The organism is Cryobacterium sp. Y57 (assembly GCF_002929505.1).
Taxonomy (GTDB): Bacteria; Actinomycetota; Actinomycetes; order Actinomycetales; family Microbacteriaceae; genus Cryobacterium.
In genome coordinates this window covers 1-56445 of sequence record NZ_PJJL01000055.1, presented here as the reverse complement: position 1 = coordinate 56445, position 56445 = coordinate 1, and the positions used below count along the sequence as shown (strand labels likewise).

Annotated in this window: 56 protein-coding genes, 1 tRNA gene and 3 pseudogenes (1 of these 60 only partly in view); 12 read left to right on the top strand and 48 right to left on the bottom strand. The window is 63.0% G+C overall.

Annotated features, from left to right (window positions below; translation table 11 throughout):
* The 3 genes from CXY72_RS04420 to CXY72_RS04410 form a co-directional block, all read right to left on the bottom strand.
* Nucleotides 1–546, bottom strand: the beginning of a protein-coding gene (locus tag CXY72_RS04420; protein WP_104126488.1) for a hypothetical protein. The gene continues 570 nt to the left of window position 1, outside the view; the window shows 546 of its 1116 coding nt (coding positions 1–546); its start codon is at nucleotides 544–546; the stop codon falls past the left edge of the window.
* On the bottom strand, nucleotides 543–902 hold the full coding sequence (locus CXY72_RS04415) for a PadR family transcriptional regulator (protein WP_104126487.1): 360 nt from the start codon (nucleotides 900–902) through the stop codon (nucleotides 543–545). The genes CXY72_RS04420 and CXY72_RS04415 overlap by 4 nt, the downstream gene beginning before the upstream one ends.
* Before the next feature lie 166 nt (nucleotides 903–1068).
* Nucleotides 1069–1551: an OsmC family protein gene (locus tag CXY72_RS04410; RefSeq protein WP_104126486.1), complete on the bottom strand. Its 483-nt coding sequence runs from the start codon at nucleotides 1549–1551 to the stop codon at nucleotides 1069–1071.
* Nucleotides 1552–1628: 77 nt separating this feature from the next.
* On the opposite strand from CXY72_RS04410, the gene gabT reads away from it, so the two are divergent.
* Both gabT and CXY72_RS04400 read left to right on the top strand, forming a co-directional pair.
* The gene (gene gabT, locus CXY72_RS04405) at nucleotides 1629–3029 is read left to right on the top strand and encodes a 4-aminobutyrate--2-oxoglutarate transaminase (protein WP_104126485.1); all 1401 of its coding nucleotides are present in this window, start codon (nucleotides 1629–1631) and stop codon (nucleotides 3027–3029) included.
* A 4-nt stretch (nucleotides 3030–3033) separates the two neighbouring features.
* Entirely contained in the window at nucleotides 3034–4026 is a 993-nt protein-coding gene (locus tag CXY72_RS04400) for an asparaginase (RefSeq protein ID WP_104126484.1), read from the top strand.
* 179 nt (nucleotides 4027–4205) lie between these two features.
* Here CXY72_RS04400 and CXY72_RS04395 read toward each other — a convergent pair whose 3' ends face one another.
* The 7 genes and pseudogenes from CXY72_RS04395 to CXY72_RS04365 form a co-directional block, all read right to left on the bottom strand.
* Entirely contained in the window at nucleotides 4206–7160 is a 2955-nt protein-coding gene (locus CXY72_RS04395; protein WP_104126483.1) for an FtsK/SpoIIIE domain-containing protein, read from the bottom strand.
* A gap of 91 nt (nucleotides 7161–7251) precedes the next feature.
* On the bottom strand, nucleotides 7252–7776 hold the full coding sequence (locus tag CXY72_RS04390; RefSeq protein WP_158252462.1) for an FHA domain-containing protein: 525 nt from the start codon (nucleotides 7774–7776) through the stop codon (nucleotides 7252–7254).
* 93 nt (nucleotides 7777–7869) lie between these two features.
* A complete protein-coding gene (locus CXY72_RS04385; protein WP_104126481.1) occupies nucleotides 7870–8223 on the bottom strand; it encodes a zinc ribbon domain-containing protein YjdM in 354 nt (117 codons plus the stop codon).
* 33 nt (nucleotides 8224–8256) lie between these two features.
* Nucleotides 8257–8790, bottom strand: a complete 534-nt coding sequence (locus CXY72_RS04380; RefSeq protein ID WP_104126480.1) for a hypothetical protein — start codon at nucleotides 8788–8790, stop codon at nucleotides 8257–8259.
* A complete protein-coding gene (locus tag CXY72_RS04375) occupies nucleotides 8787–9185 on the bottom strand; it encodes a PadR family transcriptional regulator (protein WP_104126479.1) in 399 nt (132 codons plus the stop codon). Before CXY72_RS04375 ends, CXY72_RS04380 begins: the two co-directional genes overlap by 4 nt.
* A gap of 69 nt (nucleotides 9186–9254) precedes the next feature.
* Nucleotides 9255–10058, bottom strand: coding sequence for a PP2C family serine/threonine-protein phosphatase (locus tag CXY72_RS04370; protein WP_370446205.1), 804 nt, complete (start codon nucleotides 10056–10058; stop codon nucleotides 9255–9257).
* Nucleotides 10059–10137: 79 nt separating this feature from the next.
* Nucleotides 10138–10647, bottom strand: a pseudogene (locus CXY72_RS04365) (aldehyde dehydrogenase family protein); the annotation flags it as partial.
* A 191-nt stretch (nucleotides 10648–10838) separates the two neighbouring features.
* Between CXY72_RS04365 and CXY72_RS04360 the strand changes: the two are divergent.
* Entirely contained in the window at nucleotides 10839–11321 is a 483-nt protein-coding gene (locus CXY72_RS04360; protein ID WP_104126478.1) for an Lrp/AsnC family transcriptional regulator, read from the top strand.
* A gap of 485 nt (nucleotides 11322–11806) precedes the next feature.
* On the opposite strand, the gene CXY72_RS04350 is transcribed toward CXY72_RS04360, so the two are convergent.
* The 4 genes from CXY72_RS04350 to CXY72_RS04335 all read right to left on the bottom strand — a co-directional run bounded on the left by CXY72_RS04350 (nucleotide 11807) and on the right by CXY72_RS04335 (nucleotide 17884).
* Nucleotides 11807–13111 carry a DUF4192 domain-containing protein gene (locus CXY72_RS04350; protein ID WP_104126477.1) on the bottom strand — a complete coding sequence of 435 codons (1305 nt, stop codon included), beginning with the start codon at nucleotides 13109–13111 and terminating at the stop codon, nucleotides 11807–11809.
* Between the two features lie 95 nt (nucleotides 13112–13206).
* A complete protein-coding gene (locus tag CXY72_RS04345) occupies nucleotides 13207–15171 on the bottom strand; it encodes an ABC transporter ATP-binding protein (protein ID WP_104126476.1) in 1965 nt (654 codons plus the stop codon).
* The gene (locus tag CXY72_RS04340; protein ID WP_104126475.1) at nucleotides 15168–16901 is read right to left on the bottom strand and encodes an ABC transporter ATP-binding protein; all 1734 of its coding nucleotides are present in this window, start codon (nucleotides 16899–16901) and stop codon (nucleotides 15168–15170) included. The genes CXY72_RS04345 and CXY72_RS04340 overlap by 4 nt, the downstream gene beginning before the upstream one ends.
* A 20-nt stretch (nucleotides 16902–16921) precedes the next feature.
* A complete protein-coding gene (locus CXY72_RS04335; protein WP_104126474.1) occupies nucleotides 16922–17884 on the bottom strand; it encodes an aldo/keto reductase in 963 nt (320 codons plus the stop codon).
* A gap of 113 nt (nucleotides 17885–17997) precedes the next feature.
* On the opposite strand from CXY72_RS04335, the gene CXY72_RS04330 reads away from it, so the two are divergent.
* A complete protein-coding gene (locus tag CXY72_RS04330; RefSeq protein WP_104126473.1) occupies nucleotides 17998–18525 on the top strand; it encodes a methylated-DNA--[protein]-cysteine S-methyltransferase in 528 nt (175 codons plus the stop codon).
* 98 nt (nucleotides 18526–18623) lie between these two features.
* Here the strand turns inward: CXY72_RS04330 and CXY72_RS04325 are convergent, their stop codons facing one another.
* From CXY72_RS04325 to prmC, 14 genes are all read right to left on the bottom strand, one after another.
* On the bottom strand, nucleotides 18624–19622 hold the full coding sequence (locus tag CXY72_RS04325) for a malate dehydrogenase (protein ID WP_104126496.1): 999 nt from the start codon (nucleotides 19620–19622) through the stop codon (nucleotides 18624–18626).
* Between the two features lie 41 nt (nucleotides 19623–19663).
* Nucleotides 19664–20491, bottom strand: coding sequence for a YaaA family protein (locus CXY72_RS04320; RefSeq protein WP_104126472.1), 828 nt, complete (start codon nucleotides 20489–20491; stop codon nucleotides 19664–19666).
* Between the two features lie 16 nt (nucleotides 20492–20507).
* Nucleotides 20508–20780 carry a F0F1 ATP synthase subunit epsilon gene (locus tag CXY72_RS04315; RefSeq protein WP_104126471.1) on the bottom strand — a complete coding sequence of 91 codons (273 nt, stop codon included), beginning with the start codon at nucleotides 20778–20780 and terminating at the stop codon, nucleotides 20508–20510.
* A gap of 2 nt (nucleotides 20781–20782) precedes the next feature.
* Nucleotides 20783–22246: a F0F1 ATP synthase subunit beta gene (atpD, locus tag CXY72_RS04310; RefSeq protein ID WP_104126470.1), complete on the bottom strand. Its 1464-nt coding sequence runs from the start codon at nucleotides 22244–22246 to the stop codon at nucleotides 20783–20785.
* 33 nt (nucleotides 22247–22279) lie between these two features.
* On the bottom strand, nucleotides 22280–23182 hold the full coding sequence (locus tag CXY72_RS04305; protein ID WP_104126469.1) for a F0F1 ATP synthase subunit gamma: 903 nt from the start codon (nucleotides 23180–23182) through the stop codon (nucleotides 22280–22282).
* A gap of 82 nt (nucleotides 23183–23264) precedes the next feature.
* Nucleotides 23265–24902 carry a F0F1 ATP synthase subunit alpha gene (atpA, locus tag CXY72_RS04300; protein WP_104126495.1) on the bottom strand — a complete coding sequence of 546 codons (1638 nt, stop codon included), beginning with the start codon at nucleotides 24900–24902 and terminating at the stop codon, nucleotides 23265–23267.
* A gap of 102 nt (nucleotides 24903–25004) precedes the next feature.
* Nucleotides 25005–25820, bottom strand: coding sequence for a F0F1 ATP synthase subunit delta (locus CXY72_RS04295; RefSeq protein WP_104126468.1), 816 nt, complete (start codon nucleotides 25818–25820; stop codon nucleotides 25005–25007).
* 3 nt (nucleotides 25821–25823) lie between these two features.
* Nucleotides 25824–26402 carry a F0F1 ATP synthase subunit B gene (locus CXY72_RS04290; RefSeq protein WP_104126467.1) on the bottom strand — a complete coding sequence of 193 codons (579 nt, stop codon included), beginning with the start codon at nucleotides 26400–26402 and terminating at the stop codon, nucleotides 25824–25826.
* Nucleotides 26403–26431: 29 nt separating this feature from the next.
* Nucleotides 26432–26668 (bottom strand): ATP synthase F0 subunit C, encoded by a 237-nt coding sequence (gene atpE, locus CXY72_RS04285; protein ID WP_104126466.1) that lies wholly within the window; start codon nucleotides 26666–26668, stop codon nucleotides 26432–26434.
* Between the two features lie 53 nt (nucleotides 26669–26721).
* Nucleotides 26722–27510 carry a F0F1 ATP synthase subunit A gene (gene atpB, locus CXY72_RS04280; RefSeq protein WP_233197653.1) on the bottom strand — a complete coding sequence of 263 codons (789 nt, stop codon included), beginning with the start codon at nucleotides 27508–27510 and terminating at the stop codon, nucleotides 26722–26724.
* Between the two features lie 194 nt (nucleotides 27511–27704).
* The gene (locus tag CXY72_RS04275) at nucleotides 27705–28181 is read right to left on the bottom strand and encodes a hypothetical protein (RefSeq protein WP_104126464.1); all 477 of its coding nucleotides are present in this window, start codon (nucleotides 28179–28181) and stop codon (nucleotides 27705–27707) included.
* Nucleotides 28178–29452, bottom strand: a complete 1275-nt coding sequence (locus CXY72_RS04270; RefSeq protein WP_104126463.1) for an MraY family glycosyltransferase — start codon at nucleotides 29450–29452, stop codon at nucleotides 28178–28180. Before CXY72_RS04270 ends, CXY72_RS04275 begins: the two co-directional genes overlap by 4 nt.
* Nucleotides 29453–29455: 3 nt before the next feature.
* Nucleotides 29456–30292, bottom strand: coding sequence for an L-threonylcarbamoyladenylate synthase (locus CXY72_RS04265; protein ID WP_104126462.1), 837 nt, complete (start codon nucleotides 30290–30292; stop codon nucleotides 29456–29458).
* Between the two features lie 80 nt (nucleotides 30293–30372).
* Entirely contained in the window at nucleotides 30373–31257 is an 885-nt protein-coding gene (prmC, locus tag CXY72_RS04260) for a peptide chain release factor N(5)-glutamine methyltransferase (RefSeq protein ID WP_370446204.1), read from the bottom strand.
* A gap of 90 nt (nucleotides 31258–31347) precedes the next feature.
* On the opposite strand from prmC, the gene cysK reads away from it, so the two are divergent.
* On the top strand, nucleotides 31348–32298 hold the full coding sequence (gene cysK, locus CXY72_RS04255) for a cysteine synthase A (protein ID WP_199183953.1): 951 nt from the start codon (nucleotides 31348–31350) through the stop codon (nucleotides 32296–32298).
* A gap of 21 nt (nucleotides 32299–32319) precedes the next feature.
* Nucleotides 32320–32907, top strand: a complete 588-nt coding sequence (gene epsC / locus CXY72_RS04250) for a serine O-acetyltransferase EpsC (protein ID WP_104126461.1) — start codon at nucleotides 32320–32322, stop codon at nucleotides 32905–32907.
* A 95-nt stretch (nucleotides 32908–33002) separates the two neighbouring features.
* On the opposite strand, the gene prfA is transcribed toward epsC, so the two are convergent.
* From prfA to argS, 8 genes are all read right to left on the bottom strand, one after another.
* The gene (gene prfA / locus CXY72_RS04245) at nucleotides 33003–34082 is read right to left on the bottom strand and encodes a peptide chain release factor 1 (protein ID WP_104126460.1); all 1080 of its coding nucleotides are present in this window, start codon (nucleotides 34080–34082) and stop codon (nucleotides 33003–33005) included.
* On the bottom strand, nucleotides 34082–36580 hold the full coding sequence (gene rho / locus CXY72_RS04240; protein WP_104126459.1) for a transcription termination factor Rho: 2499 nt from the start codon (nucleotides 36578–36580) through the stop codon (nucleotides 34082–34084). Before rho ends, prfA begins: the two co-directional genes overlap by 1 nt.
* Before the next feature lie 284 nt (nucleotides 36581–36864).
* A complete protein-coding gene (thrB, locus tag CXY72_RS04235) occupies nucleotides 36865–37812 on the bottom strand; it encodes a homoserine kinase (protein WP_104126458.1) in 948 nt (315 codons plus the stop codon).
* The gene (thrC, locus tag CXY72_RS04230) at nucleotides 37809–38936 is read right to left on the bottom strand and encodes a threonine synthase (protein WP_104126457.1); all 1128 of its coding nucleotides are present in this window, start codon (nucleotides 38934–38936) and stop codon (nucleotides 37809–37811) included. Before thrC ends, thrB begins: the two co-directional genes overlap by 4 nt.
* Nucleotides 38936–40273: a homoserine dehydrogenase gene (locus tag CXY72_RS04225; protein ID WP_233197652.1), complete on the bottom strand. Its 1338-nt coding sequence runs from the start codon at nucleotides 40271–40273 to the stop codon at nucleotides 38936–38938. Before CXY72_RS04225 ends, thrC begins: the two co-directional genes overlap by 1 nt.
* Nucleotides 40270–41682 (bottom strand): diaminopimelate decarboxylase, encoded by a 1413-nt coding sequence (gene lysA, locus CXY72_RS04220; protein WP_104126456.1) that lies wholly within the window; start codon nucleotides 41680–41682, stop codon nucleotides 40270–40272. Before lysA ends, CXY72_RS04225 begins: the two co-directional genes overlap by 4 nt.
* Before the next feature lie 136 nt (nucleotides 41683–41818).
* The gene (locus tag CXY72_RS04215) at nucleotides 41819–42580 is read right to left on the bottom strand and encodes a DUF2993 domain-containing protein (protein WP_104126455.1); all 762 of its coding nucleotides are present in this window, start codon (nucleotides 42578–42580) and stop codon (nucleotides 41819–41821) included.
* Nucleotides 42581–42582: 2 nt separating this feature from the next.
* Entirely contained in the window at nucleotides 42583–44259 is a 1677-nt protein-coding gene (gene argS, locus CXY72_RS04210; protein ID WP_104126454.1) for an arginine--tRNA ligase, read from the bottom strand.
* A gap of 41 nt (nucleotides 44260–44300) precedes the next feature.
* Between argS and CXY72_RS04205 the strand changes: the two genes are divergently transcribed.
* Complete coding sequence (locus CXY72_RS04205; RefSeq protein WP_146071048.1) at nucleotides 44301–44993, top strand: iron ABC transporter ATP-binding protein; 693 nt, start codon at nucleotides 44301–44303, stop codon at nucleotides 44991–44993.
* 69 nt (nucleotides 44994–45062) lie between these two features.
* Nucleotides 45063–45134 (top strand) — tRNA-Arg (locus CXY72_RS04200).
* A gap of 384 nt (nucleotides 45135–45518) precedes the next feature.
* On the opposite strand, the gene CXY72_RS04195 is transcribed toward CXY72_RS04200, so the two are convergent.
* The 5 genes and pseudogenes from CXY72_RS04195 to CXY72_RS04175 form a co-directional block, all read right to left on the bottom strand.
* The gene (locus CXY72_RS04195) at nucleotides 45519–45743 is read right to left on the bottom strand and encodes a hypothetical protein (protein ID WP_146071047.1); all 225 of its coding nucleotides are present in this window, start codon (nucleotides 45741–45743) and stop codon (nucleotides 45519–45521) included.
* A gap of 4 nt (nucleotides 45744–45747) precedes the next feature.
* Nucleotides 45748–45945, bottom strand: a pseudogene (locus tag CXY72_RS20540) (hypothetical protein); the annotation flags it as partial.
* Between the two features lie 627 nt (nucleotides 45946–46572).
* A complete protein-coding gene (locus tag CXY72_RS04185; protein WP_104126450.1) occupies nucleotides 46573–46947 on the bottom strand; it encodes a rhodanese-like domain-containing protein in 375 nt (124 codons plus the stop codon).
* Nucleotides 46944–47501, bottom strand: a complete 558-nt coding sequence (locus tag CXY72_RS04180) for a hypothetical protein (protein ID WP_104126449.1) — start codon at nucleotides 47499–47501, stop codon at nucleotides 46944–46946. The genes CXY72_RS04185 and CXY72_RS04180 overlap by 4 nt, the downstream gene beginning before the upstream one ends.
* Nucleotides 47467–48027, bottom strand: a complete 561-nt coding sequence (locus tag CXY72_RS04175; protein WP_199183952.1) for a hypothetical protein — start codon at nucleotides 48025–48027, stop codon at nucleotides 47467–47469. Before CXY72_RS04175 ends, CXY72_RS04180 begins: the two co-directional genes overlap by 35 nt.
* 129 nt (nucleotides 48028–48156) lie before the next feature.
* Here CXY72_RS04175 and CXY72_RS04170 point away from each other — a divergent pair, with 129 nt between their 5' ends.
* Entirely contained in the window at nucleotides 48157–48447 is a 291-nt protein-coding gene (locus CXY72_RS04170) for a metal-sensitive transcriptional regulator (protein WP_104126448.1), read from the top strand.
* Between the two features lie 6 nt (nucleotides 48448–48453).
* Here CXY72_RS04170 and CXY72_RS04165 read toward each other — a convergent pair whose 3' ends face one another.
* The 3 genes from CXY72_RS04165 to CXY72_RS04155 form a co-directional block, all read right to left on the bottom strand.
* The gene (locus CXY72_RS04165) at nucleotides 48454–49227 is read right to left on the bottom strand and encodes a sulfite exporter TauE/SafE family protein (RefSeq protein ID WP_104126447.1); all 774 of its coding nucleotides are present in this window, start codon (nucleotides 49225–49227) and stop codon (nucleotides 48454–48456) included.
* Nucleotides 49224–49784: a rhodanese-like domain-containing protein gene (locus CXY72_RS04160; RefSeq protein WP_255409252.1), complete on the bottom strand. Its 561-nt coding sequence runs from the start codon at nucleotides 49782–49784 to the stop codon at nucleotides 49224–49226. The genes CXY72_RS04165 and CXY72_RS04160 overlap by 4 nt, the downstream gene beginning before the upstream one ends.
* A 177-nt stretch (nucleotides 49785–49961) precedes the next feature.
* Complete coding sequence (locus CXY72_RS04155; RefSeq protein WP_104126445.1) at nucleotides 49962–51338, bottom strand: rhodanese-like domain-containing protein; 1377 nt, start codon at nucleotides 51336–51338, stop codon at nucleotides 49962–49964.
* A 124-nt stretch (nucleotides 51339–51462) separates the two neighbouring features.
* On the opposite strand from CXY72_RS04155, the gene CXY72_RS04150 reads away from it, so the two are divergent.
* Nucleotides 51463–51819, top strand: a complete 357-nt coding sequence (locus CXY72_RS04150; protein WP_104126444.1) for a co-chaperone YbbN — start codon at nucleotides 51463–51465, stop codon at nucleotides 51817–51819.
* 635 nt (nucleotides 51820–52454) lie between these two features.
* Here CXY72_RS04150 and CXY72_RS04145 read toward each other — a convergent pair.
* Entirely contained in the window at nucleotides 52455–52877 is a 423-nt protein-coding gene (locus CXY72_RS04145; protein WP_104126443.1) for a DUF302 domain-containing protein, read from the bottom strand.
* 46 nt (nucleotides 52878–52923) lie between these two features.
* Complete coding sequence (locus tag CXY72_RS04140) at nucleotides 52924–53394, bottom strand: multicopper oxidase domain-containing protein (protein WP_233197651.1); 471 nt, start codon at nucleotides 53392–53394, stop codon at nucleotides 52924–52926.
* Nucleotides 53395–53453: 59 nt separating this feature from the next.
* On the opposite strand from CXY72_RS04140, the pseudogene CXY72_RS19980 reads away from it, so the two are divergent.
* A pseudogene (locus tag CXY72_RS19980) lies at nucleotides 53454–53573 on the top strand (recombinase family protein); the annotation flags it as partial.
* 197 nt (nucleotides 53574–53770) lie between these two features.
* Here CXY72_RS19980 and CXY72_RS04130 read toward each other — a convergent pair.
* Nucleotides 53771–53932 carry a methionine/alanine import family NSS transporter small subunit gene (locus tag CXY72_RS04130; protein ID WP_104126440.1) on the bottom strand — a complete coding sequence of 54 codons (162 nt, stop codon included), beginning with the start codon at nucleotides 53930–53932 and terminating at the stop codon, nucleotides 53771–53773.
* Nucleotides 53929–55539 carry a sodium-dependent transporter gene (locus CXY72_RS04125; protein WP_104126439.1) on the bottom strand — a complete coding sequence of 537 codons (1611 nt, stop codon included), beginning with the start codon at nucleotides 55537–55539 and terminating at the stop codon, nucleotides 53929–53931. The genes CXY72_RS04130 and CXY72_RS04125 overlap by 4 nt, the downstream gene beginning before the upstream one ends.
* A gap of 555 nt (nucleotides 55540–56094) precedes the next feature.
* On the opposite strand from CXY72_RS04125, the gene CXY72_RS04120 reads away from it, so the two are divergent.
* A partial coding sequence (locus CXY72_RS04120) for a MerR family transcriptional regulator (RefSeq protein ID WP_146071046.1) occupies nucleotides 56095–56445 on the top strand: 351 nt, incomplete at its 3' end.

The following is a 56445-nucleotide window of genomic DNA, read 5'->3' as shown; positions in this document are numbered from 1 at the left end:
AAGCCAGCGCCCGGGTAGCCAGTGCCCGCGTCCCCACTGCACACTCAAGATCAGGAAGGCGGAGAGCACGAGCCAACGCACGGGGTCTGTCGGCACCGTGCTGATGGCGCCACCCGCAAAGACCGACGCGACCGCATACACGACCCAGCCGCGCAGCACCCACCACAGTGGGCGAAGCACGAGCAGAAAGTCGAGTACCGCAGCACCGACCGCAGTCGAGCGGATGCGCCGGGCCGTGTTCGTTCGCGCGGCACCGGCCCGGGTGCGCAGCCGGCGCCGCACCGACACCCGAACAGTCGGCGTCGCTCCCCGTACTGGAAGCCCGGCTGCAGCGCGCAGCTCGTCGGCGTAGGCGACCGGATCGCCGAGCGCGAAGCCTGGCGCAGGGGCATCAGCATCTGCAAAGTCAGCGGCCTGCTCCACCAGGTCAGCCTCAAGGCCGTCAGTGAGGTCGTCGATATCGTCGGTCGGCAGATCGCTCAGAGCGGCGCGCACGGCCAGGGCAAAGTCGCGAATGGGCTGGGTGGTGGTGGCGGTGTCGCTCATGAGTTGTCGCCGTTCGTGAGTAGGGGAACTGCGGGCTGGGGCTGTTCGAGCAGCCGGGTGAGGGTATCGGCGAAGTGAATCCAATTCGCACGTTGTTCAGCGAGCATGGCTCGGCCGTTCGCGTTGATTCCGTAGTACTTACGGTGCGGTCCGCCGTCGGACGGTACGACATAGCTGCTTAACGCCCCCGCGCTGTACAGCCGACGGAGGGTGCCGTAGACCGACGCATCGCCGACCTCATCGAGCCCGGCGGCGCGCAATCGACGCACGATGTCGTAGCCGTAGCCGTCGTCATCGATGATCACGGCCAAAACGGCCATATCGAGCACCCCCTTGAGCAACTGGGTGGTATCCATCGGCATCCCTTCGATCGGCGCTCGCCTTCAGCGGATCCCACACTACTACGCAAACCGCACTACTGCGCCATCCATAATCTAAGCCGACCTCGCCGCCCCGCGAGTTGCGGCTCGTTTCAGCGCGCAGCAAATCGCTCGAGCTCACAGCTCGGCAGCGCACCTGTGCTCAGGCGGTGGTCACCGGCTCGTGACCGATCGGAAAATTCACCGAGGCCGCGATAAAGCATTCCCGGGCAGCCTCGGCGTGCAACGACTGAGCGAACTCGACCTGCTCGGGTTCGGTGATCGTCACCCGTGGCCGCAGCGTGACCGTGGTGAAATGGCCCCCGCCCCCGTAAAGCTGTTCCATCGTGCCAACCGGGGCGTCCGTGTAGGCCGTCACGGTCACCCCGTTTCGGGCCGCCACGTGCAGGTACGACAAAAGATGGCACTGGCTGAGCGCAGCGAGCAGCAGCTCCTCCGGGTTCCAGCGATCATTGTCGCCGTGAAAGGTCGGATCGGACGAACCGCTGATCGCGGCCTTGTCAGCGGATGCCCGGCCGGCCGGCGAAATCAGATGGTCGCGTCCGTATGCCTTGTAGTGACTCGTTCCGGTGCCGCGATTGCCGGTCCACTCGACCCGCACCGCATATTCGTGCACTCCGTTCATGCTTCTCCCTTGGCTCTCTAAGATTCTTGCAGCCGATTCAGGTTCACCGCGCTCACGGTCGGTAAAGTGGATTCATCATGACTGACATCCTTATCGACCCTGCTACCGTTTCCGCACCGACCTACTCGGTTACGCAAGAACGAAAGATTGTGACCGCCATTCCCGGTCCGATCTCAGCGGCGTTGCATGAGCGGCGCCGAGCGGTCGTCTCCGACGGCGTCAGCTCCATGCTCCCCGTCTACATCAAGAAAGCCAACGGAGCGATCGTCGTCGACGTTGACGGAAACCAGTTCATCGACCTCGGTGCCGGAATCGGCGTGACCACGATCGGCCACACCGAGACCAGCGTTGTCGCGGCGGCCGTCGAACAGTCTCAGGACTTCATCCACACCCTGTTCACCATCACTCCGTACGAAGAATACGTGCGCGTCGCCGAGCTGCTGGCCGAGCACACCCCGGGCGATTTTCCCAAGAAGAGTGTGCTCATCAACTCCGGCGCCGAAGCCGTCGAGAACGGCGTGAAGATCGCCCGCAAGTACACCGGCCGTCGCGCCGTCGCGGTGCTCGACCATGCCTACCACGGTCGCACCGTGCTGACCATGGCCATGAACTACAAGGCCATGCCATACGCCACCGGTTTCGGCCCGCTTGCCAGCGACGTCTACCACGCACCGAGTTCCTACCCCTATCACGATGGTCTGACCGGTGCCGAGGCGGCCGTCCGCACCATCACGTACCTCGACAAGGTGATCGGGGCATCCGATCTGGCCTGCCTCGTCGTCGAACCCATCCAGGGCGAGGGAGGTTTCATGGTGCCAGCAGATGGCTACCTGCCGGCCCTGCAGAAATGGTGCACCGCCAACGGTGTCGTCATGATCGCCGATGAGATTCAAAGCGGCATGGCCCGCTCGGGCAAGTACTTCGCGAGTGAGCACTTCGGTTGGATCCCCGACCTCGTCCTCACCGCCAAGGGCATTGCCGGCGGCTTCCCGCTTGCCGCTGTCACCGGCCGCGCCGAGATCATGGACGCCTCGCAGCCCGGCGGCCTCGGCGGCACCTTCGGTGGCAACCCGGTCGCCTGCGCCGCCGCTATTGCCGTATTCGACGCGATCGAGGCGAACAACCTGCTCGGCGAAGCAATGCGCATCGAAAAGTCCCTCACCGCAGGGCTGACCGTGCTGAAGAACAAGTACGACATCATCGGCGAGATTCGGGGCCACGGCGCCATGTTGGCAATCGAGCTCGTGCAGCCAGGCACCGGCGACACCACGAAAACGCCGAACGCCGCCGCGGTGAGCGCCATCTCCACCTACGCCGGCCAGCACGGGGTTCTGCTGCTGACGGCCGGCACCTACGGCAACGTCCTGCGCTTCCTGCCGAGCCTGGCACTGTCCGATGCGCTCATCGTCGACGCCCTATCGGTGATCGACGACGCCATCGCTGCACACGCTGCAGCACTCATCGAGTCGTCACACTAACGCCGTGACTGAAACTTTCACGGTCGACGATTCCGTCGAGCTCGCCGTTATCGAGCGCAGCGGCTTCGTCGAATCCCGTCACGCCGGTTCGGCAATCGTGCTCGGCACCAACGGTGAGGTGTTGCATGCGCTCGGCGACGTGACCAGTCCGATCTTTCCCCGTTCGGCGATGAAACCCTTCCAGGCCGTTGCGGTCATGGCCAGTGGCGCCGCCCTGCGGGGAGCGGATGCTGCCATCGCCACGGCCAGTCATAGCGGCACCGCCGCCCACATCGATCTCGTTCGCGGGCTCCTCTCGCGCGCGCAAGTGCCCGAGACAGCGCTCGCCTGCCCGGCAGCCTGGCCGATCGATTCCGCAGCCCGCGACACCCTCGTGCGCCTCGGCGCCAGCAAGGCTTCGATTTATATGGAGTGTTCCGGTAAGCACGCGGCAATGCTTGTGGCATGCCAGCAGAACGGTTGGGCGCTGGAAGGGTATCTGGACCCTGCGCATCCGTTGCAAAAGCGTATTCTCGACGTGCTTGAACGCTTCACCGGAGAACGGCCGGTCGCCTCGGGCGTCGATGGCTGCGGCGCCCCGGTACACGCGATCTCCCTCACCGGGCTGGCCCGTGGCATCGCCCGCATCAGTACGAGCAAGTCGAACTCACCGTTTGCGATTTACCGCGAGGCCGGTTTTCTGGCCGAAGCGGTGCGCGCCAATGGCTGGGTTGTGGCCGGACCCGGCCACTCCGACAGCATCGTGATCGATCGACTCGGCCTGTTCATGAAGGGCGGCGCCGAGGGCATCATGGTCGCTGCTGCTGAGAACGGCACCACCGTGGCGTTGAAAATCCTCGACGGCAACCTGCGCGCCGCTGCGGCGGTGGCACTGAGTTTGCTGGCCGATGCCGGCGCAATCGCCCGAACGGATGTCGCTGAGCTATTGCCCGAGCTCGGTCTCACCGTGACCGGCGGCGGCTTACCGGTCGGCGAGATTCGCGCCAGCTACGTGTAAAGAAGCTATTTCAGCTTCGCCAGCCGCCGCGCTTTCGCTGCGCCGGAGATATGCAGGACCACGACCACGACCAGCACGACGATGAACACGGCGGAGGCGAGTGCGTTGGCGTCAGGGACGTCGATGAAGAGCGCCCAGTCGAACGAGCGGATGGTCTTGTCGGCAGCCAGGGTTTTGACCTAGCCCGGCAACATCGCCCTGGTGACCTCTCCGTCGGAGTGCAAGACCCAGACCCGTCCACGTCCGGGTGCTAGCGGAGGCGGCAGCTCCCGGCGGTGGCTGAGTAGCCGAAAGTCCGACAGGCTGCAGCGGTCGAACACCAGGCTGGACGCTTGCTCGCCCGAAGTCGAACCACGAAGCCGTGCCAGCAAAGTCCAGTGCGCCTGCCAGGTTTCGGCGTCACCGACGACAATCAGTTGCCCGGCATCACCCGCTTGGCCGACAGCGCCGGGGACCAGCAGAGCGGAGGCCTCTGGTGCGCTGGTTCCGGCAAGTTCCAGCACCGGAACGCCCATGACATTGCGCAGGCGGGTCGCCGTGCTCGTCGGCGATGAAGACACGATCAGGAGCGGACCTTCAGCCGGTAGCGAGTTGGGCACCACCACAGCAGGAACGATCAGGCCCGGAGTCGGCGCCAACAGCTGCACGCGCAGGCTGCGCCATATTCCCCCGCCCGGCGGCAGCGACGCAATGTAACCGGCCGATTGTCCCCCGGCCGCGAGGTGGTCCTGCACGCTCGGCAGTTTCAGTAGCAGGGTGCTCTGGCACAGAGCTGCCAGCCCGGGAACCACGCTCGTGTGCCGTTGCACGGCGACCACGACATGCACGCCGGCGGCCGGTCCGTCCCGCAGCAGGCCGACGAGCAGATCAACGGCTGCCAGCCGGTGGTCGGGCTGCCAGCGCGCGCAGACGGAATCAAAATCGTCGAACAGTACCAACCGGGGTGAAGCCAAAGTCTGCTGCCCGGTTTCCACGCGGGCACTCAAACTCGCCAGCGCATCCCAAACAGACTCCATGTCGGCTGTGAATAGCCGGGTCGCGACCGGATTTTCGGCCACCCGGGCGAGCGTGTGCAGCAGGGTGGATTTGCCCGAACCGGCCCCGCCGACCACCAACAAGTGCCCATCACTGTCGGGGTCGTAGGTGAACACACTGTAGCGCTGGCGCTCGGGTTCATCCAGCAACCCGACCGGACACCCTGTTACCGGCGCCTTCCCCACCGTCGCCGCGTCCAGATCGAACTCGGTCACAATCGGCGGCAGCGCATCAAGCCATGGACGTCTGGGAACGTATCCGCACGACGCTGACAGTGGCGCCGCTACGATGCTCGCAATGTCGAGTTCGCCCGTTGTCGCGACTTGGCAGAGTACCGGTTCTCCGGCTTCCGTGGCGACCAAACACCGCCCGGGCTGATTCGATGCCAGCCCGGCTGCGGCATCCGTGCCGATCACGGCCTGGCTGTCGGCGCGATTGTTCACCCGCAGCGACAAACGCAGGCTGCAATTAGCCAGCAGCGCGTCGCGCACGACCCCGGCCGGCCGTTGGGTACATAGAATCAGGTGCACGCCGAGCGACCGACCCCTGGCGGCAATGTCCACAAAGAGGGCGTGCAGCTCGGGAAACAGCCCGAGCATGGTCGCGAATTCATCGACGACGATGATCAGACGGGGAAGCGGATGCTCCAGGCGCACGTCGGTCACGTCGCGCGCCCCGGCCGCGCTCAGCGTGCGCTCCCGGTACCGTAATTCGGCACCGAGACTTGCGAGGGCCCGAGTGGCTGCGTTCGAGTCGAGGTCGGTAATGAGTCCGACGCAGTGCGGCAGTCGGGCGAGCGGTTGAAAGGCCGCGCCGCCCTTGAAATCAACCAGGAGAAAGTTCACCTGCTGCGGCGAGTAAGTCGCGGCCAGCGCGGCCACCCAGGTGGTCAGGAGCTCGCTTTTGCCGCTGCCGGTCGTTCCCCCGACCACAGCATGCGGTCCGGACTGCACCAGGTCCAGGTACGCCGGCCCGTCTCGGCCCACTCCGATCGGGCAGGCGAGGGTCGGTGGCGCCGCCGACCGGTCCAACGCTGCAGCATCGGTGACGTGCTCGAGCAGTTGCATGATCGGGACCATGGCTGGGATCACTCCCGTCGTACTCACGAGGCCTGCTGACTTGGCCTGCCCGGAGAGTGACACCGCGAAATCGACCGCTTCGGCCCTGGCGAGAAGTTCTGGACAGAAATCCAGAGGCGGCGCACGATTCGGCGAGCGAATAATCTGCGCCCGCGCCGGGCCCAGCACGCGCACGACCGTTCCACAGCCCGGCGGCAGGTCTTCGAGCCTCATCGTCAAGGCGAGCAGCAGCCGCCCGCTTTCTGGTTCACCACGGCGCGGATCGGTGGTGCTGGTCGTGCTGGTGGTGCCGGTCGTGCTGGTGGTGGTACGCAGTAGGAGTGTGAACCGGCGCGGCGACGGCGCCACGTGCGGCAGCTGAGCCACCCAATCCCAATCGGTGGACCCGGCATCGCTCGGGCCGGCAACACCCAAATCAATCGGCGGCACCGCGAAACAAACCTGCACACACACAGCGCGACCGAGGGCTGTTGCGAGCGGCATGGGCCCGACGATGCCGAGCCCCTGGGCCAGGTCGACGACGATGGGGGCACCGGTGACTGTTGCGGCCCACTCCCGCAGTTGCCGGTTATCGTTCGGTGCGCTCGCTCCGCCGAGTCGGATACCGCTTGGGGCTGAGCCGACGCCCAGCGAGACGAGCGTGCCATCCGTTTGTCGCCAACGCGCAGCCGCCGCACGCCCGAGCACGATATTTCTCGCCGAAGGCGTGTGCCGCCAGGCTTCGTCGCGCCAGCGGGTGTGACGTTCGGCGATCAACGATCGCAGCACCGCCACCGCGTCGCTGTGCGACGCCGTCTCGGCCCGGCGGCGTTTGCGGCTCGAACGTTTCGAGTCGAACATGCTGGCTACCGCGATGATCGGGCTGAGAACGGCGAAAATCAATGCGAAGGCCGAGCCGGTGATCATCCAGATCAGTCCGGCGGCGACCAGCGGCGCCACTGTGGCGAGTAGGGGAAACCCTGCCGGCGGCGGAGCGGCCGGCAGGGGCGGCAGAGCGAGAGTTTCATCGACGGTGGACACCCCGCCAGCAGACCAGATTATCGGTCGAAAAACACTCGTGACGTGACTATCGGTGCACACTCATCGTTCCAGTCAGCGGTGGAGGACGCCCTCATGCCACACTGAACGAGTGGTCGGCGATTTCGACCCGGGTACCGCGCGGCAGAACGTACCGTCGGCCCGGTTCGAGTGTCTCGGCCGTTTCGCTCGGGCGGCGAATCACGGTGCCGTTAGCCGAGACCCGGTCGCTGACCCAGAACTCGTCGTCATGCTGGCCGAACTCGAGGTGAGTCTTCGAGACCGAGCGGTCTGCATCCGCTACTTGAATGAGGTCATCAAAAATCTCGTCGGGTTGGGCCAGGGGTTTGCGCCCGATCAGGCCGGATCCTCGCACGGAGACCACTTGACCGGTACTGAAGGTCAGCACGAAGGTCGCCCGGGTCGGCAGCACGGCGGCGGGGAGTGCGGGCGGTACTGCCGCTGGCGCGGTTGGCGCGGCGGTCACGACGGTGACGGCCCGCACTGGCGCCGGTACCTCCGCGGGAATCGGTACCGAGATGACGACGGTGGTGCGCGGCAGGCGCGCAATGATCGTCGTGTCGTTGGGGCGAGGGTCCGGACGCTTGCGCGACTCCACGGTAGCGGTACGAGAGCTACCGCATTCGCCACAGAACATGGCCAAGGCCGGCAACCAGGCCCCGCAAATCTGACACGTCACGATCGGCCGGACCTAGACCTTTTTGACCACGCTGGACTTGAGCTGAATGAATCCGAAACCATCGACCTTGCAGTCGATGTCATGGCCGTCGACCGGATCGACGACACGAATATTGCGAACCTTGGTGCCGACCTTGATCGACAACGCCTGGCCCTTGACCTTGAGGTCCTTGATGATCGAGACGGTGTCCCCGTTGGTCAAAACGGTTCCGAAGGCGTCTGTGACCTGGACTTCCTGCTCTTCTTCGACCGGTTCGTTCGACCATTCGTGGGCGCAGAGCGGGCACACCAGCAAAGAACCCATCTCGTAGGCCAGGTCACTGGAACATTCAGGGCACGGGGGCAGGGTCTCGTTCACTCGTTCCATAATACGCGACTGGACTGCGCCGACACGGGCGTGCTACCGGCGGCGGGTCAGCACGCGCCAGAGCCGGCCGGCAATGACGGCCGCGATGACCATGATGATCAGCGGAATGTAGGCGCTGAAAGAGGATGCTTCCCAGCCGATCCCGATTCCGGAATCACGGTTGAAAGCCGATACCAGCAGCCCGAGAAAGTATGACTCGGTCGACTCTGCTCCGCTGTCCATCAGGGCTGACAACAGGCCAGCGGTGAAGGTGAAGGCCAGGGTCCACCAGAGCAGCAGCAGGCCCGTGAACCAGTAGATTGCCCGAACCCAGGACGGCCGGTTACCGCGGCCGTCCTCGGCGAAACTTCGGGCCAGGGCGCGCGGTGAGCCGAGCGACTCGAGGGCGGCGTCGATGCCGCGGGCGGCGGCATCCACTTCGATATTGTCACGAATCTCCCGCAGGATCGATCGGCGTTCGCGCGTCGTGACCGACTCTTCGAGCGCGAGGTCGAATCGAAACAAATAAGACTCACGGCGACGCCAGACGGCAAACGTTGATCTGGCCTCGGTGGTTTGGGCGTTCAATTCTGGTCCTCTCCCGCTGATTCTCGCTCGTCTGGTTCAGCTGTGGGGATTGCGCCGAGACCGGTGTGCACGATCGCAACCAGAGAGTGCCATCGCGCCGTCGCGAGCATGAGGGCTTCCTCCCCGACCGGGCTGAGTGCATAGTACTTGCGGGCCGGTCCTGCTGTAGATGCCACGAGGCGGCTGGTGAGTGAGCCGTCCTGCTCGAGTCGCGACAGCGCCGGGTAGACCGTTCCGGTCGCCAGGTCGCCCAGGCCGATGTTCTGCAATCGCACGACGAGTTCGTAACCGTACGATTCGGCGAGGCGCAGTTGACTCAGGATCAGCATGGGCAGCACACCGCGCAAGGACTGCGCGTCTTGCTGTACGTCCGGTGTAAACGGTGGTTGCGTCATAGCTATTACCCTAGGGCAGCTAGTCGGTAAAACCCAATAGCTGGGAATACTTGCTAGCTAGGGGTCAGGTCAGCGGTTGGGGGCCTCGTACGGCTCGACGGCGAGCACATCGATCACGATTGCGGTGACGTTGTCGCGACCGCCGTTTTCCAGGGCGGCTGTGACCATCGCCGCGACGGCATCCGCTGCCAGCTTCTGTTCGAGCAGAAAATGACGGATTCCGTAGGAGGTGAGTTCTTTCGTGAGTCCGTCGGAACAGACCAGGATGCGCATGCCGGCCTGGATCGGCAGGATGCGATAGTCGGGAATGGGCGGTTCGTGAAAGCCGACGGCGCGAGTGATGATGTTGCCGTGCGGGTGAACATCCGCTTCTTCGCGGGTGATGCGACCGGCGTCAACGAGTTCCTGCACGACGGAATGGTCATTGGTGACCTGCTCGAGAACACCGCCGGCCAACTGGTAGACCCGAGAATCGCCGATGTTATAGACGATCCAGCTCACGGCGTCCGAGACGAGTGCCAACGCCACGCCGGTCACGGTCGTTCCGGTGCCTTGGTCGGTGACACCGACCCCCTGCGCCATGTCCTCCACGGCGAGAGCGAGCGCCCGATCGATCGAACCGGCCTCTGCCACGAGTGTTCCGGAAAGCTCGGCAAGCCTGGTCACTACGGCGGCACTTGCGACATCGCCGGCTGAGTGGCCGCCCATGCCGTCGGCGACGGCGAACAGGGGCGGCGCAGCGAGGAGGCTGTCCTCGTTGACCTCGCGGCGATGGCCGACATCGGTCAGGGCTGCCCATGCCAGCGTCAGCGTCGTGGCAACGCTGGGCAGTTCGACATGAAATTCGGTCGAACCTTGACCGATTTGGGTCACGGGTGGTGCCTTCCGAGTGTGGGTACGAATTCGTCCCCGCCGTTCCAACGTTCACCGAAGGACTTGAATCATAATAACGTCACCGCTCACGGCTCTTGCACCGGTAGTGCCCGATGGAGCTCATCAGCTGCTTGATCCGGGTATAATCCTCGAACCCATACATCGACAGATCCTTGCCATACCCGAAGTGCTTGAAACCACCGTGCGGCGTCTCGGCAACGATGGGAATATGCGCACTGATCCAGACGCAACCAAAATCCAAGCGCGTGGCAAAACGCATCGCGCGGCCGTGTTCGCGGGTCCACACCGACAACGCCAGACCGTATTGAACGTCGTTCGCCCAGCGAGGCGTCTCGGCCTCGTCGGTGAAGCGCTGCACTGCCTCATCGGTCTGCAAAAGCCCGCTTACGATGATCGCTTCGTGAAAGTAACCGGTACGGCCAATCCGACGTCCGCCGCGTTCGAGCACGGCGTGGTCGGGCAGCCGGTGTACGAAGTCGGTTACCCGCGCAAACTGGTGCGCGTTGTTGACCGGTTTGTACAGAATGCCCGCCTCGCGAGGAGTCCGCGTGCGGGTGTTGTCCCGGGCCTACGCGGCGAGCGCGGTGACGGCCATTCCCGGCCGCGCGACCCTCGAGGTTGCGGGCGGCACCGGCACAGAACCGAATCTGCTCGACCGAGCAAAATCTCATCGTCGACCAGGGTGGAGCGAGGCTTGCCGGTGTCAAGCGACGCGACGGATTCGCTTGCCAGGAGTATTTAGACTGACAGAATCGATGCATGAATGCACAAAAGCGCGGTCAGTCACCCAAGTTGGCCCAGCTCGACGATGTGTCGAAAAAGATCATCGAACAGCTCCAAGCCGACGGTCGTCGGTCCTACGCGGAGATCGGCAAAGCCGTCGGCCTCAGTGAAGCGGCCGTGCGCCAACGGGTCCAGAAACTCACTGACTCCGGTGTCATGCAGGTGGTAGCCGTCACTGACCCGAAGCAGCTGGGTTTCTTCCGTCAGGCCATGATCGGCATTCACGCCTCGTCCGACACCCGCGTACTTGCCGAGCAACTAGCCGAGATCGATGCCGTGGACTCCGTCGTGCTCACGGCTGGCAGCTTTGACATTCTCGCCGAGGTCGTCTGCGAAGACGACGACCAACTGCTCGAACTACTCAACTCCAAGATCCGCAATCTCGAGGGAGTGCTCTCTACCGAGACGTTCGTTTATCTCAAACTCCATAAACAGTTGTATAACTGGAGAACACGGTAGAAAATGGCGCTCACGGCGCCCACAACGCCGAGCTGCAGCAGAAGGCCAAGGAGCATCTCTGGATGCACTTCTCGCGTCAGCCGGCAATGGAATCCGGCGCTGGAGTGCCCATCATCGTCACGGCCCATGGACACCACATCTGGGATTCCACGGGTAGGCCTCACATTGACGGCCGCAATGGTCTGTTCACGTCAACGCGGGCTACTGACGTAAGCGCCTGGCCGAAGTAGCTGCCAAGCAGGCCGAGGAACTCGGCATTCTTCCCGATCTGATCATATGCTCACCCGAACGCGATCGAACTCGCTGATCGCCTCGCCCCCTAGGCTCCCGGCGACATCAACCGCGTGTTCTCCTTAACCGGAGGCGGTGAAGCGGTCAAGACCGCGTTCAAGACCGCGTTCAAGCTCGCCAAGTAGTACTGGAAGCTGATGGGCCACCTGATCATTGGAGGCGCCAAAGTACATGTAGCCGACGGCGAACAGGGTTCAGCGGCCGGCCGCACGCTCGTCGAAGTCTTCACCCCAGTTTTGATCAAAGTCATCGTCGAGTTCGTAGTTCTCGCTCTTTTCATCCTCGTCGTCATCCTCGTCGTCATTATTGTCGTCATCGTCTCGCGGGACCGCGAACGCCCACTCCGGCAGGTGCCCCGAATCGAGCAGCAGTTTCAGCAGGATCGCCATGCTGTATTGCGACTCGATGGCAAGAGCCTGGTCCACGAAGAATCCGGCTACGGACCCGCTGCCGAGTGCCCAGGACAGCCAAGCCAGCATGCAGAGTGGCGCCGGTCTGGCCGATCGAGGCGCCATGGCGACGACGATGCGTAGCAGGGTGATCGCGGCACGGATCCGGTCGATGTCGGGCCGATCGCACTGCAGGCCGAGCATGATGTCGCCGGTGTGCTCGGCGGTCGGGTCACCGCTGTCAATCTCCTCGGCGACGAGGTCGTCGAGGCTTCGCCCGGTCTCGTGTTGGAGCCGAGCGTACCGCCCGTTGATAGCGTGGGCGCGCACCCCTTCATCGCGCCCAAAGGCGAACTGCACCATGATCTGATCGCGGTTGGGTGGGGACTGCACGAGCACGAGAAGCGCGGCGACGTTTTCCTCGGTCGGCGGATTCGGCCAGGTGAGTGCTTCCTCGGCGATCGCTACCGGGTCGAGTGCAACGTCGAGGGCGTCGAACAGTTGTGGAGAGTTCTCGGCGCGTGCGAGCAGGTGGCGGTACCGCCGGTAGATCCGGGCCAAGCGTTCCTGGGTCGCCGGGTTGACACCAACCGGCTCCGCGCCGTTCTGTAGGGTGCCGAGCGGGCATACGGTCTTGGTCCCCGCCGCCTCGTTCGCCGCCGTGTTCACCGGTGACTCGGCGATATCGTTTAGTGGATGCCCGCCAGCGGGGCACTTGGGATCGAGGTAACTCCCCCACGCATCCGCTGCCACGCACAGGGAATCGCGCAGCAGAAAACCGCTCCATTCGAGTCGCCGGTTTAAAATCTCAGCAAACTGTTCGTGCGGGATACCAACGGCAGTGATGAAGGAATCATCGGTGTAGATGACCGGAACGACGGCGTCCACCCCGGGAATCTTGCACAGCATCCCGGCGAGGGTCGTCGCGATGCGTGTGCACACCCTGGGGGATGCGCCGTCGTCCGGCAGGTTGAAACGCAGCGCGCCGCAGGTGCGGTTGCCACGAAACGCGACGAGCACGGCGCTGGTTTCGGGAGCAAAACCGAGCAGCTGGGGAACGAGTGCCAGAAAGTCCTGGGCCTTCTGGGCTTTGACAATGGTGGGATGCATGCCGCTACTGTGCCAGCGCCGCCACGCCCCGGATCTGCGCCCAAGGCGAATCTGGGTTTGATTCGGGCAGACGGCCCGTTGGGGAGGAGGCGGCTCTAGACCTCGTCGGCGATGGGCGCCGCGAATTGTGCGGCATACAGCGCCTGATAGGCACCGTTCGCGGCGAGTAGCTGCACGTGATTGCCCTGCTCCACGATGCGCCCCGATTTCATGACCAGAATCAGGTCGGCGTCGCGAATCGTCGACAGGCGATGAGCGATGACGAAGCTCGTGCGTTCGGCGCGCAGGGCACTCATCGCCTTCTGTACGAGAACTTCGGTGCGGGTGTCTACCGAGCTGGTCGCCTCGTCGAGGATGAGCACACTCGGCTGCGCCAGGAACGCGCGTGCGATGGTGAGCAACTGCATTTCGCCGGCGCTCACGTTACTGCCCTGGTCGTCCAGCACGGTGTCGTAGCCGCCGGGCAGCGAGTGCACGAACCGGTCGACATAGGTCGCGGTGGCGGCCGCGAGAATATCCTGCTCCGTCGCATCCGGTCGACCGTAGGCGATGTTGTCGCGAATCGTGCCACCGAACAGCCAGGTGTCCTGCAGCACCATGCCCATGCGGCTGCGCAGGTCATGCCGGGTCATGGTGGCAACATCGACGCCGTCAAGCAGTATGCGCCCTGAGTCGATCTCGTAGAACCGCATCATGAGGTTGACCAGTGTGGTCTTGCCTGCTCCGGTAGGACCGACGATTGCGATGGTCTGCCCGGGTTCGGCGACGAGGCTGAGTTCCTCGATCAGCGGCTTGTCCGCGGTGTACCGGAACGACACGTTGTCAAAGACCAGACGCCCGTGCACCTCGGTGGGTGCGTCGGCAGGGTCGGGGTCTTCGCTCTGCTCGGCGGCGTCGAGCAGGTCGAACACGCGTTCAGCGGATGCCACGCCCGACTGCAACAGGTTCGCCATCGACCCAAGCTGCGCGAGCGGCTGAGTGAACTGGCGGGAGTATTGGATGAACGCCTGCACGTCGCCCAGTTGCATGGCACCGGAAGCGACCCGCAATCCGCCGACAACCGCAATAGCAACGTAGACGAGGTTGCCGATGAACGTCATGGCCGGCATGATCATGCCGCTGATGAACTGGGCGCCGAAGCTGGCCTCATAGAGTTCGTCGTTCTTGGCCGTGAACCGGGCGTCGACCTCTTTCTGCCGGCCGAACACCTTGACCAGCGCATGGCCGGTGAACGTCTCCTCGATCTGACCGTTGAGTTCGCCGGTGTTCGTCCATTGGGCTACGAACAGTTTTTGGGAGCGCTTCGCGATGAACGCCGTGATCACGAGGGTGAGCGGCACTGTGACGAGTGCGATCAGAGCGAGCAGCGGCGAGAGGAGGAGCATCATCACGATCACGCCGATGACAGTGAGCAGACTGGTCACCACCTGACTCAGCGACTGTTGCAGGCTCTGCGAGATGTTGTCGACGTCGTTTGTCACTCGACTGAGCAGCTCACCGCGCGGCTTCTTGTCGAAGTAGCTCAGCGGCAGACGGTTGATCTTCGCTTCGATCTCTTCACGCAACCGGTACACCGTGCGCTGCACCACGCCGTTGAGCACGTAGGCCTGCATCCAGCTGAACACGCTCGACAGCACATACAGTGCGAGTGCCCAGAACAGCACGGTGGAGAGCATGGCGAAGTCGATTCCGAGCCCGGGAGTGAGCGTCATGCCGCTGAGCATGTCGGCCTGGGTGGTGTTGCCGGCTGCTCGCAGTCCCGCGATCACCTCGGCCTGACTGCTGCCGCTCGGCAGACTTTTGGACACGACGCCGGAGAAGATCAGGTTGGTACCTTCACCGAGCAGACGCGGGCCGAGCACGGAGAACGAGACACTGATAACGGCGAGCACGAGAACGATAAAGAGCCAGAGCCGCTCGGGGCTCAGCTTGCCGAGCAGACGTTTGCCCGACGCGGTGAAGTTCATCGATTTCTCGGCCGGCAGGCTCATGCCGCCAAACGGACCGCCGCCGCGCTGCGGACGCGGGGCCGGTTTGTCATCGGCGTGAGTCTCGCTCATGCTGCCTCCTCCGCGGTGAGCTGAGACGACACAATTTCCTGATACGTGGTGTTTGTGTCGAGGAGCTGCTCGTGAGTTCCCCGGCCGACGATGCGGCCATCTTCGAGCACCAGAATCTGGTCTGCATCGATGATGCTCGACACCCGCTGGGCGACGATGACCATGGTGGCGCCCGTGGCGCTCTGCTTGAGGGCGAGCCGAAGTCGGGCATCGGTGGCGAGGTCGAGGGCCGAGAATGAGTCGTCGAAAATGTACAGCGCCGGCCGTTTTATCAGCGCGCGAGCGATTGCGAGGCGTTGGCGCTGGCCACCCGACACATTGGTGCCTCCCTGCGAAATCGTGGCGTCGAGCCCGCCGTCCATTTCGGTGACGAAGTCCCGAGCCTGGCCGGTCGTAAGAGCTTGCCAGAGTTCCTCGTCGGAAGCATCCGGCTTGCCGTAGAGCAGGTTGCTGCGCACCGTTCCGGAGAACAGGTAGGGCTTTTGCGGCACGAGGCCGATCTGCCCCCAGAGCAGGTCGGGATTGAGCTCGCGTACGTTGATGCCGTCGACGAGTACGGAGCCGCTCGTGGCGTCGAACAAGCGCGGCAGCAGGTTGACCAAGGTGGTTTTGCCGCTGCCGGTGCTGCCGATGATCGCGGTGGTTTGGCCGTGGCGGGCGATGAAGCTGACATTTTGCAGCACCGGCTGTTCGGCGCCCGGATAGGCAAATCCAACATCAAGCAATTCGAGTTCGCCCTGACCGACCGTTGCATTCACCGGATCCGCCGGCGGTACAACGCTCGACTCGGTCGCAAGCACTTCACCGATGCGGTCCGCCGAGACGGCAGCGCGCGGAATCATGACGGCCATGAACGTGGCCATCATGACGGCCATGAGAATCTGCATGAGATAGCTGAGGAACGCGATCAACGTCCCCACCTGCATCGATCCGTCTTCGATGCGAAACGCACCGAACCAAATCACGGCGACGCTGGAGACGTTGAGCACGAGCATGACGATGGGGAACATGAGCGCCATCAGCCGACCCGAGCTCAGGGCGACGTCGGTCACGTCTTGGTTGGCCGTAGCGAACCGGGCGATCTCAACGTCTTCGCGCACGAACGCCCGCACCACCCGGATGCCGGTCAGTTGTTCCCGCAGTACCCGATTGACGGTATCGATGCGTGTCTGCATCTTGCGAAACAGCGGCACCATCTTGACCACGATGAATCCGACGGCGATGAGCAGGATCGGCACGCTCACCGCGATGAGCCAGGACAGCTGCACGTCCTGACGGATCGCCATGATCACACCGCCGATGCTGAGGATGGGCGCCGAAACCAGCAGGGTGCAGGTGGTGAGCACGAGCATCTGCACCTGTTGCACGTCGTTGGTGGAGCGGGTGATGAGCGATGGGGCACCGAACCGGGTGACCTCCTGCTCGGAGAACTCGCCCACCCTACTGAAGACGTCCCCGCGCAAGTCGCGCCCAACCTTCATCGCCACCTTCGCACCGAAGTAGACCGCCACGATCGCGCACACGATCTGCGCGAGGGTGATCAGCAACATCAGTGCACCAACACGCAGAATGTAGCCGGTGTCACCGGTTGCGACACCCTCATCAATGATGTCGGCGTTGAGGGTGGGCAGAAAGAGGGAGGCGGTCGATTGGGCCAGTTGAAAGACAATCACCCCCAGCAGCGGCTGCCAGTACGGACGCAGGTAACGCACGAGCAAGGACCGCAGCACGAATTTCTCCTAGGGTGAGGTCAGGCGAAAAGGTTGGAAATGTAGGCAACCTCGTCAGCGGACGGCTGCCAGGACGTCGCGGCATTCGCGTTCTGAACGATTTGCTCGGGCCTGGTGGCGCCGGCGATGACGCTGGTCAGTCCCGGCTGCGCCAATAGCCACGCGAACGTCGCCGTCAGCATGCTCACACCGCGCGCGTCACACCATTTCTGATACTGCTCGATCGCGTCCCACGGGGCATCGTCGGCGAGATGGCGCCTGATCATCATGATGCGGCTGTCGGCTGGACCTCCCGTGCGCGAGAACTTGCCGGTGAACAAGCCGTTGTAGAGCGGGAAGAAGGGCAGAAACCCGAGACCGTAGGCGTTCACGGCCGGCAGCACCTCGTCTTCGACATCACGTACGAGCAGGCTGTATTCGTTCTGGCTTGAGATGAAGGCGGGGTGACCGTTCATCCGAGCGGTGAACTCAGCTTCAGCGATCTGCCATCCGGCGAGGTTGGAGTGACCGATGTAACGAATCTTGCCCTCGGTGATGAGGTCGTGCAGGGTTGACAGGGTCTCTTCGATCGGTGTTGACGGGTCGGGAACGTGCAGCTGGTACAGGTCGATCCAGTCGGTCTGCAGTCGCCGGAGAGACGCCTCGACGGCCAAGCGGATGTACCGGCGTGAGCCCCGCGCGCCCCAGTCCGGACCGTTCGACCCACCCATGTCCATGCCGAATTTCGAGGCCAGCACGATGTGGTCGCGCTTGCCGCTCAGCGAGTGTCCCATGAGCGTTTCGCTCAATCCTCGCTCCGCACCGTAAATATCGGCGGTGTCGAAGAGCGTCACCCCCGCTTCGAAAGCGGCGTCGATCACCGCCGTCGTGCCTGCCTGACTCTCTGATGCGGTCCCGGTCCGACCGAAATTATTGCACCCGAGCCCGATCGTCGAGACGGTCAGCCCGGAGGAGCCGAGTCCGCGATATTCAATTTGAGCCATCACTACAGAATAGAGGCGCAACCATCTCCTGCACAGGTGCGCGTGCCGGGCACGTGTGCACCCGAGTCTGAACCCCACATGGTTTCGGCCGAAGCGAGGGCTACAGTCGAATCATGGACAGCATCCCGGCGCACGTCGCCCAGCGCCCCACAACGGCACACGCGCTCCTGCGCCTCCCCAGCCCCGTCGGTCGGCTGGAACTCACCGCCGACGATGAAGGTATCCTCTCTCTTTCCATCGAAACCGACGGCCAACTACCGCTCGACGCGACCGAGGAGACGCCCTCTCCCGTGCTACGACGGGCGGCCGAACAGCTCGACGAGTACTTCGCCGGAACGCGGCGGTCGTTCGATCTTCCCGTACACCTCTCGCGCGGCACCGAGTTTCAGCGCAGCGTATGGGCTCGGCTGGCCAGCCTCAACTTCGGTGATGTCATCTCCTACGGCGCGCTCGGCAGTGACGTCGGTCGGCCGGGTGCGGCCCGCGCCATCGGCGGGGCCGTCGGCGCCAATCCGGTGCCGATCATCATCGGCTGTCACCGCGTACTCGCGACGAGCGGGCAGATCACCGGCTACAGCGCCGGGCAGGGCATCCCCACCAAAGCTTGGCTGCTCAACCACGAGGGCATCGCGCACCGATAGCTTGGCAGCTCAACCACGCGAGCATCGCGCACCGATAGCTTGGCAGCTCAACCACGCGAGCATCGCGCACCAATAGCTTGGCAGCACGACCGTGAAACTCAGCGACGGCCCAATGGCAGCAGGCCGAGCGCCCGCACTGCGTCTCGTTCCTCCGCGAGTTCTGCAACGGATGCCATGATGCGACTGCGCGAGAATTCGTTCTGCTGCAACCCGTTCACGATGCGCCAATTCCCGTCAACCGAGCGCACCGGGAACGAGCACACCAAGCCAGGTGGAACATCGTAGGAGCCATCGGAAACGACGCCGGCGCTGGTCCAGTCGACGCCGCGGCCGGTGACCCAGTCGCCCACATGATCGATGGCTGCGTTGGCGGCGGAAGCGACCGAGGAGCCTCCCCGCACGGCAATAATCTCCGACCCACGCTGGGCGACTCGCGGGATAAAGGTCTGCGCAAGCCACTGCTCGTCGACGAGATCGCGAACCGCTCGGCCCTCTGCGGTGGCGTGGAAGATATCCGGGTATTGACTGGCCGAGTGGTTTCCCCACACAGTCAGCCCATGAATCACCCCGACTGAGACGTCGAGATGGCTGGCCAATTGCCCGACGGCCCGGTTGTGATCAAGCCGGGTCATGGCCGTAAAGCGATCACTCGGCACATCCGGCGCGTGAGCGGCGGCGATGAGGGCATTTGTATTGGCGGGATTGCCCACCACCAGCACGCGCACGTCATCGGCTGCGCCGGCATTGATGGCTGCCCCCTGCGGCGCGAAAATACGGCCGTTGGCCCCCAGAAGATCGGCACGTTCCATCCCTGGCCCACGCGGGCGAGATCCAACGAGCAGTGCGATATTCACCCCGTCGAATGCGACTGTAGGGTCATCGGTGACCGTCACACCGCGCAGCAGCCCGAAGGCACAGTCCTCGAGCTCGAGCGCCGTGCCTTCAGCCGCTTTCAACCCCTGGGGTATCTCCAGCAGGGTGAGACGGATCGGCGTCATCGGCCCCAGCAGCGCGCCGGCGGCAATGCGAAAAAGCAACGCATAACCGATCTGACCGCCTGCCCCGGTGACGGTCACATTGACCGGTTGCCGAAGGATGGGAACATTGACCGCTGCGGGGAAACTGCTGGTGTCTGTACTCACACGCCCAGCCTAGCCCCGGTAAAGATCGTCGATGAGGCTGCGCGTCCCGCGGCGGCGAGGTGCTGCTCAACGACGAGCTCGAGTTCGCCGGGTGCTCCATGGCCGAGTCGGATTCCGACAGACTGCGCCCAGCGGATAAGTTCATGCACGCTCGTGAAATTGCATTCGTGTTCGAGCAGAGCCCGGGCGAACTCACCCTTCGACTTCTTATTGAAGTGGTTCAGGGCACGCTTCTGACCGTCGGCACCGGCGGCGACCACCCGCAGGTAGAGTGAGTCCGCCCGCACGGGACGGGCACCTAGGCCAACATAAGCCTCGGATCTCAGGTCGAGCAGCAGTCCTTCGGTCCGGCCAAGGAGCCGCTGAATATCGCTGCTCCAGTGCTGTTTAAGAGTGTGGTTGGCCAGCGTGACGCCCGGCACGCGCGAATTGTGGGACAACCGGTAGGCCGGTATTGGATCAAGTGCAGCGATCGGCCCGAGCAGCGCGGAATGTACGACCAGGTGCGCGTGCGCGAAGTCGCGCTGTGAGCCTGAGAGGGTGACAGCATCCAGTCCGTCAAAGAGCACCCCGGTATAGCGATCTATTGCCGCCAGCGTCGAAGACGCAAGCAACTCCCGGTTGCGGTCAATCTCGAAGAGCTGTGTGCGGCCCAGTTTGAGGGCGGTCCGGGCAGCTTCGGGATACCGCGTCAGCTCCACAACCGCCTGCGCCAGTGCACGACGTTTTACATTCAGGCTCGGGTAGGCCAGCTTTTCCCAGTCCAGGGGTACAGCTTCGCCGCCGGAGCGTTTCGTCTCCGACGGCGGAAGCAGTATCAGCACTGGTGTGTCAGACGCGCTATTTGGAACCCACGAGTTCAGCCTTGCGGGCCACGATGGTGATCGTGTCGTTGTCGACAGACAAGAATCCATCCTCAGCCTGGGCCAAAACCTTGGAGCCGTCTGGCAGGGTGAGACGCACATCACCCGCGGCCAAGATCGCCAGCATCGGCTCGTGACCGGCCAGGATGCCGATTTCGCCCTCAACGGTTTTGGCTACAACCATGGTCACCTCGCCGGCCCACACCTGCTGGTCGGCCGAAACGACGCTGACGGACAACGATTTCGCCATGCTTAGTCGTTCTCCTTCTGAATCTGAGCCCACTTCTCTTCGACGTCGTTGATGCCACCGACGTTGAAGAAGGCCTGCTCAGCCACGTGGTCGAAGTCACCGTTGGCAATTGCCGTGAACGACTCGATGGTGTCCTTGAGCGGAACCGTTGAGCCCTCGACACCGGTGAACTTCTTCGCCATGTAGGTGTTCTGCGACAGGAACTGCTCGATGCGGCGGGCGCGGGAAACCGTGACCTTGTCTTCCTCCGACAGCTCGTCGACACCGAGGATCGCGATGATCTCCTGGAGTTCTTTGTTCTTCTGCAGGATGGCCTTGACGCGAACAGCCGTGTTGTAGTGATCGGCACCCAAATAGCGGGGGTCGAGGATACGGCTGGTCGAGGTGAGCGGGTCGACGGCCGGGTACAGACCTTTCGACGCGATCGCTCGGGACAGCTCGGTCGTAGCGTCCAGGTGGGCGAAGGTGGTCGCCGGTGCCGGGTCGGTGTAGTCGTCGGCGGGAACGTAGATCGCCTGAAGGGAGGTGATCGAGTGGCCGCGGGTCGACGTGATGCGCTCCTGCAGGATGCCCATCTCGTCGGCCAGGTTGGGCTGGTAGCCCACGGCCGAAGGCATGCGGCCCAGCAGGGTCGACACCTCGGAACCAGCCTGGGTAAAACGGAAGATGTTGTCGATGAAGAGCAAGACGTCTTGCTTCTCCACGTCGCGGAAGTACTCAGCCATGGTGAGGGCGGAGAGGGCGACGCGCAGACGCGTTCCCGGCGGCTCGTCCATCTGGCCGAAGACCAGCGCAGTCTTGTCGAAGACACCGGCTTCTTCCATTTCAGCGATGAGGTCGTTGCCCTCACGGGTACGCTCACCGACTCCGGCGAACACCGATACTCCACCGTGGTCCTGCGCAACGCGCTGGATCATTTCCTGGATGAGGACGGTCTTACCGACTCCGGCACCACCGAACAAGCCGATCTTTCCACCGAGAACGTACGGCGTCAGTAGGTCGATGACCTTGATTCCGGTTTCGAACAGCTGAGTCTTGGACTCGAGCTGGTCGAAGGCCGGCGGCTTGCGGTGGATGGGCCAGCGCTCGGTGATCTCGATCTTCTCGCCGGGCTTGGCGTTGAGGACATCGCCGATAACGTTGAAGACCTTGCCCTTGGTGACGTTTCCCACCGGAACCGTGATGGGGCTCCCGGTGTCGCGTACTTCCTGCCCGCGGACGAGTCCGTCGGTCGGGTTGAGCGCGATAGCACGAACGAGGTCGTCACCGAGGTGCAGAGCGACCTCGAGCGTGATCTCGTTCGACTCGTCACCTATGGTGATCGTGGTCTTCAGGGCGTTGTAGATGCCGGGGATCGAGTCATGCGGAAACTCGATGTCGACTACGGGGCCCGTGACGCGCGCGATGCGGCCAACCGAGCCGGCCGTGTCCTCCGCCCGGACTGGCGCGATTGCGGTGTCAGTCATTGCTCTCTCTTCTCTGCCCATGGGACATGTGAACTACTTCTTAGCGGATGAGAGCGCGTCGGCTCCACCCACGATCTCGGAAATCTGCTGGGTAATCTCGGACTGGCGCGCGTTGTTCGACAGGCGTGTGTAGTCCGTAATCAGCTTGTCGGCATTGTCGCTGGCCGACTTCATCGCCTTCTGGCGACTCGCGTGCTCCGACGCCGCCGACTGCAACATGGCGTTGAACAGACGGCTCTCGATGTATACCGGGAGGAGGCTGTCTAGAACGGTTTCCACGTCGGGTTCGAACTCGTAAAGCGGAAGGACCTTGTTGTCGCCGGGCTCTTCCACGCCTTCAACGACCTCCAGGGGTAGCAGCCGAATGACTTCGGGCACCTGGGTGACCATGCTGACGAAACGGTTGTACACGATGTGGATCTCATCGACGCCACCATCGGAATAGTCCGTAAGGAACGTTTCCAGAAGGGCCTCACCGATTTCCTTGGCCGTTTCGAACTGCGGCTGGTCGGTTCCGCCCGTCCAGATACGCTCCGAGGCGCGGTTTCGAAAGTTGAAATACGCGATGGCCTTTCGGCCGACCAGGAAGTAGACGATGTCCTTACCCTGGCCGCGGAGCAGTTCACTCAACGACTCGGCTTCCCGCAGTACCTGCGAGCTGAAGGCACCGGCCAAACCGCGGTCGGACGCGAAGATGACGACCGCTGCGCGCTGGATCTTTTCGGGCTCCGTTGTAAGTACGTGCTCGACGTTCGAGTACGTGGCCACCGCCGAAACGGCACGCGTTACCGCGCGCGAGTACGGGGTTGACGCAGCTACTCGCGCCTGCGCTTTCTGGATGCGCGAGGCGGAGATCAGCTCCATGGCCCGAGTGATCTTCTTGGTCGTCTGGGCAGACTTGATCTTCTGCCGGTAGACCCGAAGTTGCGCTCCCATGTGTCTGCTTCCTTGTCTTTCAGTTTGTCGTCGTCAGTGTTACAGCATCGTCAGTGTTACTAACTCGTCGAAATCGACGAGACTAGCGGCGGTGCTTGACGATCTTTTCCTGGTTGACGTCTTCAACGGCAATAGCCTCAAACTTTTCCTTGCCCACCGACGCGAGCGGCTTGCCCTCACCGGTCTGGAACTCCAGCTTGAACTTGTCAACGCCGGCGGTGAGGGCTGTAACGGTCTCATCGGAGAGAACGTTGGTCTCGCGCAGGGTCTTCAGGATGTCGGTGCTGCGTCCGAGGAAGTCGAGCAACTCGCGCTCGAAACGCAACACGTCGGCAACAGGGACCTCATCGAGCTTGCCGTTGATGCCAGCCCAGATCGAGACGACCTGGTCCTCGACGGGGTACGGCGAGTACTGCGGCTGACGGAGCAGTTCCGTCAGGCGAGCTCCTCGGGCGAGCTGACGACGGCTGGCTGCGTCGAGGTCGGAGGCGAACATGGCGAAGGCTTCGAGTGAACGGTACTGGGCCAACTCAAGCTTGAGCGTGCCGGACACCTTCTTGATCGACTTGACCTGCGCGTCGCCACCGACGCGGGAGACCGAGATACCAACGTCGACAGCGGGTCGCTGGTTGGCGTTGAACAAATCGGACTGCAAGAAGATCTGACCGTCGGTGATCGAAATCACGTTGGTCGGAATGTACGCCGCAACGTCGTTGGCCTTGGTTTCAATGATCGGAAGACCGGTCATCGATCCGGCACCAAGCTCATCGGAGAGCTTGGCACAACGCTCGAGCAGGCGGGAGTGCAGGTAGAACACGTCACCGGGGTACGCCTCGCGTCCCGGCGGACGACGCAGCAGGAGCGATACGGCGCGGTACGCCTCGGCCTGCTTGGACAGGTCATCGAAGACGATGAGAACGTGCTTGCCTGCGTACATCCAGTGCTGGCCGATAGCCGAGCCGGTGTACGGGGCGAGGTACTTGAAGCCGGCCGGGTCAGACGCCGGAGCGGCGACGATGGTGGTGTATTCCATCGCTCCGGCATCCTCGAGCGCGCCTTTCACCGAAGCGATGGTGGAGCCCTTCTGGCCGATGGCGACGTAGATGCAACGGACCTGCTTGTTGCTGTCGCCGGACTCCCAGTTGGCTTTCTGATTGATGATGGTGTCGATCGCGATCGCGGTCTTGCCGGTCTGGCGGTCACCGATGATCAGCTGACGCTGGCCGCGGCCGATCGGGATCATGGCGTCGATGGCTTTGATACCGGTCTGCATCGGCTCGTGAACCGACTTGCGGCTCATGACGCCGGGGGCCTGCAGTTCGAGGGCGCGGCGGCCTTCGGTTGCAATGTCGCCGAGTCCGTCAATAGGCGCGCCGAGTGGGTCCACAACGCGGCCTAGGTAGCCGTCGCCGACAGGAACGGAGAGTACCTCGCCAGTGCGGTGCACCTCCATGCCCTCAACGATGCCACCGAACTCACCGAGCACGACGACGCCGATCTCATCCTCGTCGAGGTTCTGGGCCAGGCCCAGGGTGCCATCGGCGAACTTGATAAGCTCGTTCGCCATCACGCCGGGCAAGCCCTCGACGTGCGCGATGCCGTCGCCGGCCGTGGTGACGTAGCCAACCTCGGTCGTGGATGTCTTGTTGGGCTCGTAGGACTTGACGAAGTCCTGGAGAGCACCACGGATCTCATCGGGGCTGATCGTTAGTTCTGCCATCATCTTCCCTTTTCTGTACGGCTGTACAGGTTCTGTCTGTTCGAGGACGCTGCCGCCCTGAGTCATCTGGTACTGCTGGGTTTATGGTGTCACGGAAGTGACTCAGCGAGCGAGCTGGAGTCTCAAATCCGCCAAGCGGGTTGCAATGCTGCCGTCGATGACCAAATCACCGATTTGTACGCGCACTCCCCCGACCAGTTCCGGGTCGACGACCTGGTTGGTGGTGAGTCCCCGTCCGTGACGCAACTGCAGGTTCTTCCGCAAGCGGGCGAGCTGGTCGGCTGTGAGAACACTGGCCGACGTGATCGTGGCGATCGACGTGCCAGACTCGTCCGCGACGACGGCTGCTGCATGTCGCAGCAGTTCACCGATACGGCGGCCGCGAGGCTGCTGCACCAGGTGGCGAACAATGGCGAGCGTCTGACCGGAGACTTTGCCGGCCAGAAGTTTTTCAACCAGGGCCGCTTTGGCGCCGACCTTGCCGAGCTTGCTGGCCAGGGCCAGCTCGAGCTCAGCGTCGGAAGACACCGTTTTACCGAAGGCGAATAGTTCCCCTTCGATCGACGTTTCGGCGGGTGACGCTCCACCGGCCGAAACAGACAGCGCGAGTGCCCGCAGGCCCAGTTCCTCGATCCCTGCAAGCAAGTCGTCGTGGTTGGACCATCGTTCGGACACAGCGGCGGCGAGCAAATCCAGCGCCCGAGGTGTCACGCTTGCACCGAAAACGGCGCGCACGAGGGTGACCTTGGCCGCAGCATCCGCTGACGCATCACCGAGCGCTGACAATAGCTGGGACGACGAACCGATTACGCGACCGGCACCGAACAGGCTTTCGCCCGTCGCCAGATCAGTCGTGCCGCCGGGAACGGACAGTGCCGCCCTCGACGTTGCGAGTGCTTCTCTGGTGGCGCTTCCCATGTGCTAGATCTTTCCGACTGTAGGAGCTGTTGCCGGAGACGGTACATCGCTGGCTTCGAGTTCGGCCAGGAAACGATCGACGATGGCACTGGCCTTCGCGTCGTCGGACAGGCTTTCGCCGATGACACCCGAGGCAAGGTCAATGGCAAGGGTACCGACCTCGCTGCGAAGGGACACGACGGCGGCCTGACGTTCGGCTTCGATCTGCGTCTTGGCACTCGCCGCGATGCGACCGGCTTCGGCAGCTGCCTGATCCTTGTGCTCAGCGACAATGCGCTGGCCGTCGGTACGGGCCTGGTCACGAATGGCACCGGCTTCGGCGCGAGCGTCAGCAAGCTGGGCCGTGTACTGCACGAGTGCAGCTTCGGCCTTGCGCTGGGCGTCGTCGGCCTTGGCGATGTTGCCCTCGATGGCTTCAGCACGATCATCAAGAAGCTTTTGCATTTTGGGCAACACAAGCTTCCAGAAGAAAAAGAAAATCACGACAAAGCAAACCGCCGACCAAATAATGTCGTACCACTCTGGGATGAGCGGGTTTTTAGCCACTTCTTCCGTCGCGGCTGCAATTACTGCGTGAAGCATTATGCCTCCTTACTCAGCAGTGAAGGGGACTAGTTCGTGAAGATGAAGTAGGTGGCGATGCCGATGAAGGCGAGCGCCTCGGTGAAGGCGATACCGATGTACATCAGCACCTGCAGGCGGCCGGCCAGTTCAGGCTGGCGAGCGACACCTTCGATGGTCTTGCCAACGACGATACCGATACCAATTGCCGGGCCGATGGCTGCGAGGCCATAACCGACGGTCGCGATGTTTCCGTTGATTTCCGCGAGAACGGTTGTTGCGTCCACGTATGTTTCCTTCCGTGATGGTGAATGCGGCGAGTGCCGGATTCCTAAAGTGTCTAGTGTTCCTCAGCCAGCGCGAGCTGGATGTAGACGGCGGTGAGTAGGGCAAAAATGTAAGCCTGGAGGAGCGCAATCAGCACTTCGAAGAGCGTGAACGCGAAGCCGAAGATGAGAGTGCCAGCGCCGAAGAGCTTGAACCCGCCATCCGCAGTGAAGAAGAAGAACTGGGTAGCGCTGAAGAACAGCACGAGCAGAAGGTGCCCGACGATCATGTTCATCATGAGTCGGAGCGTGAGGGTGAATGGCCGCACCAGGAACGTCGAGATGAATTCGATCGGCGTCACGATGATGTAGAGCCCCACCGGCACTCCGGGCGGGAAGAGCGAGTTGCGGAAGAACTTCGCGGGGCTTTTCTTCACGCCGGCGTAGATGAACGTGGCGTAGGCGATGAGACCTAGAAGCAGCGGAACCCCAATCACCGAGGTGCCGGCGATGTTGAGGAACGGAATGATTCCCGTGAGGTTCATGAACAACACCATGAAGAAAATGGTGGTCAGAAGCGGCAGAAAACGTTTGCCATCTTTCTTGCCCAGCAGATCTTCGGCGATGTTGACACGAACGAAGTCGAGACCCATCTCGGCCAGGCTCTGGCCGCGGGTCGGGATGATCTTCATGCGACGAGTGCCGAGCCAGAAGACCAACATCAGTACCGCGACCGCGAGGAAGCGAATCAGGATGATGCGGTTGATCTCGAACGGGGTATCGGCGAAAAATATTACGTCGGGGAAAAACTCATTGATGGAGGGACCGTGGAATTCACCGTCGCCGGTGGCAGACGGGACCATCAGGTTTACGGCGATTTCTAGCAGCGCTTTCTCCTGTTTCGGGGCGGTGAGCTCTGCTCGCGCAACGACGAATGTGGGCAGGTTTACGATGCTAGAAAGCATGCGTAAACCGGGGTGGGATTGACATTATTCTAGCAAAGATCAGGCGCGGTGCCGAATCGAGAGCAGGATCCGTGGGTGAATGGGTTGAAGGGCTAGTCGTCGACCGGGGCGGGGGGCAGGGCGACGTCGCTGACGTAGGACATCCGGCTCTTTAACACCACGACAGCGTCGACGACGAGGGAAGCTACGACACCCGCGATAATGCAGAAGAACAGCACCATGGGTTGAATCCACTCGCGATCCTGCAATACCACGAGCAACACCAGGAACACCACAAACTTGAGCAACCAGCCCCCCATGATGATGCCGAAAAAGGCACCAATGGCTGATTCGTTTCCAGCGACGCGATTGGCCAGCAGTATGCTGCCGGCCGTGATGCCCATGAAGGCAACTGACATGAGCGTTCCGATCAGGGCGCTGATCACACCGGTGCCGCCATCGATGACATAGCCGACGATCGAACCCACCACGGCGATGGCGAGGGCGACGTATCCCCCGTAGATCAGGATTCGGCGCAGCACGGGGATCGAGGTGGGTTGGGTAGCAACGGGTGGGGTGGCGCTGGTCATACATTCTCCTCGGCAGGCGCCGCCGCGGAGGCGGTCGCTCGTGTCGTTGTTGGGACTAATAGTGCTGTCGCGGGCGCAGCCGCCTCGTCAAGCGGGTCGAATTGGTGCAGTACTGCTATCTGCGCCGGTGCTGACTGACTGACCCATTCACCGGTCTTGCGGCGGCCGAGCGGGGCGAGCGTGACGATGGTGCAGATCAGCAGCGACGTAATCAGGAAGATGGTCGCGTACCAGGTCGGTAGACCAAAATACACGGGAAGAATGTAATAAAGCAGGCACCCGATAGATGCTGCTGCTGTCCACCCATAGAAGATCAATACGGCGTGCAGGTGGGAGTGTCCCATATCGAGCAGGCGGTGGTGCAGGTGTTTTCGGTCGGCGCTGAAGGGCGATTTGCCGGCCCGCACCCGCCGGAACACGGCGAGTGCGAAGTCGAGCAGCGGAATGATCATGATCGCCACCGGCAATAGAAGGGGGATGAACGCCGGGAAGAGTTCTGAGCGGTTGATGGCGGTGGGGTCGATCTGACCGGTGATGGCGATCGCACTCGTGGCCATGAGCAACCCGACCAGGAGTGCGCCGGCATCGCCCATGAACATTTTGGCCGGATGCCAGTTCAATGGCAGGAACCCCACACAGGCACCCACCAGGATGGCGGCGATGAGGGAGGCAAGGTTGAAGTAGTTGGTCGGTGACGTATCCCGCACAAGAAGGTAGCTGTAGAGAAAGAAAACACCGTTGGCGATCAGGGCCACGCCGGTGACGAGACCGTCGAGGCCGTCGATGAAGTTGATCATGTTCATGACGACGACGATGGCGACGATCGTGACGACAATCGATATCCAGCCGCTCCAGACCGTCAGTCCACCGATCGGCAGGGAGTAGATCTGTACGCCTTGCCAGGCGACGAGACCGGCGGCAATGAATTGCCCAGCGAGCTTCGTCATCCAGTCGAGATCCCAGATGTCGTCGGCAACGCCGACAAGAACGATCAGAAGGGCGGCGCCGAGGATGGCCAGGATTTGCTGCGGATCGGCAAAAAGCATGCGCAGCGGGGCAAAGTGAGCCGAGATGAGATAAGCGACACCGAAAGCCACGAGAATTCCGAGGAACATGGCGATGCCGCCAAGGCGCGGAGTGGGACGGGTGTGTACGTCGCGTTCGCGAATTTTCGGGTATAGGTGGTACTTGTGACTGAGCTTGTAAACCACGATCGACAGCACAAAAGTCACGATCGCTGAAACGAGCGCGAGGAGAAGAAAAAGGGTCATGGGCTACCGGCTGGCCTCCGTTCCGTCGTGCGCGTCTTCCGTGCTGTCATTCTGGGACGGGGCAACGACGGATGGCGCAGCATCCGTTTCAGTCACTTCCGCCGGTGTACCGGGAATAGACGGAACGGCCGCGAGCACGTCTCCTAGGACGGCCGCGATCGCCTCGCGGGAAATGACGCCGCTACGCACGATGTGCAGAAAACCACCGTTGACCTCGAAACCGGCGGCATCCACTATCGTCGACGCCCCGTCACTGGTCTGAATGAACACACTTTCATAGGTGCTGCCGGCGGTTCCACCGTCGAGGTACACGTCAACGCTCTCGCCGAGCGCGGCTGCGGCGGCTTGGACGTCGATGGCGGCAGCCATGCCGCTGAGGTTTGCGCTGGATACGGCGAGCGGGCCGGTCTGCGCGAGCAGGTCGAGCGCGACCTGGTTGCTTGGCATGCGAAGCGCCACGGTGCCGCGGGTTTCGCCGAGATCCCAAACCAGCGAGGGCTGGGCATTAACGATGACCGTGAGCCCGCCGGGCCAGAACGCCGCGACCAGGTCGCGTACCGGCTGCGGCACGTCCACGGCCAGGGCGTCGAGGGCGGCGAGGCCGGGAATCAGCACCGGCGGCGGCGACTGCCGGCTTCGGCCCTTCGCGTCGAGGAGCAGCTGAACAGCTTCGGGGTTGAATGCGTCAGCAGCAACGCCGTAGACCGTGTCGGTAGGGATGACGACGAGCGCCCCGCGTCCGATAGCCGTGCGAGCCAGCGCGATGTGCGCCTGGTAGTTTTCGCTCGTGTTCGTGTCGCTCGCGAGCGAGTCACTCGTGCAATCGTATATGCGTGTCATTTCCGGCAATCCTAACCCAGTGTGGTTGTGAAGAACGGGTGCGCAGGCCATACATCTCAACGGCGCATGGCGCGTATTGCTTAGGGTCGAAGTGCTGTCGTGGCCCGGTCTCGGCTGGTGTAGTCGCGGTGGGTGGCCGCGGCGCGCCAACCATCGATCGCCAGCAACTCCCTAATCGCTGCGCCCTGCAGCTCGCCGTGCTCGATCACGAGCACCCCACCGGGGCGCAGCAGCCGAAGACCTGTTGCCGACACGCTGCGGACCACGTCGAGGCCGTCTGGGCCGCCGAACAGGGCGTGGGCGGGGTCGAACAGGCGCACCTCGGGGTCGCGGGGAATCGCGTCGGCTGGAATGTAGGGCGGATTGGAGATGACGACGGCAACCGTACCGTCGAGTTCCGCGAACGCGTCCGCAAGGTCACCGAAGGTGAGGATGGCGTTGTCGGCGGCCACCTCTTCGAAATTTCGAGTGGTCCAGGGAAAGGCCTCCGGCGAGTTCTCAATCGCGAAAATGCGTGCGTGGGGCACCTCGGTGGCCAGGGCCAACGCGATCGCGCCGCTCCCGGTGCCGAGGTCGATGCCGATCGGCTGCGGATCGGGCATGGATCGAAGAGCATCGATGGCGAACTGAGCGACCTGTTCGGTTTCGGGCCGTGGCACGAAGACGCCGGGTCCCACGTTCAACGACAGCGACCGGAACGGGGCCCGCCCCGTGATGTGCTGCAGTGGTTCGCGCGTGCTGCGACGGGCCAGCAGGGTCTCAATGGTGGCGGCATCCACTGGGCTGATCGGTCGATTCAGGATGCTGCCAGCCTGAACTTCGCCGCGGCTCTGGCCGAGCACGTGACCGATCAGTAGATCGGCGTCAACCTCGGCGTCGGTGACTCCGGCCGCGGCAAGCAGGCTGATCGCTCGGTTTCGCAGGGAAGTCACGGTGGCTGGCAGGGCAGAATCTGAAGAAGGCACGTAGTGAAATGTAACGCACCAAGAGGTTTTCGGCCGAGAGACCTAGGCTGGAGTTGGCCCTCACACCAAATTTCACCGAATGAAAACCGAATGAAAGTTGCCCTCGTGCCCAAGATCTACTCCGACATCACCGAAGCCGTTGGCCGGACTCCCCTCGTCAAGCTGAACCGTTTGACCGCCGGCCTCGGTGCAACCGTGCTTGCGAAGCTCGAGTTTTACAACCCGTCCAGCAGCGTGAAGGACCGCATCGGCGTTGCAATCATCAACGCGGCGGAGAAGGACGGTTCGCTCAAGCCGGGTGGGACCATCGTTGAAGCGACCAGTGGCAACACGGGTATCGCTCTCGCCATGGTCGGCGCGGCCCGCGGTTACACCGTCATTCTGGCCATGCCCGAAACGATGAGCAAGGAACGCCGTGTCATGATGCGGGCGTACGGCGCCGAGATCGTACTGACGTCCGGTGCCGATGGCATGCGCGGAGCAGTCGAAAAGGCTGCTGAGATCGTCGCGAACACGCCGGGCGCCGTATTGGCCAGCCAGTTCACGAACCCGGCCAACCCGGCCGTTCACCGGGCGACCACCGGCGTCGAGATCTGGGAGGACACCGAAGGCACGGTCGACATCCTCGTCGCTGGCATCGGTACCGGCGGCACCCTCTCGGGCGCTGGCGGCTACCTCAAGGAGCGGAAGCCGGGTCTCAAGGTCGTCGGTGTCGAGCCGATCGACTCCCCCATTCTCACCGGCGGTAAGCCTGGCCCGCACAAGATTCAGGGCCTCGGCGCTAACTTTGTTCCGGAAACCCTCGACCGCGGCGTCTATGATTCGATCGCCGATGTGACCCTCGCCGATTCGCTCTCCACGGCCCGCATACTCGGCACAGACGAGGGCATCCTCGGCGGAATCTCTGGTGGCGCTGCCGTCTGGGCAGCGCTTGAGCAGGCCAAACTGCCCGAGAATGCCGGCAAGACCATCGTCGTCATCATTCCCGGCTTTGGCGAGCGGTACATCTCGACCGTGCTGTACGAAGACCTGCTGGACTAAGCGGACGTCGTCTGCCCATCGATGAATCCTTTCCTGCGCCTGCGCGAAGACATCCAGGCAGCGCGCACCCACGACCCCGCCGCGCGCAGCAACACCGAGGTCTTCCTTGCCTACAGTGGGTTGCACGCGGTCTGGTCGTATCGGGTTGCGAACCGCTTGTGGCGTGCCGGGCTGCATCTTCCCGCCCGTTTACTCTCCCAAGTGAGCCGGTTTCTGACCGGGATTGAGATTCATCCCGGCGCGACGATCGGGCGCCGCCTGTTCATCGACCACGGTATGGGCGTCGTGATCGGGGAAACGGCGGTGCTCGGCAATGACGTCATGCTCTACCACGCGGTGACGCTGGGCGGCAAGAGCCGTCACGGGCACGCGCGGGGAGTGCGGCGGCATCCGTTTCTCGATGACGGCGTCACTGTCGGGGCCGGCGCCAAGGTGCTTGGCCCGATCACCATCGGGGCCTGGAGCACGATCGGGTCCAACGCCGTCGTGACCAAGGACTCTCCGCCGCGGTCGCTCTTAGTGGGCGTACCGGCGACGATCCGCCCGCAAACCCCAGCAACGGTCGAGTCGGCCCGCGGAGGCAACCTCGAGCCCGAGTACTACCTGTAGTCCGCGCAGCGCACGGGGCCCAGGCCCAAAACGTCGGCTGAGTTTATAGACTGGGCCGACGTTTTGGGCCTGGGCCCCGTGCGTGGAGTGGGGTACTACTCGGGGTCTCCAAGCTCGGCCAGACGGGTTTCTTCGTCGGCGTGGATGCAGGAGTCAATGACCGGGCCGAGGGCGCCGTTCATCACGGCGTCGAGGTTGTATGCCTTGTAACCGGTGCGGTGGTCCGCGATACGATTCTCCGGAAAGTTGTACGTGCGGATGCGCTCGGAACGATCCATGGTACGAATCTGACCCTTGCGCACGAGGCTCGCCGCCGCATCGATCTCTTCCTGCTGGCGCGCCAGAACCCGGGCCCGCAGAACGCGCATGCCGGCTTCCTTGTTTTGCAGTTGCGACTTCTCGTTCTGCATCGCGACGACGATTCCGGTCGGGAGGTGGGTGATCCGCACGGCCGAGTCGGTCGTGTTGACCGACTGTCCACCAGGGCCACTCGAGCGGTACACGTCGATCTTGAGATCGTTCGGGTGCAACTCGACCTCTTCAGGTTCGTCGACCTCGGGAAAGACGAGGACGCCGGCCGCAGAGGTGTGGATACGTCCCTGAGACTCCGTCGCCGGCACCCGCTGCACGCGGTGCACGCCGCCCTCATACTTCAGGTGCGCCCAGACGCCCTCAGCCGGGTCACTCGAATTGCCCTTGATCGCGAGCTGGATATCTTTGATGCCGCCGAGGTCGCTCGAGGTCTGCTCGATAATCTCGGTCTTCCAGCGATTCGACTCGGCGTAGTGCAGGTACATGCGCAGCAGATCGGCGGCGAACAGCGCCGATTCGGCACCGCCCTCCCCCATCTTGATCTCCATGATCACGTCGCGGGCGTCGAGTTCGTCGCGCGGAATCAGCAGGCGCCGCAGCTTCTCAGCCGTGACATCAAGCTGCTCCACCAGATCCGGAATTTCTTCGGCGAAGGCAGCATCCTCGTCGGCGAGCTCACGAGCGGCTTCGAGGTTATCGTCAATCTCTTTCCACTCGTGATACGCCGCGATGATGCGGCTCAACTCGGCATAACGCCGGTTGACCTTCTTCGAACGGGCCGGATTCGCGTGCAGCTCCGGATCCGCCAACTGCGACTGCAGGTCGTCGTGCTCGGCCAGCAGCGTGAGGACGGATTCGAACATTACTTGTCCTTGTCTGACCCGTTCAGGGTCGGCATCGACTTCTGAACCTGCATGAGGAATTCAACGTTCGATGACGTCTCCTTGAGACGGCCGAGGATGAGTTCGAGAGCTTGCTGCTGCTCGAGCCCGGCGAGGGCGCGACGTAGCTTCCAGGTGACCTTCACTTCATCGGGGCTCATCAACATCTCTTCGCGACGGGTGCCCGACGCGTTCACATCCACGGCGGGGAAAATACGCTTGTCGGCCAGCTGGCGCGACAGACGCAGTTCCATGTTGCCGGTGCCCTTGAATTCCTCGAAGATGACCTCGTCCATTTTGGAGCCGGTCTCCACGAGCGCGGAGGCGAGAATGGTGAGCGAGCCACCGTTTTCGATGTTGCGCGCCGCACCGAAGAATCGCTTCGGCGGATACAGAGCGGATGCATCGACGCCGCCGGACAGGATTCGACCCGAGGCCGGGGCCACGAGGTTATAGGCGCGGCCGAGGCGAGTGATCGAGTCAAGCAGCACGACGACATCGTGACCCAGCTCGACCAGACGCTTGGCACGCTCGATGGCGAGCTCAGCGACGGTGGTGTGGTCTTCGGCAGGACGGTCGAAGGTGGAGGCGATGACCTCACCCTTCACCGTGCGCTGCATGTCGGTGACCTCTTCGGGCCGCTCATCGACCAGAACGACCATGAGGTGAACCTCGGGGTTGTTGGTGGCGATGGCGTTGGCGATCTGCTGCATGACGATGGTCTTGCCGGCCTTGGGCGGTGCGACGATCAGGCCACGCTGCCCCTTGCCGATCGGAGCGACGAGGTCGATGATGCGCTGCGTGAGTTTGCCCGGCTCGGTCTCGAGGCGCAAACGTTCCGTCGGGTACAGCGGAGTGAGCTTGTGAAAGTCGACGCGGGTAGCGGCCTCTTCAACGGTTTGACCGTTGATCGAGTCGACCTTGACGATGGCGTTGTACTTCTGACGACCGGACTGGTCACCCTCGTGCGGCTGGCGAATGGAACCGACGACGGCGTCACCCTTACGCAGGTTGTACTTCTTGACCTGACCGAGCGAGACGTAGACGTCGCTCGCACCGGGCAGATAGCCCGAGGTGCGCACGAACGCGTAATTGTCGAGCACGTCCAGAATTCCGGCAACGGGAATGAGTACGTCGTCGTCGTTGACCTCGGGTTCGAAGTCATCGCCCTGGTTCGGGCCGCGACGCTTGCGGTCACGATACCGGTTGCGGTTGCCGCGGCCGTTCAGGTCTTCGTCGAGCCGGTCGGGTCCCTGGTTGCGGTCCTGGCCACGATCGTTCTGTCCCTGGTTACGCTCCTGGCCGCGGTCATTCTGAGCCTGGTTACGCTCCTGGCCGCGGTCATTCTGACCCTGGTTGCGGTCGGCCTGCGCCTGGGCGCGCTCCTGGTTGCGTTCCTGATTACGCTCGTTGCGGGCTTGACGCTGGCTCTGCGCCCGGGTCATACCCTCGTCGTTCGTGCCGTTCTGGTTGCGCTCGCTCTGGCTGCGCTCATTCTGGTTCTGGGGGTTCTGGTTGTTCTGGTCGGCCTGGTTGCGATCAGCACCCTGCGCACGGTCACCACCGCGGCTCCGGCTGCGGCTGCGCCCTTGACGCGGTGCTGCAGAATCGTTTGCCTGATCGTTTGCCTCGTCGGCTGAAACGGTGAAATCGTCACCTTCGGCAGCTTCTACGACGACATCGCTTGCCGCGGTGGGCGCCTCAGTGGACGACTCAGCGGCTACGCGCTGCGACGAAGCACGCCGGGATGGACGTCGAGCGGGCGGCGTGTTCTCGACGGGTGCCTCGACCGGCGCAGCCGCCGGTGCCTCAGAGGAATCGACGACGACAGTGCCCGCGTCATCGCGGTGAACGGGTGAGACCTGCACGCGCTTGCGTGTCTGCCGAACCGGCTTGTCGGTGTCCGGTGTGGCGGTGTCCGGTGCGACGGTGTCCGGCGTGACGGTTGCAGCTTCGTCAACGGCGGGAGCGAGGGCGTTGGATGCCACCGCGCCACGAGCGTTGCGTGCGATCCGCGAGCCGGCTGCCGGAGCATCGGGCAGGATGATACCGAAACCGGTGCTGGCGTCGGCATTGACGTGGGACTTGGCGGGAGCGGCGGTGGAGGTACTGGCACGGCGGGGCGCACGCTTGCGCGGGACCGTCTCGAGTGCCTCAGCGAGACTCGCGATCGGTGCGCTCTCGGGAGCAGCCTCGACCGGTGCAGACTCGACTGCCGGTGCAGGCTCAACTACCGGTGCAGTCTCGACCACCGAAGCAGGCTCGACCGATGCAGTCTCGACTACCGAAGCAGGCTCAACCGGAGCAGCGCCGCTCGTGGCGGCCTGAGCCGTTTCTATTGCAACGACGAGTTCGCCTTTACGCAGTTTGGAAGCGCCGGGAATTTTCAGTTCGAGGGCCAGAGCCTGAAGCTCAGACACGCGAAGGCTGCTCAGGCGGGGAAGATCCGAGCCGGTGGCGCGGAGGTTGACATCAGTCACGAAGGGGGTTCCTTTCCCCTGCCGAACAAAAATTCAGGCCAGGAGAGATGTGTGCAGCGACGAACGCGCTGCGGGTGATCCAATCCGACAGTGGAGGGGATTGGTGTAAACACACACAGCTACGCACGAAATCGCAATAGCAGTGAGGTACAGGGAATACACCGGAGAAGATGTCGCCGTAGGCGGTTTCCATCGGGTGCGCTACAACCATAGCACTCCTGCACCAGTCGGGCCGCCAGTCGGGCCGCCGTGCACGCAGCAGGTCGGCCCGATCAGAATGCTCGTTACGCGGCGTTCTCCGCGGTGAGCGGATGCACGGTAGCGCCCTGAACGTCGACGGCCAGCATCAGGGAACGCCACGGGGTGTCGGACTTGCTTGCAACGAGTTCGGCCGCCACCAGGCGTTGGCCCGGGTCACTCGCCAGCACAAGAATGGATGGCCCGGCACCGGACACGACAGCGGCGAAGCCGGCGGCGCGCAAAAGGGTGATAAGTTTGTTCGTCTCCGGCATGGCGGCTGCGCGGTAGCTCTGGTGCAGCTTGTCTTCGGTGGCAGCGAGCAACAATTCGGGGCTCTGGATCAGCGCGGCGATGAGCAGCGCGGAGCGCGATAGGTTGAAGACGGCATCCTCGTGCGGCACCGAGGCGGGCTGCAGGCTGCGCGCAAGCGCGGTGGACATCTCCTGCTCGGGCACGAAAACCAGCGGCTTGACGCCGCGATGCACCATGAGCTTCTTGTGACGCGGCCCCTCCGGGGTGGTCCAGGCAATGGTCAGGCCGCCGAACAGCGCCGGCGCGACGTTGTCGGGGTGTCCTTCCATCTCGGTGGCGAGCACGAGCAGCATTTCGGCATCGATGTCGACGATGCCCTCGAGCAGGCCTTTCGCCGCCATGATGCCCGACACGATTGCGGCACCCGATGAGCCCAGGCCACGCCCGTGCGGAATGACGTTGTGCGCGACGATGTCGAGCCCGGGCATGGGCTGGCCGACGGCGGCGAAGGCGTGCGCGATGGCGCGCACGACGAGGTTGCTCTCGTCGGTGGGAACCACACCGGCGCCGACACCATGCACCTCGACGGACACGCCGGGCGCGCTTCGCACGGTCACCTCGAGCTGGTCGTATTTAGCCAGCGCCAAGCCGAGAGTGTCGAAGCCGGGGCCGAGGTTGGCCGTTGTAGCCGGCACCTGCACCGAGACTGCGCGGCCGATCAATGAGATCGGGCCGCTCATGCCTTGGCCAGGCCGAGCACGCTGGCGATTTCGGCGGTGTCGACCGGAACAATGGTCGGTGTAACGTCCGAGCCGTCGGCGGTACGCAGCGCCCACTGCGGGTCCTTCAAGCCGTGGCCGGTCACCGTGATAACCACGATCGAACCCCGGGGAATGAAGCCGGCTTCGGCACGCTCCAGCAGGCCGGCGACACCGATAGCGGATGCCGGTTCCACGAAAATTCCGACCTCAGCCGAGAGGATGCGGTGGGCTTCGAGAATTTTCGCGTCGGTGATGGCGCCGAAGTAGCCGTCGCTCTGCTCACGTGCGCTCAGCGCGAGGTCCCAGGATGCCGGGTTGCCGATGCGGATGGCGCTCGCAATGGTGTCGGGGTGATCAACGCGGTGGCCGAGCACGATCGGGGCGCTACCAGAAGCCTGGAAGCCGAACATGCGCGGCAGCTTCGTGGTGGCGCCGCGAGCTACCTCCTCGCTGTAACCACGAAAATAGGCCGTGTAGTTGCCGGCGTTGCCGACCGGAACGAATTGAAAGTCGGGAGCGTCACCGAGCACCTCGACGACCTCGAACGCGGCCGTCTTCTGGCCCTCGATGCGATCGGGGTTGACCGAGTTGACCAGGTGCACCGGGTAGTTGGTGGCGAGGTCGCGGGCGATGTCGAGGCAGTCGTCGAAGTTGCCCTGCACTTGCAGCAGCTGCGCGTTGTGCGCGACGGCTTGGCTGAGCTTGCCCATGGCGATCTTGCCCTCCGGCACGAGCACTGCCGCGGTAATGCCAGCGTGGGCGGCATAGGCCGCAGCGGAGGCGCTGGTGTTGCCGGTCGACGCGCAGATGACCGCTTTCGCGCCGTCTTCCATGGCCTTGGAGATAGCCATGGTCATGCCGCGGTCCTTAAACGAACCGGTCGGGTTCATACCCTCGAACTTGATCCAGACCTTGGCGCCGGTGCGGGCAGAGAGTGCTGCGGCTGGAATCAGGGGTGTTCCGCCCTCACCCATAGTGATGATCGGGGTCGCGGCCGAGATATTCAACCGGTCAGAGTATTCATTCAGCACCCCACGCCACTGGCGGCTGACAATCGCGCCGGGCTTGGTCAGATTGGCACTGGTCTCGCTTGGGCTAAACATCAGACTCCTTCAACTCTCAAAACGGATGCGACTTCGCTGACGACACTATTGGTGGCCAGATCATGCACGGTGGCGGCGAGTGCGGCCTCCGTTGCGTCATGGGTCCCGATTACTAGGGTAGCCGTGGCTGAGCGGGCTGCGCGACTCTTCGTCGCCACCACGGCCGGTGTCATGGATTGTTCCACGAGCGCCAACGAGACCTTGCGTTTGCTGAACACGCTCGCAATGGTCGCGAGCACGCCGGGTTCGTCGGTGACTTCGAGGGTGACCGCGTAGCGTGTGGTGACCCGGCCGATGTCGAACACGGGCAGCGCAGCGTAGCTCGATGCGGCGACTCCCGGACCTCCGGCGACATGACGCCTGGCAATGGAGACGACGTCGCCGAGCACGGCCGAGGCCGTCTCCACTCCCCCGGCCCCAGCTCCGTAGAACATGAGGCTGCCGGCGGATTCCGCTTCGACGAAGACGGCATTGTTCGCGCCGTGTACCGCGGCGAGCGGATGGCTGCGCGGCACCATCGCCGGGTAGACCCGTGCCGACACCCCGTCCACGCCGTTCTCGTCTGTGACGCGTTCGCAGATGGCCAGCAGCTTCACGACATAGCCGGCCTTCCGCGCCGACTCGATCTGCGCGGAGGTGACCGAGGTGATGCCCTCGCGATAGACGGATGCCAGCGGAACCGTCGTATGAAACGCCAGACTCGCTAAAATGGCTGCTTTCTGCGCCGCGTCGTAGCCCCCGATGTCGGCGGTCGGATCGGCCTCTGCATAACCGAGCGCGGTCGCCTCGGCCAGCGCGTCTTCGAGACTGGACCCTTCGGTGTCCATCCGGTCGAGAATGAAGTTGGTGGTGCCGTTGACGATGCCGAGGATTCGCTTGATCTGGTCTCCGGCGAGGCTTTCCCGCAGCGGGCGCACGATGGGAATGGCCCCGGCGACCGCGGCCTCGTAGTTGATCTGGGCGCCGACCTGGTTCGCGGCCGCGAACAGTTCTGATCCGTGGAGGGCGAGGAGCGCTTTGTTGGCGGTGACAACATCCGCTCCGCTGCTGATCGCGAGCAGAATGTGGCTGCGGGCCGGCTCGATGCCGCCCATCAGTTCGATGACGATGTCGGCGCTGAGAATGAGTTCTTCGGCGTTGGTCGTGAACAGTTCGCGGGGCAGGTCGACAGAGCGCTCCGCGTTGACATCGCGCACCGCGATACCGACCAGGTCGAGCGTGGCCCCGACGCGGTTGGCCAGCTCGGGACCCTGTTCCAGCAGCAAGCGGGCGACCTGGGCGCCGACGGATCCACCGCCGAGGAGGGCTACGCGCAGATTGCGGTATTCGATCTTCACGATTGTCCTCCGTTGGAGGGCTGCTGCGCCCCGGTGTCCCGCGCGAGCAGGTCGGCAATCGTCTCGCCGCGCACGAGCACGCGGGCTGTGCCGTCGAGTACGGCGATGACGGGCGCACGACCCTGAAAGTTGTAGTTGTTGGAGAGCGCCCAGCAGTAAGCGCCGGTGGCAGGCACAGCAAGCAGGTCGCCGGGGGTCACATCACCGGGTAGATAGTCGGCATCGACCACGATGTCGCCGCTCTCGCAGTGTTTTCCGGCGATGCGCACGAGCACCGGCGGAGCGGTCGATGCACGATCGGCCAGGCGCACAGCATAATCGGCGCCGTAGAGAGCGGGGCGCACGTTATCGCTCATTCCACCATCGACGCTGACGTAGAGCCGCGAGGTGCCGGAGATATCGACGGCCTTGGTCGTACCGACGCGGTAGAGGCTCACGCCGGCGCGACCGATGATCACGCGGCCGGGTTCGAACGCGACGACCGGCAGCGGAATGTTCAGCCGCGCGCACTCGGTGGCGACGATGTCGGCCAGGGCGACGGCCAGTTCGCGAATCGGGGTGGGTTCGTCTGCACTCGTGTAGGCGATGCCGAAGCCGCCACCGAGGTTGAGCTCGGGTATCGGGCCGTCAGCGAGCAGTGCGGCGTGCACATCGAGCAACCGTGCAGCCGACTCGGCGAATCCGTCGGCACCGAAGATCTGCGAGCCGATGTGGCAGTGCAGGCCGACGAAATTGAGGGCTGGCTCGGCGCGAATACGTGCGACGAGCATCGGAGCGTCGGTGAGCACGATGCCGAATTTCTGGTCTTCGTGCGAGGTAGCCAGAAAATTGTGGGTGTGGGCGTGCACACCGCTATTCACGCGCAGCCGCACGTTCTGTACCCGGCCGTTGCGGGCGGCGGCTTCGGCAACGCGACCGATTTCAACCTCGCTGTCGATCACGATCGTGCCGACACCGACCCGGGTGGCTTGGTCGAGCTCGGCCAGTGACTTGTTATTGCCGTGAAAGCCGAGTCGGGCCGGATCGGCGCCGCCAGCCAGTGCGACGGCGAGTTCTCCACCGCTGCACACGTCGATGTTGAGGCCGGCAGCGATCATCCAGCGCACCACCTCGGTGGAGAGAAAAGCCTTCCCCGCGTAGTACACCTTGGCGCTCGTGCCGATACGGGCGAACTCGGCCTGGAACACGGCGAGCAACTCGGCGGCGCTCGCGCGGGCATCTTCCTCGTCGATGACATAGAGAGGGGTGCCGAATTCGGCGGCAAGCGCCGTGGCACTGACTCCGCCGACGACGAGTTCGCCGGTGCTGGTGCGGGTAGCGGATATGGGCCAGAGACCGGGTGCGAGCGCATTAACGTCGGCGGGAAGGCGCAACCAGTTGGGCGCCAGCGGATTCGGTGCAGATGTCACGGGAGGTACCTCACGAGAGTCGAAGGGGAGTCTCAGCGAGCGAACCCGGATTGGTCCCTGAAGCCGGAAAATGGGCCAGCGCGGTAAACGAGCGTGCCTGGCTACGACTCTACCGTCGCGAGTGGCGAGGTTCGAATTAGCCGGCGCAGCTGCCGAGGGTGGTCAGCGACTGCGCGGTGAGCATGAGAGTGCTTGACTCCAGCGTAACGCGTGCCCGCTCGGGCGAAATATCGACGCCACTGAGTTCGACTCCCTCGGGCAGATAACTCGCAACGCAGACCCCGAACGGTGCCTGCTGCAGGATCAGGTTCACGAGGGGTGTCGCGTCGATGTCGCCGACACCGCTCGTCACGGTGGCTTCGGTGGGAGTGAAGTTCAGGGTGTCGCCGGCGGCGCTGGCCGTGGCCGTGGCGCTGTAGCCGACGTTGAACTCGAACAACTTCACCGTGCCGGTGTACGCTACCATGCCGTCACCGAGGGTCATCACAGCGTCGGCGGGCGCGGTACCGGAAGTCCGCACCAACTGATTGAGCGCGTCCTGATCGAGGTCGAGCGTAGCGGTGAGCGAACCGATAGCCTTGGCGGTGTTCGTCGACACATCGTGGGCGATCACGTGAACGGATGCCGGCACTCCGTCGACCGCCAGGTTGGGCGCGGTCAGCTCAATCTCATCGAAGCTGCCGGCGATGAACTGCGCAATGACGGAGGTACCGCCGATGGCGACGGTGATGTCGCCGGTCACGGAAGCGGGCATCCGGTTGCTGATTTCGACTTCGGCGCGGTCCTGCGCGAACGCACGCACACCGCTGTCGATGAGAAAATAAGCCACGACCAGCAGAATCGCGAGTACGCCCACGATGATCAGCGGAACGAGGCCGCGACGCTTGGTTTTTGCCATGATTACATGCGCTCCGGCGCGGTGACGCCGAGCAGTCCCAGGCCGTTGTGGATCACTTGGCCGGTCGCGTCGTTCAGCCACAAACGGGTGCGATGCAGGTCGGTGACCGGTTCTTCACCGAGCGGAATGACGCGACAGTTGTCGTACCAGCGGTGGTAGTAGCCGGCGACTTCCTCGATGTAGCGGGCGACGCGGTGCGGCTCCCGCAGCTGCGCGGCCTGCGCGACGACGCGCGGAAATTCCTGCAGCACGCCCAGCAGGGCGGATTCGCTGTCGTGCACGAGCAGTTCCGGGGCGAAGACGGAGCGTTCGACGCCGCTGGCGGCAGCATTGCTGGCGACCGAGCAGGTGCGTGCGTGGGCGTACTGCACGTAGAAGACGGGGTTGTCGTTGGTGCGTTTGCCCAGCAAGTCCAGGTCGATGTCGAGCTGCGAGTCGCTGTTCGAACGCACCAAAGCGTAGCGGCCGGCATCGACACCGACCGCGTCGACGAGGTCGTCGAGGGTGACGATGGTGCCAGCCCGCTTACTCATGCGCACCGGTTCACCGTCTTTGAGCAAATTGACCATCTGACCGATCAGAATCTGCAGGTTCACGCCAGGCTCATCACCGAAGGCAGAGACCATGGCCATCATGCGACCGACGTAGCCATGGTGGTCGGCGCCGAGCATGATCAGGCACTGGTCGAATCCGCGTTCGCGCTTGTCGAGGTAGTAGCCGAGGTCGCCTGAGATGTACGCGGGCTCGCCATTGGAGCGGATGATCACCCGGTCACGATCATCACCGAAGGTGGTCGTGCGCAGCCAGATCGCGCCGTCCGCTTCGAAGATGTGGCCCTGTTCGCGCAGGCGATCGATGGCGCGGTCGACGGCGCCGGATTCGTGCAGCGAATCCTCATGAAAGTACACGTCGAAGTCCACGCCGAAGCCGTGCAGTTTGTCTTTGATCTCGGTGAACATCAGGTCGACGCCGATCGAGCGAAACACTTCCTGCTGTTCATCGCGGGAAAGAGCTGCGACGTCACCGTCGTACCGGGCGAGTACGTTGGCGGCAATGTCGCCGATATACGCTCCGCCGTAGCCGTCCTCCGGGGTGGGTTCGCCGAGGTAGCTGGCGAGCACGCTGCGGGCGAAGCGGTCGATCTGCGAACCGTGATCGTTGAAGTAATACTCACGGGTCACGTCGGCGCCCTCGGCTGCCAGCACGCGGGCCAGGCTGTCGCCGACCGCGGCCCAGCGCACGCCGCCCATGTGAATGGGGCCGGTGGGGTTGGCCGACACGAATTCGAGGTTGATTTTGAGGCCGTTATACAGGTGTCCGGTGCCGTAGACCGCGCCCTGGTCGACGATGGTTTTGGCGAGCGCACCGGCCGCCGCAGCTTCGAGACGAATGTTGATGAAGCCAGGGCCGGCGATTTCAACGGATAAGACATCCGCCAGCTGTTCCAAACCGGTAGCCAATTCGGCCGCGATTTCACGCGGGTTGGTACCGAGAGGTTTGGCGATCTTCAGCGCGATGCTCGAGGCCCAATCGCCGTGGTCGCGGTTGCGTGGTCGTTCGACAGCCACGTCGGCGAGGGTGAGTCCAAGGTCTACCCCCGCCGTATCAGCCTCGCGTCGGCGTTCGCTGACGACCTGGATGAGGTTGAAAAGGGACTGGGAGAGTTCGGCGGGAGTCACTGCATAATCGTACCGGCCCGTCCTGTTGGTAAGGTCAACGCGTGACTGAAACACGCTTCTACCCCTCTTTTGCTCGTACCGCTGCACGCACCGGCGGAGCGTCCACGCGCCGACGTGCCGGGCTGATGCTTGCCGGCGGAGCACTGTTCGCCCTTCTTTTGGCCGGCTGCAGCGCAGGAGGCGAACCGACACCGGGGAATTCTGCGGTCGCGACGAGCGGGGCATCCGCTGACCCGACGACGAGCGCTGAACCGGCGTCGTCTCCGACTCCGACCCCGACCCCGACCCCGACACCGGAAGCGACCGGCTTTCCGGTCACGCAGATCTGTGGTGACCTTCTCACCCTGCAGGATGTCTACGATTTCAACCCGAATTACGGCTCCGCCCCGGACTATTCGCCGACCGCTGACGGTCTGGCCGCGACCGCCGCAACCCACAACGGCCTGACCTGCGGCTGGTCGAACCAGACCAGCGGCGAGCTCATCGAGGTCTCGGTCGTGGCCCCCAACGATGTATTGATGGCCTCGCTCAAGCAGCAAGCGGACGCCGACAGCCAGGCCGTTCCGACCTACGGCACCCCGCCAACCGTGGACGGCTTCTTCACCTATTCCGGCGGCAGCGGCCAGGCGCAGGTGTTCACCGGAACCTACTGGATCACCCTGAGCACCCCGGCGTTCAGTGAGCCCGGAGACGCTGACGGTCTCCTCTCGGTGATTCTCGCGCACCTCGGGTAGCGGATGCTGGCAGCTCGGGCCGGATGGCTCATCGCAACCGGCCCATGATGCTAACCTTGAACCACCCTGGCCCCCATAGCTCAGGGGATAGAGCACTGCCCTCCGGAGGCAGGGGCGGCAGTTCGAATCTGCCTGGGGGCACATTGGTCACGTGACACGCTAATTCGGACTTCTGCCTGCTGATTCGGACAAAACACCCCGCAAAAGCCTTCCTGCTTTAGCACCATGGTTGATCCGCAGCGTCCCAAGCTGCTGGCGTGCATTGGACCGGTGGGCTCCGCACGCGCTGGGATCGTCAGTACCTGTCAGTTCTCAAGGTAATCACGACTTTAATCATTCATACCGCGCCTGCTTTTTTGTGCCTCCGCAATTTCAAGGATCCCACTGAGCTTCCTGTGGAGACAGGACACAGCTGGCGCGACACTGGTGTGCGAGTATCGTCGGCCGCAGAAACTTCCCCGACCAGCCTGCCTTTTGTCATTCCATACGAGAAGCCATCGGAATTCTTGAAGTCCGATTTCTGCCTTAGGACGCCACTGCGGCGGTCGCTGCGACCCGGTCGAGCACGCTGAGGAGCTGGGTGGCCTGGGCGCCCGTGAACAGTCCGTCGGGGCCCATCGGCGCGTAGCCAGTGAACGGTTCCTCGTAGAGGCGCTCGATCGAAACCGCGCCGCGGGCTGTGAGCTGATAGATAGATGACGAGGTCCACAAAAGCGTGTTGGTTTCCTGTGAGGTTTGCGTCAGCGACAAAAGCGCTCCGGGTGGCAGCGATAGCGGCAGCGCTACGCTCCACGCCCACCACCGGGCGGATCAGCAGCCCGAGACCGTGTGCCTCCTCGGCTCCGCCCGCCAGCTCTGCCGGTGTGAAACCACCCGACTCGGTGAGAATGCGTTCCAGCTCCTGAAGGTCGAGATCGGTGAGCCGGCGGCCAGCGCGCAGCTTGTGCAGCACGACCTGGTCGGCGTGATCGCGCAGGAACGCAAACAGCCTTTCTCAGAACCACTCGCGGTCGATTCCCGGCGTGACGATCTCAGAATTCAGAGGCCGGGATCGAGTCGATTCGAGCCGACCTTCATACCTCAACAGAGAGCGTCCACGCTCGCCGGGGAGCGCTCGATGGTACTGCACTCGTTCCTCTCGGGATCGTGCTCACCGTTGGCCTAGTTCTGCTGCGGAACCCTGACGTACGCAAGGCCTGCTCCAGCGTATTGCATGCTCCTGAGGTGCAGAAGGTCTGCCGGAAGGCGGGCGACGAAACCGCCGCGTCATGGAGTCGGCACGACGGTCCGGCACCCCGTGCCCGAACCTTCCGTCGCTGACCTGCGGGCTCAGCACCAGGATTCACACGCCCTGGACGCCAGATGAGCGGTCCGGACCGGCGATACCTCAACCAGCTCCGATGCCGCTTGCATCTCCAATCAACGTAGCCCCCGCCTACCGTTGCCGGCAAATACAGCGCCGACCAATCGCCGTCATCGCGAACAGCTACGCAGAGTCCGAACCGCTCCTTAGTTCGCCAAGCTGAAGTCCTCAATATACCCCGTATGGTATAATCTTAGTGTTATTTGTGTGTGTAGCTCATTTGTCGACCACGATGGCCAGTCCGATGGCGGCAGACGCGTCTGTGATGCCGTCAGCATCGGTCAGCGTGGTGAATCCGAGGTCGGCCATGCGTGTGACGGCTGCAGCCGATCGGTTTCCGGTGGCGCAGTAGATGATGTAGTCCCCGTCGATCGGCAGCGCCGCGATCAGCGTGTCGAAGTCCGGGGATTGCACGTCAATATTGATGGCGTCCTGAAGGTGTCCACCGACATACTCTGGTGCGGTGCGCACATCGATGATGACCGTACCGGAGGTGACGGCGATGGAGGGCGCCGGCGCGGGGCTCGCGCAGGCGGCCATACTGAGCAGTGCCGCCACCGCGATTGTGATGGCGGTGAGTGTTTTCTTCATGGCTGGGTGTCCTGACGGGTGCGTGACGTGGGTGGCAGAGTGATCGGATCGGGGGCGACTTTCCGGGAGCGTGGGAACAAGGGCGTGCAGGTGGCGCAGACCTCACCCTCAGTGGACCCTGACGATTCGTTGCGGGTGGTGGCTCGGCGTTCGCTGGCCAGTCGCTCGCGCAGGGCCCAGATCAAGAGGGTGAGGGCGGCAGCGGCCAGGACCGGCCGAGCAGTACCGCTCACGACCGGGTCGAGAGAGCGTATTTCGGTGGTCAGATAGAGCGCAATTAGGCCCAGCGCCGGCCATCGTGTGTCACAGAGAGTTGCGTCGGCACCGATAGCCGCGCCGATATAGCTGGCAACGATCAAGCCGATCAAGCTCGCTCCGAGGGCAGTGACCGCGACTGTCCCCCACAGCGCGATACCTGCGCCGCCCGCACTCGGCACGTAGCCGATGGAGAGAACTATCAAGACGACTACGGCGACGGCGGTTGCGATGAGCCAGCGGCGCGGGGTCCAGGTTCGAAGGTCAGTGAACAGGGACGGGAACTTCGGCCGCAGCATCGGCCCGAGCAGGCAGCCGACATGAATATTCTCGAGTCATGCGCGCGTACAGAGCCCAGATCAATAAAACAATGGACGCGGCGGCCAGATACGGCTGGACGGGCTCGAAGAATTGCATTGCCCCGGTTGTCCCCAGAGCGAGAAGAACCAATTTGTTGCAGACGGGGCACCCCACCGCGAAGAACGTCACCAGCCAGCCGGCCATGCCAGCACGGCCCGCTGCTCTACTGGATGTAGCGCCGTCCGGGTGCGCCACGTAGGTGGCAGTGACCAGACCCGCTAAAACCGCGCTGAGGCTGAGCACCGGCCACGACCACACGGTTGGCGGGATCTCTCTCGAAAACAATGGCGTGTCAATCAAGTCCGTCGGGATGGCGATGAAGACCACCGCAAATAGTGCTGTAGCCACGGCAACCCACCAGCGACATGAGGGCCAGTGACACAGGTCCGCGCCGAGCCCGGCCAGCTTGCCGCGCCAAGGAGTCCGCCGTGATGATTCGTCTCTGCTGGTGCGCTGGTCACGCATTTGAGTAGCCTCATTTACTTTTCATTGTGAACCGCTTGCTGCCATTTTCGAGGATACTTATACCCTAAGGGGTATTATGATCTTAGACAAAACCAGCCGCGCATCCGCTTATCACAGGAGCACACACCCATGGGAATTACCGCACTTGCGACCCACGCCAGCGACGATCTGCGCAAGACCCTCAATCGGCTCAAGCGCGCGCAGGGGCAGCTTGGTGCCGTCATCACCGCCGTTGAGTCTGGCGCCGATTGCCGTGCCGTGGTCACCCAGCTGGCTGCCGTCTCGAGCGCCATTGACCGGGCGGGATTCACTATCATCTCGTCGGCGATGAAAGAGTGTCTCATTGATGACGACGCGAATGGAAAAACCAACAAGCTCAGCGTCGATGAGCTCGAGAAGCTTTTTCTCTCCCTTGCCTGACGCCGCTCACGATAGCCAGCCCGCGACGGCGCGGAGCGCGACGTACACGGCGAGGGTGAGCACGAGGATCGCGAAGCTTGTTTTGAGAATGCGGTCGGGGATCCCTCGACTGAGTCTGCCCGCGATCGCGGATGTCAGCATAGCCGTTCCCGCAAAGGCGCCAGTGACGGCCCAGTCGATCTGCACGTCGCTCACGTGAGCGATGAAGCCGGCGGCCGAATTGATGACGATGATCACGAGGGACGTGCCGATCGTGACGCCCATGGGAAGTCCGAGCACGAGAGCCAGTGCCGGAACGATCAGAAACCCGCCGCCGACGCCGAGCAGCCCGGTCAAAAACCCGACGACGGTGCCCGTGGCCAGCGCACGGGGCAGACAGCTGCGCCACCAGATCCCGCCGCTGGCCGGGACGCAGGGGCCAGTTGCGGCGGGAGTGGCAAAAAACATCCGTACACCGGCGATGGCCATGATCACGCTGAAAGCGACGAGCAGAAGCTGAGGGTCAACCAGTCGATTCACGAGAGCGCCAAGATACGCCGTGGGGATTCCGGCGGCACCGATGATGCCGGCGAGACGCCAGTTCACGCCGGTGCGCAGCCGCGGAAGCACGGCGACCGCCGACGCCGCTCCCACGACGATCAGCGAGGTGGGAATTGCCTCTTCGAGGGGTAACCCGACACCGTAGACCAATGCCGGAACGGCCAAGATTGCCCCGCCCCCGCCGACCAGGCCAAGGAGCGCACCGACGATCACCCCCAGAAGCAGCGAGGCCAGGATCATGCGTGCGGCGCCAGCTGAGCGAGAATCTTACTTTTCGTGGGTTCGGCAACCGGTCGGTTCCAGGGCATCCACGACAGAATTCGGCCGAGCGTGCAGCTGTTGGTGGCGGCCGACACCGTGAGGCCGACGCCAATGACGCCGGCGAGAAGTCGGAACTGCGGATGGATGAACCTTCCGGCCAGCACGCTCGCCAAGACTAGCGATCCGGCCGTCATGCGTACCTGTCGATCCATGGCCCACGTGGAGCGGCCGGTGACGATATCGCCGCCGGCCGCGGCATAGCTCGCCACGCCACCGGCCAACACGCGAGCACCGGTCAGACCAGCTGCGTCAAGTTTTTTCCGCGCTTCCTCCGCGCGTCGACCCGACTGGCACACCAACACAACCCGGGTCGCCATGAGGGGCGCAAACTCTGCAGTGTGTTCTTTGAGCAGGGGCAGAGGCACGTGATGCGAACCCCGGATGTGCTGGGTTTCAAACTCGAAGCCCTCCCTCACATCGATGATCATCAGGTCGTCATGATTGAGAACCCATCGGTGGAACTCGTCTGCCCCGATTGGTGGCGGAGTGGGGCTGATGGTGCGCGTGGTGTTAGAGATGGTGGATCCGTTTCAGTTTGGTGCGGGAGCGTGGCAATGTTGAGCAGTGCTGCGACCTGCCATTCAGGCAGTCCGCCGACGTTCCTGTCTGCCGTGAAGCCAGCATCGGTCAGGTGTTCAGCCGCGGCGTGAGCCTCAGGCTTCCACGGCGTGCTGCGCGGCCCATGCGTTGTAACCGCCGACGAGGTCGGTGACGTTCGAATGGCCAAGGCTGCGCAGGGCACTCGCGGCGACGCTTGAACGCCAGCCGCTGGCACAGTGGATGATCACGGGTCCGGCGGGCACCTCGGCGTGGCGCTCGCTCAGCTCGGCCAAAGGAATGCGCAGCGAGTCTGGGATCGCTCCCTGCTCGACCTCGCCGGGGTTACGAACGTCGAGGATTGTTAGGGCGACGTCCCGGCGCAAAGCCTCGAAGTCCTCAAGCTCGACTCGCGTACCGACCTGTGCCAGTGGGCCGAGGTCGGTGAACGCCTGCGCCGGGTTTGTCAGATATCCGGCGACCCGGTCGAAGCCGATGCGGGCCAGCCGCATTCCGGCCTCGGTTTCGCGGCCGGAGTCGGCGATGATCACGATGCTGTCGTCGTGCTGGATGACCATTCCGGCCGTCTCGGAGAAGCGACCGTCCAGTCCCACGTTGATAGACCCGGCCAGGTGCCCGAGGGCGAAGTCCTCGGGGCCGCGGGTGTCGAGAACGAGGGCTCCGCGTTCAACGAATGTGCGAACATCCGTCAAATTCAGCGGTGCCAGTTCACGGGTGGAACCGATGATTTCGTGCGCGCTGCGGTTGATCATCGCGTCAACGGCGAAATAGCCGGGGATTGCGGGCTGGCCGCTGCGGATCATCGTCATGAAGTCGTCTTCGCTCATGGGCTGCACAGACGCGTTCGTCAGGCGCTGGTTGCCGATAGTGGATTCGAGCTCGTCGGAGAGGTTCTTGCCGCAAGCAGAACCTGCACCGTGCGCGGGGAGAACACGCACCGCATCAGGCAAGGCGAGAAGCGTCGTGTGGATCGACGCATACAGGGCGCGGGCCAGTTGGTCGGGATCGGCGCCGACGGATGCGGCCAGGTCAGGACGGCCCACGTCACCGATGAAGAGGGTATCGCCGGTGAGGACGGCATGGGGCACGGCGTCGCCGGCGTGTTCACGAACGACGATGCTGATGGACTCCCAGGTGTGCCCGGGGGTGTCGAGAATTTCCAGTTCCACTTCACCGAGGGAAATTTTCTCGCCATTGGCCAGGTGACGGATCTCGTACTCCGCCTCGGCGCGGGCACCGTAGCCGATCCAGGCGCCAGTGGCTGCGGCCAACTCAAGGTGACCGGCGACGAAGTCAGCGTGGAAATGCGTGTTGATCACGCCGACGATGGTCAGGTTGTTCGCCTGGGCATCGGCGAGGTAGTCGTCGATGTCGCGGCGAGGGTCCACGACAACGGCTTGACCGCTCGTCTCGTCCCCGACGAGGTACGAACCATGGGACAAGCAGTTGAGGTAATACTGGGTCAAAATCATCGTGGCCTCCAAAGATCGCGCCCACCACGCCGACACGAATAGGGGCGTGTAGTGGGTATGTGCCCCAGTCTCACATATACCCCCTATGGTATGCAATATACCCCAGTGGGTATAGACTGTTTCTATGTCTACCACCGATCTCACCGAGACCACCTTTGACGCGACCATTGCCCAGAGTCCCATCGTGCTGGTTGATTTCTGGGCGGCATGGTGCGGCCCGTGTCGCAGTTTCGCCCCGACATTCACCGCGGCGTCTGAAAAACACCCCGCAATCACTTTCGGGAAAGTTGACACCGAAGCCGAACAAGGATTGGCTGCAGCTGCGGGCATCCGCTCCATCCCCACGCTGATGGCGTTTCGGGACTCCGTGCTCGTCTTTTCCCAGCCGGGTGCCCTCAACGCTGCCAGCTTGGAAGAACTCATTGCCGGCGTCGAAAACCTCAATATGGACGACGTGCGCGCCAGCATCGCCGCCCACTAAAAGCTCCTACCCCATGAGCACATCTCCTCCACCTCCGGCGGCGCCATCCGCTTTCGGTGAGCGCGTGGAGGTCATCGACATTCCCGTCTCCAATGAACGTGCAGTGCACGCCTCACCCTTAATACTCCCTGGGGTATAATCAGTAGTGAAAGTTCACCTCGTCGATTAAAGATCCCTCATGTGTCGTGCCGTAACGTGCGAAGTGTGCCAAAAAACAACATGGGCGGGCTGCGGTCAGCACATTGATCAGGTAATGCGCGGTGTGCCGCGCAACCAACAGTGCGCCGGGCATGTGAAGGAAAAACCGACCGGATCATTCTGGTCCCGGCTGCTCGGACGCTAACGGCGCGATCCGCGCCATCATCTTCTCAGGCTTGCCCGAAGCGCATGCGGCTGGACGCAACGCGATGACCCTGTTTCGATGCTGATTCCTGACGTGTCTGACAGGTAATCCGGCAGCAACCGGTTAGAACGGCGACGGCCTGGAACGCGGGGGCTGCATGTTACCTCGGAGCGGTGCTGGCGCCATAAACCCTGACAGCGCTCTCCACCCACAAGAGCAGCGCCGCTGAGTGTTGCGGTTCACAGATTCAGCGACAAAGTCCTGACCGTGCCTTCGGAGAGCGGATCGCGTGTTACGTGTTGCTGTTTTCTTCTTGTAGAGCGGCTAGCGCGGCGAGAAGGCGTTCATCGGCTTGATCAGCAACGTTCTGTATAGCTGAAGAGTTGCTGAGCTGGACCATGGTTTGTGGGTTCATGGCTTGAACCGTGGTGGTATTCGCTGATGAGCTTCGTCGGATGACGACGTTGCACGGAAGCAGCAAGCCCATGTCTGGCTCTGCGATGAGTGCTTGTTCGGCGAGAGCCGGGTTGCAAGCGCCCAGGATCAGGTAGTCGCCCAGTGTATTCGCGCTTTCCACGCCAAGTTTCGTTTCGAAGGTCGCGTGGACGTCGATTTCGGTAAGAACGCCAAATCCCTGGTTGGCGAGTTCTTCCCGCACTCTGGAGACGGCTTCTTCGTAAGGCAGCGAGACGGTGATGGTGTGTGCGTAGTTCATGGGTTTCTCCTAATCCATTTTCGTGAATTGATGGTTGCAGCCAGTGTCAGTTGGCAGTGATGACTCCCATCATTCCGCTGTCTTCGTGATCAAGGATGTGACAGTGGTACACGGTACGTCCATTGAAGTCATCACAGGCGATACGCACGCGCATGGAGCTGCGTGCCGGGATGGTCACGACATTCTGCCACATGATGGTGTCGACGGGCTGGCCTGACTGCTCGATGATCTGCATCGGCCACACGTGCAGGTGCATGGGGTGATCGAGCGGGCTGGTATTTGTCAGCAACCACTCGTCCACGCTGTCGAATTGCACGGTCGTGTCGACCCGGGTGGCATCGAATACCTGGCCGTTGATCGTGGCCGACATCATGCCCCCACCCATGTCGCCGCCCATATTTCCGTCCATTCCCATCGCGAAGATTAACTCGCGTTCGGCGGTTACGGTGGCCGTCCGTAGGTCACGTGGAATGGGCTGACCGGGTACGGCGGCGGTGGTGGTGGCGTCACCGGCCACGATAAATGTGGCCAGCGCGATGACGTCGGTGGCGGTGAAGCTTGCGAGTCACAGTCTCACTTCGATCGCGCGGTGCTGGCCTTCGCGTACTGAACCTCGGCGGTGGCGACGTCGATACGGCGACATCAATGGGGTCCATGCTGTTCACGATCTTGGCGGCGCTCGGGCAGATGAAACACGGGGACGCCGGCACTGCGTCGTCGCTCCCGGAAAATCTACTGCTCGCAGCAGACGTCGCGCGAGCGCGCATCCTCAAGCCCGTGCAAAGGTGCCCCGCTCCGGGCAGCAGGGCATGCTCAGGACCTATCCGCGAACAGCCGATCTGACGAACCGACACAGCCGCGGGCGAATCGACGTCACTCTGTGGGTCACGAACTTATCGTACTGGCGTCACGGATGCGCCGTCGTGCAAAACGGCGTCGGCTTCCTCGTCGTCGATCGCTTCAGGATGCCGCTTGAGATTGAGCAGGGCCAACCCCAGCCCTCCCCATACGGCCAACAGAGCGATGATCATCATGACGATCGCGGAGGCACTCATGGGTTCTTCCTTTCCCCGGCTACGGATCCTGATGCGGCGGTTTCGGGTAGGCCGGTTTCGCCACCCTTGGTCTTATCCGTGGCGGATTTACTCGCATCGAGCTCGGCGTCCAGGATCGGTTCATGGACATTTTTCTCATAAGCGGCGGATCGATGGCTCCACGGAATCTTCGAGAGCAGGTAGGCGATCAGTACCAAGGCAATCACCATGCCCCAGCCGAAGACGCCGACAAACCAGGTTGGCAAACCGCCGTAGCCCTCGCTGATCCTGGTGGTGAGGGTGTCGATCAGGATGTAACCCAGAACCACCGGAGTCACACCGCCGATGAAAATCTGCCAATTGCGGCCCAGCTTAACCGAGGACGTTGCATTGATGTGTTCGCGCAGCCGGGGAAGTGCGCTGAACCCAGCAGACATGGCCACCACGGCCACCAGTGCTACGGCTACAATTCCGAAGCTATTGACAAAGGCATCGGTCACATCGAGCAGGTTCAGGCCCGTCGTCGTTGGAAACAGCAGGATCGATATCAGGGCCATAGGGATGCCGACGACCAGCGCTGCCTTTACCCGCAGCCAGTCTAACTTGTCCTGAACGGCGGCAATGATGACTTCGACGATACTGATCAGCGACGTTAGACCGGCGAACACAAGCGAACCGAAGAACAGCACTCCCAACAGAACGCCCGCCGGCGCCTGCGCAATGATGGTCGGGAACGCAATGAATGCCAGACCGATACCGCTGACAGCGACTTCGTCCACACCAACCCCGCTCGATGCCGCCATGAATCCCAAGGCAGCGAAGACCCCGATGCCGGCCAGCAGCTCGAAGCCGGAATTGGCGAAGCCGACGACGAACCCGGAACCGGTCAGATCAGTTTTCCGCCGCAGGTAGGAGGAATACGTGATCATGATCCCGAAGGCCACCGACAGCGAGAAGAAGATCTGGCCATAGGCAGCCACCCAGATAGAACTGTCACCGAGCCGGGTCCAGTCCGGCGTGAAGAACGCGTCCAGTCCGGTCCAGGCACCCTCAAGGAACAGCGCTTGGACGACCAGAATGAGGAACATGATCAACAGCAACGGCATGAACACGATGGAGGATCGGGCAATCCCCTTTTGCACGCCCATAGCCAGGATGGCGATAACCACGCCCCACACGAGAATCAGCGGAATGAGCACGGAGGGCACGAAGTCGAAGCCCAGGTTCACCTGATCGCTGACCTGGAGGAACTCGCCGGTAAAGAAACCCGCGGCGTCCTCGCCCCAAGCGGTGGTGAAGGAGAATATGAAGTACATGCCGGCCCAGGCAATGATCACCGCGTAGTACACGGCAATGACGAAACAGATTCCTACTTGCCACCAGCCAATGGCTTCTGCTTTGGGATGCAGTCTCCGCATTGCCAGCGGAGGCGACCCACGGAATCGGTGCCCGATAGCATAATCGAGGAAAAGTAGCGGTATTCCGGCAGTGAGCAAGGCGACCAGGTACGGGATAATGAACGCCCCGCCACCGTTTTCGTAGGCAACGTAGGGGAAGCGCCAGATATTGCCCAGTCCCACGGCGGACCCGATGGCGGCAAGAATGAATACTCTCCGCCCGGACCACATTTCACGTTGTGGCCGCGCGCTCACGGTCGAGGGCGGATGTTGTGTCTTTCCCGTTGTACGCACAATTATAATCCTCGCAGCAGATGCTCTTGGTGGGTAGCCGTATTCACGGTATTCCAGCCGCAGAAATCATGTCAAGACGCTCGGCTAGATTGGTTCGTAGAATTATTCGAAAGAGAGCCTCATATAAGTTGACATCTTCCGGATTGGACCACCGGAAACGGTGATCGTGATTTCCGGCGGTGCGTCCAAGGTTTCGCTGTCAGGTCCATCGTGCACGCATCGAGAGTGGTTCCCGCTCCTGGAAGACTCCGGTCGTCCTTCACCCGGACTGAGTCGGCGATCTGTCCAGTGATTATTGGAGGTTTTCGTGCCGCTTGCTGGCGTAGCGATGAGTGTGAATGAAACTCGGTTGTCATTTCTGTTGGCCGCTGACGCTGCCGTTGAATTACTCGCTGAAGAGCGCACGTTTTGCTCATGCCTATTTCCACTAACTCTACTCTTACGTTAGAGTAGAGATGTACGATTATTCCCGTACGAGACGAGGTGGCATTCATGCTTATCGGTGAGTTCGCCGAACGGACTGGGCTCTCCCAGCGCACCGTGCGGCACTACGACGAGATCCACATTTTGCAGGCGTCAGGGCGCAGCGATTCCGGCTATCGGCTTTATGCCCCGGCCGACCTCGACCGGGCACGCATCATCCGCAGCCTCCGAGCATTGTCTCTCACCCATTCGGAAATCAAGGATGCTCTGGCGACACTGGATCTGGTCGACTCCGACCCGGACGCGACGGTGTCAACAATCCGGCGCGATCTCGCCATCCTGATCAGCGATATCGAAGCGCGTGAATGCTCACTGCGCGAACAGGTTCGCGTAGCCAGCGGGTTCATCGACCTGCTGCGG

Bases quoted from the DNA above. Each gene is read 5' to 3' on its own strand.
- atpA (WP_104126495.1), bottom strand. From the start codon at position 24,902: ATGGCAGAACTAACGATCAGCCCCGATGAGATCCGTGGTGCTCTCCAG.
- CXY72_RS04215 (WP_104126455.1), bottom strand. From the start codon at position 42,580: ATGGCAAAAACCAAGCGTCGCGGCCTCGTTCCGCTGATCATCGTGGGC.
- CXY72_RS04290 (WP_104126467.1), bottom strand. From the start codon at position 26,402: ATGCTTCACGCAGTAATTGCAGCCGCGACGGAAGAAGTGGCTAAAAAC.
- CXY72_RS04415 (WP_104126487.1), bottom strand. From the start codon at position 902: ATGGATACCACCCAGTTGCTCAAGGGGGTGCTCGATATGGCCGTTTTG.
- CXY72_RS04410 (WP_104126486.1), bottom strand. From the start codon at position 1,551: ATGAACGGAGTGCACGAATATGCGGTGCGGGTCGAGTGGACCGGCAAT.
- cysK (WP_199183953.1), top strand. From the start codon at position 31,348: ATGAAAGTTGCCCTCGTGCCCAAGATCTACTCCGACATCACCGAAGCC.
- gabT (WP_104126485.1), top strand. From the start codon at position 1,629: ATGACTGACATCCTTATCGACCCTGCTACCGTTTCCGCACCGACCTAC.
- CXY72_RS04175 (WP_199183952.1), bottom strand. From the start codon at position 48,027: ATGCGTGACCAGCGCACCAGCAGAGACGAATCATCACGGCGGACTCCT.
- atpB (WP_233197653.1), bottom strand. From the start codon at position 27,510: ATGGTCCCGTCTGCCACCGGCGACGGTGAATTCCACGGTCCCTCCATC.
- CXY72_RS04130 (WP_104126440.1), bottom strand. From the start codon at position 53,932: ATGAGTGCCTCCGCGATCGTCATGATGATCATCGCTCTGTTGGCCGTA.
- CXY72_RS04185 (WP_104126450.1), bottom strand. From the start codon at position 46,947: ATGAAGAAAACACTCACCGCCATCACAATCGCGGTGGCGGCACTGCTC.
- CXY72_RS04165 (WP_104126447.1), bottom strand. From the start codon at position 49,227: ATGATCCTGGCCTCGCTGCTTCTGGGGGTGATCGTCGGTGCGCTCCTT.
- CXY72_RS04150 (WP_104126444.1), top strand. From the start codon at position 51,463: ATGTCTACCACCGATCTCACCGAGACCACCTTTGACGCGACCATTGCC.
- CXY72_RS04375 (WP_104126479.1), bottom strand. From the start codon at position 9,185: ATGACGCAACCACCGTTTACACCGGACGTACAGCAAGACGCGCAGTCC.
- CXY72_RS04305 (WP_104126469.1), bottom strand. From the start codon at position 23,182: ATGGGAGCGCAACTTCGGGTCTACCGGCAGAAGATCAAGTCTGCCCAG.
- CXY72_RS04125 (WP_104126439.1), bottom strand. From the start codon at position 55,539: ATGTGGTCCGGGCGGAGAGTATTCATTCTTGCCGCCATCGGGTCCGCC.
- CXY72_RS04275 (WP_104126464.1), bottom strand. From the start codon at position 28,181: ATGACCAGCGCCACCCCACCCGTTGCTACCCAACCCACCTCGATCCCC.
- CXY72_RS04155 (WP_104126445.1), bottom strand. From the start codon at position 51,338: ATGATTTTGACCCAGTATTACCTCAACTGCTTGTCCCATGGTTCGTAC.
- CXY72_RS04265 (WP_104126462.1), bottom strand. From the start codon at position 30,292: ATGACACGCATATACGATTGCACGAGTGACTCGCTCGCGAGCGACACG.
- CXY72_RS04270 (WP_104126463.1), bottom strand. From the start codon at position 29,452: ATGACCCTTTTTCTTCTCCTCGCGCTCGTTTCAGCGATCGTGACTTTT.
- CXY72_RS04315 (WP_104126471.1), bottom strand. From the start codon at position 20,780: ATGGCGAAATCGTTGTCCGTCAGCGTCGTTTCGGCCGACCAGCAGGTG.
- epsC (WP_104126461.1), top strand. From the start codon at position 32,320: ATGAATCCTTTCCTGCGCCTGCGCGAAGACATCCAGGCAGCGCGCACC.
- CXY72_RS04360 (WP_104126478.1), top strand. From the start codon at position 10,839: ATGAATGCACAAAAGCGCGGTCAGTCACCCAAGTTGGCCCAGCTCGAC.
- CXY72_RS04170 (WP_104126448.1), top strand. From the start codon at position 48,157: ATGGGAATTACCGCACTTGCGACCCACGCCAGCGACGATCTGCGCAAG.
- CXY72_RS04350 (WP_104126477.1), bottom strand. From the start codon at position 13,111: ATGCATCCCACCATTGTCAAAGCCCAGAAGGCCCAGGACTTTCTGGCA.
- thrB (WP_104126458.1), bottom strand. From the start codon at position 37,812: ATGAGCGGCCCGATCTCATTGATCGGCCGCGCAGTCTCGGTGCAGGTG.
- CXY72_RS04385 (WP_104126481.1), bottom strand. From the start codon at position 8,223: ATGGAACGAGTGAACGAGACCCTGCCCCCGTGCCCTGAATGTTCCAGT.
- CXY72_RS04345 (WP_104126476.1), bottom strand. From the start codon at position 15,171: ATGAGCGAGACTCACGCCGATGACAAACCGGCCCCGCGTCCGCAGCGC.
- CXY72_RS04330 (WP_104126473.1), top strand. From the start codon at position 17,998: ATGGACAGCATCCCGGCGCACGTCGCCCAGCGCCCCACAACGGCACAC.
- prfA (WP_104126460.1), bottom strand. From the start codon at position 34,082: ATGTTCGAATCCGTCCTCACGCTGCTGGCCGAGCACGACGACCTGCAG.
- atpD (WP_104126470.1), bottom strand. From the start codon at position 22,246: ATGACTGACACCGCAATCGCGCCAGTCCGGGCGGAGGACACGGCCGGC.
- CXY72_RS04295 (WP_104126468.1), bottom strand. From the start codon at position 25,820: ATGGGAAGCGCCACCAGAGAAGCACTCGCAACGTCGAGGGCGGCACTG.
- CXY72_RS04335 (WP_104126474.1), bottom strand. From the start codon at position 17,884: ATGGCTCAAATTGAATATCGCGGACTCGGCTCCTCCGGGCTGACCGTC.
- CXY72_RS04180 (WP_104126449.1), bottom strand. From the start codon at position 47,501: ATGCTGCGGCCGAAGTTCCCGTCCCTGTTCACTGACCTTCGAACCTGG.
- thrC (WP_104126457.1), bottom strand. From the start codon at position 38,936: ATGTTTAGCCCAAGCGAGACCAGTGCCAATCTGACCAAGCCCGGCGCG.
- CXY72_RS04145 (WP_104126443.1), bottom strand. From the start codon at position 52,877: ATGAACTACGCACACACCATCACCGTCTCGCTGCCTTACGAAGAAGCC.